The 57,043-nt window shown below is 64.0% G+C and carries 51 protein-coding genes and 5 pseudogenes (1 of these 56 running past the window's edge); 36 read left to right on the top strand and 20 right to left on the bottom strand.

Going from position 1 to position 57,043, the window contains the following annotated elements; translation table 11 throughout:
* Positions 1–3: 3 nt before the first annotated feature.
* Positions 4–1,293 (bottom strand): c-type cytochrome, encoded by a 1,290-nt coding sequence (locus ACSKB9_RS40410; protein WP_438080607.1) that lies wholly within the window; start codon positions 1,291–1,293, stop codon positions 4–6.
* Positions 1,294–1,573: 280 nt separating this feature from the next.
* On the opposite strand from ACSKB9_RS40410, the gene ACSKB9_RS40405 reads away from it, so the two are divergent.
* The gene (locus ACSKB9_RS40405) at positions 1,574–1,813 is read left to right on the top strand and encodes a hypothetical protein (protein ID WP_057017128.1); all 240 of its coding nucleotides are present in this window, start codon (positions 1,574–1,576) and stop codon (positions 1,811–1,813) included.
* Between the two features lie 128 nt (positions 1,814–1,941).
* On the opposite strand, the gene ACSKB9_RS40400 is transcribed toward ACSKB9_RS40405, so the two are convergent.
* From ACSKB9_RS40400 to ACSKB9_RS40360, 9 genes and pseudogenes are all read right to left on the bottom strand, one after another.
* On the bottom strand, positions 1,942–2,136 hold the full coding sequence (locus ACSKB9_RS40400) for a hypothetical protein (RefSeq protein ID WP_438079825.1): 195 nt from the start codon (positions 2,134–2,136) through the stop codon (positions 1,942–1,944).
* Positions 2,137–2,272: 136 nt separating this feature from the next.
* Positions 2,273–3,577 carry an acyl-CoA dehydrogenase family protein gene (locus tag ACSKB9_RS40395; RefSeq protein WP_092084491.1) on the bottom strand — a complete coding sequence of 435 codons (1,305 nt, stop codon included), beginning with the start codon at positions 3,575–3,577 and terminating at the stop codon, positions 2,273–2,275.
* 11 nt (positions 3,578–3,588) lie between these two features.
* A complete protein-coding gene (locus ACSKB9_RS40390; RefSeq protein ID WP_438079824.1) occupies positions 3,589–5,265 on the bottom strand; it encodes an AMP-binding protein in 1,677 nt (558 codons plus the stop codon).
* Entirely contained in the window at positions 5,262–6,050 is a 789-nt protein-coding gene (locus ACSKB9_RS40385) for a GntR family transcriptional regulator (RefSeq protein WP_438079823.1), read from the bottom strand. The genes ACSKB9_RS40390 and ACSKB9_RS40385 overlap by 4 nt, the downstream gene beginning before the upstream one ends.
* A gap of 131 nt (positions 6,051–6,181) precedes the next feature.
* Positions 6,182–7,724, bottom strand: a pseudogene (locus ACSKB9_RS40380) (sugar ABC transporter ATP-binding protein).
* Positions 7,721–8,839 (bottom strand): SMP-30/gluconolactonase/LRE family protein, encoded by a 1,119-nt coding sequence (locus ACSKB9_RS40375; RefSeq protein WP_438079822.1) that lies wholly within the window; start codon positions 8,837–8,839, stop codon positions 7,721–7,723. Before ACSKB9_RS40375 ends, ACSKB9_RS40380 begins: the two are co-directional and overlap by 4 nt.
* Before the next feature lie 3 nt (positions 8,840–8,842).
* Positions 8,843–10,954 carry an ABC transporter permease gene (locus ACSKB9_RS40370; protein WP_438079821.1) on the bottom strand — a complete coding sequence of 704 codons (2,112 nt, stop codon included), beginning with the start codon at positions 10,952–10,954 and terminating at the stop codon, positions 8,843–8,845.
* A 115-nt stretch (positions 10,955–11,069) separates the two neighbouring features.
* The gene (locus ACSKB9_RS40365; RefSeq protein WP_028334112.1) at positions 11,070–12,092 is read right to left on the bottom strand and encodes a sugar ABC transporter substrate-binding protein; all 1,023 of its coding nucleotides are present in this window, start codon (positions 12,090–12,092) and stop codon (positions 11,070–11,072) included.
* A gap of 58 nt (positions 12,093–12,150) precedes the next feature.
* The gene (locus ACSKB9_RS40360; RefSeq protein ID WP_083714936.1) at positions 12,151–13,137 is read right to left on the bottom strand and encodes an ABC transporter permease; all 987 of its coding nucleotides are present in this window, start codon (positions 13,135–13,137) and stop codon (positions 12,151–12,153) included.
* A 293-nt stretch (positions 13,138–13,430) separates the two neighbouring features.
* Between ACSKB9_RS40360 and ACSKB9_RS40355 the strand changes: the two genes are divergently transcribed.
* The gene (locus tag ACSKB9_RS40355; RefSeq protein WP_438079820.1) at positions 13,431–14,060 is read left to right on the top strand and encodes an alpha-ketoglutarate-dependent dioxygenase AlkB; all 630 of its coding nucleotides are present in this window, start codon (positions 13,431–13,433) and stop codon (positions 14,058–14,060) included.
* Positions 14,061–14,274: 214 nt separating this feature from the next.
* Here the strand turns inward: ACSKB9_RS40355 and ACSKB9_RS40350 are convergent, their stop codons facing one another.
* Positions 14,275–14,547 (bottom strand): DUF2312 domain-containing protein, encoded by a 273-nt coding sequence (locus tag ACSKB9_RS40350; RefSeq protein ID WP_016842183.1) that lies wholly within the window; start codon positions 14,545–14,547, stop codon positions 14,275–14,277.
* Positions 14,548–14,651: 104 nt separating this feature from the next.
* On the bottom strand, positions 14,652–15,263 hold the full coding sequence (locus ACSKB9_RS40345) for an exopolysaccharide biosynthesis protein (RefSeq protein ID WP_438079819.1): 612 nt from the start codon (positions 15,261–15,263) through the stop codon (positions 14,652–14,654).
* Between the two features lie 66 nt (positions 15,264–15,329).
* Here ACSKB9_RS40345 and ACSKB9_RS40340 point away from each other — a divergent pair, with 66 nt between their 5' ends.
* Positions 15,330–15,857, top strand: coding sequence for a hypothetical protein (locus ACSKB9_RS40340; protein ID WP_438079818.1), 528 nt, complete (start codon positions 15,330–15,332; stop codon positions 15,855–15,857).
* Between the two features lie 8 nt (positions 15,858–15,865).
* Entirely contained in the window at positions 15,866–16,228 is a 363-nt protein-coding gene (locus ACSKB9_RS40335) for a hypothetical protein (protein WP_253624001.1), read from the top strand.
* Between the two features lie 103 nt (positions 16,229–16,331).
* Here ACSKB9_RS40335 and ACSKB9_RS40330 read toward each other — a convergent pair whose 3' ends face one another.
* Entirely contained in the window at positions 16,332–17,252 is a 921-nt protein-coding gene (locus tag ACSKB9_RS40330) for a LysR substrate-binding domain-containing protein (RefSeq protein ID WP_092084505.1), read from the bottom strand.
* Between the two features lie 100 nt (positions 17,253–17,352).
* Here ACSKB9_RS40330 and ACSKB9_RS40325 point away from each other — a divergent pair, with 100 nt between their 5' ends.
* The 24 genes and pseudogenes from ACSKB9_RS40325 (at position 17,353) to ACSKB9_RS40210 (ending at position 41,441) form a co-directional block, all read left to right on the top strand.
* Positions 17,353–18,126, top strand: a complete 774-nt coding sequence (locus ACSKB9_RS40325; RefSeq protein WP_438079817.1) for an ABC transporter ATP-binding protein — start codon at positions 17,353–17,355, stop codon at positions 18,124–18,126.
* Positions 18,123–18,845, top strand: coding sequence for an ABC transporter ATP-binding protein (locus tag ACSKB9_RS40320; protein ID WP_225159390.1), 723 nt, complete (start codon positions 18,123–18,125; stop codon positions 18,843–18,845). The genes ACSKB9_RS40325 and ACSKB9_RS40320 overlap by 4 nt, the downstream gene beginning before the upstream one ends.
* Position 18,846: 1 nt before the next feature.
* Entirely contained in the window at positions 18,847–19,761 is a 915-nt protein-coding gene (locus ACSKB9_RS40315) for a branched-chain amino acid ABC transporter permease (RefSeq protein ID WP_038381946.1), read from the top strand.
* A gap of 3 nt (positions 19,762–19,764) precedes the next feature.
* Positions 19,765–20,838, top strand: a complete 1,074-nt coding sequence (locus tag ACSKB9_RS40310; RefSeq protein WP_438079816.1) for a branched-chain amino acid ABC transporter permease — start codon at positions 19,765–19,767, stop codon at positions 20,836–20,838.
* Between the two features lie 31 nt (positions 20,839–20,869).
* Positions 20,870–22,057: an ABC transporter substrate-binding protein gene (locus ACSKB9_RS40305; RefSeq protein WP_438079815.1), complete on the top strand. Its 1,188-nt coding sequence runs from the start codon at positions 20,870–20,872 to the stop codon at positions 22,055–22,057.
* Between the two features lie 94 nt (positions 22,058–22,151).
* Positions 22,152–22,880: a LamB/YcsF family protein gene (locus tag ACSKB9_RS40300; RefSeq protein WP_438079814.1), complete on the top strand. Its 729-nt coding sequence runs from the start codon at positions 22,152–22,154 to the stop codon at positions 22,878–22,880.
* A gap of 38 nt (positions 22,881–22,918) precedes the next feature.
* A complete protein-coding gene (locus tag ACSKB9_RS40295) occupies positions 22,919–23,161 on the top strand; it encodes an acetyl-CoA carboxylase (protein ID WP_018270951.1) in 243 nt (80 codons plus the stop codon).
* 16 nt (positions 23,162–23,177) lie between these two features.
* Positions 23,178–24,577: pseudogene (locus ACSKB9_RS40290) on the top strand (acetyl-CoA carboxylase biotin carboxylase subunit).
* Positions 24,578–24,618: 41 nt separating this feature from the next.
* Positions 24,619–25,494, top strand: a complete 876-nt coding sequence (locus tag ACSKB9_RS40285; RefSeq protein ID WP_057017112.1) for a 5-oxoprolinase subunit B family protein — start codon at positions 24,619–24,621, stop codon at positions 25,492–25,494.
* On the top strand, positions 25,484–26,461 hold the full coding sequence (locus tag ACSKB9_RS40280) for a biotin-dependent carboxyltransferase family protein (RefSeq protein ID WP_438079813.1): 978 nt from the start codon (positions 25,484–25,486) through the stop codon (positions 26,459–26,461). Before ACSKB9_RS40285 ends, ACSKB9_RS40280 begins: the two co-directional genes overlap by 11 nt.
* A 217-nt stretch (positions 26,462–26,678) precedes the next feature.
* On the top strand, positions 26,679–27,644 hold the full coding sequence (locus ACSKB9_RS40275) for a LysR family transcriptional regulator (RefSeq protein ID WP_229189495.1): 966 nt from the start codon (positions 26,679–26,681) through the stop codon (positions 27,642–27,644).
* Positions 27,645–27,749: 105 nt separating this feature from the next.
* Positions 27,750–28,709: a helix-turn-helix domain-containing protein gene (locus tag ACSKB9_RS40270; protein ID WP_057017110.1), complete on the top strand. Its 960-nt coding sequence runs from the start codon at positions 27,750–27,752 to the stop codon at positions 28,707–28,709.
* A 165-nt stretch (positions 28,710–28,874) separates the two neighbouring features.
* Positions 28,875–30,902 (top strand): hydantoinase/oxoprolinase family protein, encoded by a 2,028-nt coding sequence (locus tag ACSKB9_RS40265; RefSeq protein WP_438079812.1) that lies wholly within the window; start codon positions 28,875–28,877, stop codon positions 30,900–30,902.
* 3 nt (positions 30,903–30,905) lie between these two features.
* A complete protein-coding gene (locus ACSKB9_RS40260) occupies positions 30,906–32,867 on the top strand; it encodes a hydantoinase B/oxoprolinase family protein (RefSeq protein ID WP_438079811.1) in 1,962 nt (653 codons plus the stop codon).
* A 103-nt stretch (positions 32,868–32,970) separates the two neighbouring features.
* Positions 32,971–33,765 (top strand): substrate-binding domain-containing protein, encoded by a 795-nt coding sequence (locus tag ACSKB9_RS40255; protein WP_438079810.1) that lies wholly within the window; start codon positions 32,971–32,973, stop codon positions 33,763–33,765.
* A complete protein-coding gene (locus ACSKB9_RS40250) occupies positions 33,731–34,072 on the top strand; it encodes a hypothetical protein (protein WP_438079809.1) in 342 nt (113 codons plus the stop codon). The genes ACSKB9_RS40255 and ACSKB9_RS40250 overlap by 35 nt, the downstream gene beginning before the upstream one ends.
* Positions 34,073–34,143: 71 nt before the next feature.
* On the top strand, positions 34,144–35,232 hold the full coding sequence (locus ACSKB9_RS40245) for a sugar ABC transporter ATP-binding protein (protein ID WP_438079808.1): 1,089 nt from the start codon (positions 34,144–34,146) through the stop codon (positions 35,230–35,232).
* Positions 35,229–35,414 carry a hypothetical protein gene (locus ACSKB9_RS40240; protein ID WP_438079807.1) on the top strand — a complete coding sequence of 62 codons (186 nt, stop codon included), beginning with the start codon at positions 35,229–35,231 and terminating at the stop codon, positions 35,412–35,414. The genes ACSKB9_RS40245 and ACSKB9_RS40240 overlap by 4 nt, the downstream gene beginning before the upstream one ends.
* A complete protein-coding gene (locus ACSKB9_RS40235) occupies positions 35,389–35,682 on the top strand; it encodes a hypothetical protein (RefSeq protein ID WP_438079806.1) in 294 nt (97 codons plus the stop codon). Before ACSKB9_RS40240 ends, ACSKB9_RS40235 begins: the two co-directional genes overlap by 26 nt.
* On the top strand, positions 35,679–36,566 hold the full coding sequence (locus ACSKB9_RS40230) for an ABC transporter permease (RefSeq protein ID WP_438079805.1): 888 nt from the start codon (positions 35,679–35,681) through the stop codon (positions 36,564–36,566). Before ACSKB9_RS40235 ends, ACSKB9_RS40230 begins: the two co-directional genes overlap by 4 nt.
* 120 nt (positions 36,567–36,686) lie before the next feature.
* Entirely contained in the window at positions 36,687–37,700 is a 1,014-nt protein-coding gene (locus ACSKB9_RS40225; protein ID WP_438079804.1) for an ABC transporter permease, read from the top strand.
* Positions 37,697–38,590: an FAD binding domain-containing protein gene (locus ACSKB9_RS40220; protein WP_438079803.1), complete on the top strand. Its 894-nt coding sequence runs from the start codon at positions 37,697–37,699 to the stop codon at positions 38,588–38,590. The genes ACSKB9_RS40225 and ACSKB9_RS40220 overlap by 4 nt, the downstream gene beginning before the upstream one ends.
* Positions 38,580–39,065 (top strand): (2Fe-2S)-binding protein, encoded by a 486-nt coding sequence (locus ACSKB9_RS40215; protein ID WP_438079802.1) that lies wholly within the window; start codon positions 38,580–38,582, stop codon positions 39,063–39,065. Before ACSKB9_RS40220 ends, ACSKB9_RS40215 begins: the two co-directional genes overlap by 11 nt.
* A gap of 15 nt (positions 39,066–39,080) precedes the next feature.
* The gene (locus ACSKB9_RS40210) at positions 39,081–41,441 is read left to right on the top strand and encodes a xanthine dehydrogenase family protein molybdopterin-binding subunit (RefSeq protein WP_438079801.1); all 2,361 of its coding nucleotides are present in this window, start codon (positions 39,081–39,083) and stop codon (positions 41,439–41,441) included.
* Positions 41,442–41,583: 142 nt separating this feature from the next.
* On the opposite strand, the gene ACSKB9_RS40205 is transcribed toward ACSKB9_RS40210, so the two are convergent.
* The 4 genes and pseudogenes from ACSKB9_RS40205 to ACSKB9_RS40190 all read right to left on the bottom strand — a co-directional run bounded on the left by ACSKB9_RS40205 (position 41,584) and on the right by ACSKB9_RS40190 (position 46,238).
* On the bottom strand, positions 41,584–42,549 hold the full coding sequence (locus tag ACSKB9_RS40205) for a 2-hydroxy-3-oxopropionate reductase (protein ID WP_438079800.1): 966 nt from the start codon (positions 42,547–42,549) through the stop codon (positions 41,584–41,586).
* 46 nt (positions 42,550–42,595) lie between these two features.
* Complete coding sequence (gene hyi, locus ACSKB9_RS40200) at positions 42,596–43,381, bottom strand: hydroxypyruvate isomerase (RefSeq protein ID WP_438079799.1); 786 nt, start codon at positions 43,379–43,381, stop codon at positions 42,596–42,598.
* A gap of 36 nt (positions 43,382–43,417) precedes the next feature.
* A pseudogene (gene gcl / locus ACSKB9_RS40195) lies at positions 43,418–45,207 on the bottom strand (glyoxylate carboligase).
* A 181-nt stretch (positions 45,208–45,388) separates the two neighbouring features.
* Positions 45,389–46,238 (bottom strand): annotated as a pseudogene (locus tag ACSKB9_RS40190) (IclR family transcriptional regulator).
* Between the two features lie 238 nt (positions 46,239–46,476).
* Here ACSKB9_RS40190 and ACSKB9_RS40185 point away from each other — a divergent pair.
* The 6 genes and pseudogenes from ACSKB9_RS40185 to pyk all read left to right on the top strand — a co-directional run bounded on the left by ACSKB9_RS40185 (position 46,477) and on the right by pyk (position 52,950).
* Complete coding sequence (locus tag ACSKB9_RS40185) at positions 46,477–46,890, top strand: CBS domain-containing protein (RefSeq protein WP_057017285.1); 414 nt, start codon at positions 46,477–46,479, stop codon at positions 46,888–46,890.
* Positions 46,891–46,975: 85 nt separating this feature from the next.
* Complete coding sequence (locus ACSKB9_RS40180) at positions 46,976–47,995, top strand: 2-dehydropantoate 2-reductase (protein WP_438079798.1); 1,020 nt, start codon at positions 46,976–46,978, stop codon at positions 47,993–47,995.
* A 5-nt stretch (positions 47,996–48,000) separates the two neighbouring features.
* Positions 48,001–48,783 carry a fumarylacetoacetate hydrolase family protein gene (locus ACSKB9_RS40175; RefSeq protein ID WP_438079797.1) on the top strand — a complete coding sequence of 261 codons (783 nt, stop codon included), beginning with the start codon at positions 48,001–48,003 and terminating at the stop codon, positions 48,781–48,783.
* Positions 48,784–48,848: 65 nt separating this feature from the next.
* The gene (gene oxlT / locus ACSKB9_RS40170; protein WP_438079796.1) at positions 48,849–50,207 is read left to right on the top strand and encodes an oxalate/formate MFS antiporter; all 1,359 of its coding nucleotides are present in this window, start codon (positions 48,849–48,851) and stop codon (positions 50,205–50,207) included.
* 30 nt (positions 50,208–50,237) lie between these two features.
* Positions 50,238–51,533, top strand: a complete 1,296-nt coding sequence (locus ACSKB9_RS40165; protein ID WP_438079795.1) for a glycerate kinase type-2 family protein — start codon at positions 50,238–50,240, stop codon at positions 51,531–51,533.
* A gap of 3 nt (positions 51,534–51,536) precedes the next feature.
* Positions 51,537–52,950, top strand: a pseudogene (gene pyk / locus ACSKB9_RS40160) (pyruvate kinase).
* 81 nt (positions 52,951–53,031) lie between these two features.
* Here the strand turns inward: pyk and ACSKB9_RS40155 are convergent.
* Both ACSKB9_RS40155 and dinB read right to left on the bottom strand, forming a co-directional pair.
* Entirely contained in the window at positions 53,032–53,241 is a 210-nt protein-coding gene (locus tag ACSKB9_RS40155; protein WP_438079794.1) for a hypothetical protein, read from the bottom strand.
* Positions 53,242–53,259: 18 nt separating this feature from the next.
* Complete coding sequence (dinB, locus tag ACSKB9_RS40150) at positions 53,260–54,603, bottom strand: DNA polymerase IV (RefSeq protein WP_438079793.1); 1,344 nt, start codon at positions 54,601–54,603, stop codon at positions 53,260–53,262.
* A 423-nt stretch (positions 54,604–55,026) separates the two neighbouring features.
* Between dinB and ACSKB9_RS40145 the strand changes: the two genes are divergently transcribed.
* Positions 55,027–55,293, top strand: a complete 267-nt coding sequence (locus tag ACSKB9_RS40145) for a hypothetical protein (RefSeq protein ID WP_438079792.1) — start codon at positions 55,027–55,029, stop codon at positions 55,291–55,293.
* Between the two features lie 219 nt (positions 55,294–55,512).
* On the top strand, positions 55,513–56,643 hold the full coding sequence (locus ACSKB9_RS40140; RefSeq protein ID WP_438079791.1) for a hypothetical protein: 1,131 nt from the start codon (positions 55,513–55,515) through the stop codon (positions 56,641–56,643).
* 244 nt (positions 56,644–56,887) lie between these two features.
* Here ACSKB9_RS40140 and ACSKB9_RS40135 read toward each other — a convergent pair whose 3' ends face one another.
* On the bottom strand, positions 56,888–57,043 hold the 3' portion of the coding sequence (locus ACSKB9_RS40135; RefSeq protein WP_438079790.1) for a hypothetical protein. Its footprint extends 237 nt past the window's final position; 156 of the gene's 393 nt are visible here — the last part of the coding sequence; the start codon falls outside the window, past its right edge — the gene reads right to left on this strand; the stop codon is at positions 56,888–56,890.

The following is a 57,043-nucleotide window of genomic DNA, read 5'->3' as shown; positions in this document are numbered from 1 at the left end:
GGGCTATTTCGACGTCGCACGCGCCAGGAAGTCCGTGAGCGCGCGGCGATCTTCGGCCGAGCCGATCTGCTGCTCCGGCATCTTCGTGCCGGGCGTATAGGCGTTCGGCCCGATCTCGAACAATTTTGAGACGGTCTCCGGCGTCCAGACGATGTCCATCGTCTTGAGTGCGTCGGAGAAGCGATAGCCCGGCAGCGAGGCGATCTTCCGACCGAACAGTCCGGCAAGCGTCGGACCGGCGCGCTGCACCTCCGTCTCCGACAATGTGTGGCAGGCGACGCAGGCCCTGAAGATTTCGGCGCCGTGATCGCCGCCATAAGCGGCGAGCGGGTCCCTCGGCGTGCCCACCACGTTCGATCCGGCCGCCGCGCCAGTCAGTGCATTCCAGCGCCTGATCTTGCCGTCGGCGCCGCCGGTCAGGAGAACGCCATCGGGCAGGAATGCCACCGACCAAACCGGCCCGCCCAGCCCGGCGAGCGTGCGCAGCACGCTGCGCGCCTTGCGATCGACGATCGCCACCGTGCCGTCAATTGCCGCCGCGGCGATCAAGGCGCCGTCATGCGAGACTGCCAAGGCGACGATCGGAGTGGCGCCGGCCGTGACCTCGCCGCTTGCCTTGCCGTCGGCCGTCATCATGCGCAGCTTGCCGTCCGCTGCGCCGGTGACGATTTCGCCGTCAGGCGAGATGGCCACGGCATTCAGCGGCAACGGCACCGTGACGACCTCGGCGCTGCCGTCCGGCAGGCGCCAGATCCGCACCGTCAGATCGTAGCCCACGCTCACCAGCGACTGTCCGTCGGGGGCAAAGGCCACGCCATTCACGTTTTGCGAGTGACCTTGCAGCACGCGCGAGCCCCCGTCGGACAACGACGAGAGCCGCACGGTATGGTCCCACGAGGCGGATGCGAGCTTGGATGCATCGGGCGAAACGGCGAGCCCGACGATGGGTCCCGTATGGTCCGCGAAAACCCGGTCCGGCTGCGGCCGGCCCGACGTCCAGATGGCAATCCGGCCATCCGCACCCGCCGTTGCCATTCTTCCATCGCCGAGGAAGGCGACCGCGTTCACCGCACCCGAATGGAAGCGAAGGACCTGATCCGCGGACTCGGTTGCCAGCGACCATCGGATCGCCGCAGTGTCGAAGCTGCCCGACAGAACCGTCCTGCCATCGCCTGAAACGGCGATCGCGCGGACAGGTCCGCCGTGTCCGGCCAATTGCGCTTGCGCGGGTTGCAGCGCAAGAAGCAGCGATGCTGGTACAAGGAACGTGGCGAGACGCAAAATCAAATCCATGGCCGTCGGAGACACTCGCAGCGAAGCCCCGGGCCATTCTGCCCGTTTTTGCCGCCCGGCCAAAGTGCTCCCCTGGCGTCCATCGGCCCCGCCCGCGATCGTTCTGGAAATCTGGCATGTCCGTGGGCGACGGGCTTGGCCCCTGGCAACAACGTGCCCATTTCACCAGTAATCAACAAGGGAGCTCGTATTCGGTTCGGGGGTGCGACAAGCGGCGCCTTGAAGGGCGGCCCACGCGGTCGCAGTCTTGGCAAAGGCGCCTCACAAATCGAGGTTGAACATGCAAATACATCCGAAAGCATATCTGCAGTTCATCTCGCGCATTTGGCATTCTCGCGTGTTGCCGCCGCGGGATCGCAATCCCACCAGCCGGGACGCGTCGCCACTGCTCATCTACATCGCTGCGGTGTTGGCGCTGCTACTGGCAATTCTGATAGTCGATCGCCACGGTGCGCCGTTTCAATTCCCGGAACATGTCGGCGATCCCGCTGAGATCAACCCGATCTTCATGAGTTTTTGAAACACAGCGCGCGACGGGGGCTGCGCAAGCGAACAAGCCGTCCGACGCGTCGCGCTGTTCAACGCCAGACGATTTCCAGCCCGCTCATCCCGAACCGAATGCGTTCGGATGCGACGGCACCATTCTCTCTATTGCTGAGTTCCCCTCGGAAACACCAGCGATCGATCGTCGAAATCTTCAACCGGCAGCTTGTCTTGTTCTTGCACAACGGGCATCCCTGCCACCGATGTGTGGCTCACGGACGATGGATGCGATCTCGGGACATTCGTCGCAGCCAGAAAAAGCGCGAGGGCGGTCAGGCCGGCGATCATCAGGAGCTTCATGCGAACCTCCGTTGGTTCTGGGAGAGTCCTGACTAGTGCAGGACTCGACGTCCCCCTGTGAGATCGCTCACAACTCTCCTTTTGTTGATCAGCGCTGGAGCCGATGCGCTCCGGCTCCAGCCCCTTCCCAACCCGCCTATGGCAAATCTTTCGGGCGCGGCCACAAGCCGCCTTCGGACCAGGATTCGGATTCATCGGGCGACAAGGGATCCGCGCCACCGCCGGTCCGTGCGGGATCGACGTTGAGCCATCGGCGCAATTCGAGCTTGCCGATCTGGTTGCGGTGGACCTCGTCGGGGCCATCGGCCAGTCGCAACAAGCGAGTCGTCGCGAGCGCTGCCGAAAGGAAATGGTCGTTGTTGGTGCCGCCACCCCCGAACGCCTGGATCGCCCAGTCAACAATGGTCTGCGCCATGTTCGGCGCGACGACCTTGATCATCGCGATTTCCTGCCGCGCTGCCTTGTTGCCGACCGTGTCCATCATGTAGGCCGCTCTGAGCGTCAGCAGCCGCGCCTGGTCGATCTTCATGCGCGCTTCGGCCACGCGCTCGAGCGTCACGGTTTGCTCGGCGAGAGGCTTGCCGAAGGCGACGCGTTTCAGCGCGCGCCGGCACATGCGCTCGAGCACGCGCTCGGAGAGGCCGATCAACCGCATGCAATGATGAATGCGACCGGGTCCCAACCGCCCCTGCGCGATCTCGAACCCACGCCCCTCGCCGAGCAGCATGTTGGCGGCCGGCACGCGTACATTGGTGAATATCACCTCGGATGCACGATCCGGGACGCCGTAGAAGCCGAGCACAGGCAGCGAACGGACGACATGCACGCCGGGCGTCTCCTTCGGCACGAGGATCATCGACTGACGCTTGTGACGGTCCGGATTCTGCGGATCGGTCTGCCCCATGAAGATGATGATCTTGCATCGCGGATCGGTGGCGCCGGTGGTGTACCATTTGCGACCGTTGATCACGTAATCGTCGCCGTCGCGGACGATCGAGCTGGCCACATTGGTTGCGTCGGACGAGGCAACGTCGGGCTCCGTCATCGCAAAGGAAGAACGGATCTCGCCGGCCAGCAAGGGCTTCAGCCAGCGTTCCTTCTGCGCCTCCGTACCGTAGCGCAGGATGGTCTCCATGTTGCCCGTGTCAGGGGCGCTGCAATTGAAGACCTCGGGAGCAAGATGCGAGCGCCCCATGATCTCGCAAAGCGGGGCATATTCGAGATTGGTCAGCCCGTCCTCGTGAGCGGGCAGAAACAGGTTCCACAGGCCGGCCTGTTGTGCGCGCGGCTTCAGTTCCTCGACAACCGGGTGCACAGCCCAGGGCCCGAGCCGCTCGGCCTCCTGATAGTATCGGCGCTCATTCGGGTAGATGTGCTCCATCATGAAGCGCTGGAGACGCGCGGCCAGTTGCTGGCTGCGCTCGCTTTGGGTGATATCCACGTAGATTCTCCTTACCGGCCGCGCAGGCCGTCCCTGAGCGTGTTTCGGGTGATTTTGCCGGATTCCGTCTTCGGCAGATCGTCCAGCACGCGAATGTCGACCGGGCACTTGTAGGCCGCCAGTCGCTCGCGGCAAAAGCGCGAGAGCGCGGCAACGTCGATCACGGTGCCGGGTTGAGCGGAGACGAAGGCGACCACCGTCTCGCCGCGATAGGGATCGGCGGCGCCGACGACGGCTGCTTCGCGCACGCCCGGAAAGCCATAGATCACATCTTCGACTTCACGCGGCCAGACCTTGAAGCCGGAGGCGGAGATCATGTCCTTCTTGCGATCCACGAGGTAGAACCAGCCGCTCTCGTCAAAGAAGCCGACGTCGCCGCTATGCAGCCAGCCGTTGCTCAGCACCTCGTCGGTTTCCGCCGGCTTTCTCCAGTAGCCGGCCATCACGCCTGCGCCACGCACAACCACCTCGCCATGCGCGCCGGGTCCGAGCGGGCGGCGCTCGTCGTCAACGACGATCGCATCGACGCCCGAAGTCGGCCTGCCGATAGACAGCGCGCCTGAGTCAGGATCGACCGGAATCCGACCCTCGTTGGGCGCAAGATGGCTTGCAGAGGTCAGTTCGGTCATTCCATAGGAACTGCGGATCGCCCGTCCGAACCGTCTCGCAAAGGCATCGATGACCGAGGGCGCGATCGGCGCGCCGCCGGAATAGATATGAACGAAGCTCTCGAAATGCCGGCTGGTCGCGTCAGCCTGGTTCATCAGCGCGATGTATGCGGTGATGGCACCGACGATGAATGTCGGCCGCCATTCAAGGAAGGCATCGAGCGCGACCTGGGGCTGGAAGCGATAGGTCAGCACCATCGCCGCACGCGCGGCAAACGCCGCGACCATCTGGATTTCAAAGCCGGTGATGTGGAACAGCGGCGCGACCCCAAAGATGCGCGACGTGCCGTTCAATTCGAAATGATCGCAACAGATCAACGCGGTCGCCACCAGATTGCGATGCGTGAGCATGGCGCCCTTTGGAACGCCCGTGGTTCCGGAGGTATACAAGAGAAGGGCGATGTCGTCGGACGTCAGAACCGGTGCCGGTGGTGCGGCTGCATTTTCGGCGAAAACCGTCGCCAGCGCCCGGGCCTGCGGAGCTGCGCCCGGCACCGGCAGCACCCGGACATCGTTTCGCAGCTGGAATTCCCGAGCGCCGGTCCAGAACACCAGCTCGGAATCGACCGAACCGGCGGCCAGGAAAACGTTCTCCCATTGATCGTCGTGGCAGATCACCGCCTTCGGCTCGCAATCCCCGAACAGCTTGCGAAGCTCTGGCGTGCGGTACATCGGGTTGAGGCTGACGACGATGGCCCCGACCTTCCAGGCCGCCACGCTGACGATGACGAACTGCGGCACATTCTGAAGAATGACGGCGACCCGATCGCCGCGCCCAACTCCTTTTTGCGCGAAGCGGGCGGCGAGCCGGTCGCTGAGCCGATCGATATCGGCATAGGTCTGCGTCGCATCTAAATAGAACACGGCCGGCGCCTCGCGCGGCGCGGCTCGAAACAGATCAAGCGCCGTCCGCCTTCCGGGATCGGGCGGAGCGACCGATTCCCCGAGCCGCGCGCGCAGCCGGCCCGCGGCTTCCTCGTAAGCGCGTGCACGCGACACGGAATCCAGGTCGACAGTCATCGCCGCTTGCCACCACTGTCGCAACGATGGCAGCCCCGTCCGGGCCGGCGGCCGCTATAGCCCGCCGCCACCTGGCGCAGCAGGAACCGTGGCAAAAGGCGTTCGCCGCCACTACTCATTGGCACTTTTTCCTCGATAGACCGAGCCGAGACGCGCATGCGGAAGCGCGGCACGGCTTGCAAGGGGCGGCTGGGCCGCCCCACTCTCTTTGCTTGAATGACAACGCGCGTGCGCCGGATGTGGAGACGCACCAACACCTGTGCAGCTTCGACATCGCGCGCCCGGATCGCGTCCATGATCAGGACATGCTGGGGATCGGAGAACGGAAACCCGTCCTTGGCATAGGTCTCGCTCACAAACTGTCGCCGGAAATGCTGCGTGCTGTTCCAGAAGCGTTCGACCATCACGAGCAGTTGCGGCATCCGCGCCCGCGAATAGGTCCGTAGATGAAACTCCCGATCAAGCTGGATGTATTCCTCGAGCGTGGTGACCTGCTCAAGTTCGCGCACAATGCGGTCAAGCGTCTCGATATCCTCGTCGGTCAGATTTGGAACGCTTTCGCCGATGGCAAGCGGCTCGACCGCTTCACGGATCTTGTAGATCTCGATCGATTCTTCCGAATTGACGTCCGCAATCCAGGCGCCACGGTTCGGCGCCATCACGACGAGCCCCTCGTTCTCGAGCTGCTTCAGCGCCTCGCGCACGGGAATGCGGCTGGCTCCGAAATGGGCCGCAAGAAGCTCCTGCCGAATCCGCGTGCCTGGCCGCATCTCGCCGCTCAGCACCGCGCTGCGAAATCTCGCTTGCGATCCTCTCGCTCATCAGGCGACGGGACTCCGGATCGTCCTCATTGCCGTCCCGCGTCATGTCCTTCCAATGGGGAGGCCGCTGATAAGGACTCATGAAAGGCCCTCCTTCAATGAATGGCCGCGTACATGATCTTGTCCTCGGTCGCATCAGCCCGTGCCATTTCCTCGACGATACGTCCGCCGCGAGCGACCAGGATCCGATCCGAGATAGCCAGAATCTCCGGCAGATAGGAAGAAATAACGACAACCGCCTTGTTCTCGCGCGCCAGCCTGCGAATCGCCTCGTGAATTTGTGGAATGGCGCTCACATCGACACCACGCGTCGGTTCGTCGAAGATGACCACCGTAGGCTCCTGGGCCAGAGACTTTCCCACCACGACTTTCTGTTGGTTGCCGCCGGAATATTCGACAATCTTCAGCGTCCGCTTCAATGCAGAGATCGAGAGCGCCGAGATCCATTGATCGGCGATCCGTTTCATCTCGCGCGCGGAGTAAAGGAACCGCTTGACGCGCGGCGACGACAGATAGCCAAGATAGATATTCTGATCCACCGTCATCGTCTCGAAGAAACCGTCGACCTTGCGATCCTCGGTGATGTAGGCGATTCCGTCGCGCACCGCCTGCCGCGGCACCCGGTAGCGGACCGGCTTGTCCCGCAGATAGATCATCCCGCCGCGCAGGAAGTTGCGCTTGCGGGCGCCGCTGACGATCTGCGCGATCTCGGAGCGCCCTGCCCCGACCAGCCCGAAGATCCCGACGACTTCTCCGTTGAACACCGAGAACGACATATTCTTGACGATGCTGCCCATCGTCACGTTCTCGACCGAAAGCACCTTCTCACCGCGGGAGGCATGCGGCTTCGGCGCATCCGGATCAGCCCCGTGGGTCGCGTACTGCGCTGCGGTTTCCTCACGGCCAACCATCATCCGCACGAGCGCGTCCCGCGTGACGTCCTTCGCCGGTACGGTGGCGACCAGCTTGCCGTCGCGAAGCACGGTGATGCGATCGGCGATGTTCAATGCCTCTTCCAGCGCATGCGAGATGAAGATGATCCCGGCGCCCTTCTCCTTCAGGGTGTTGAGAAGATGGAACAGATGCTGCGTCTCTTCGGGGGTCAGCGATGCGGTCGGCTCATCAAAGATGAAGACCTGGGCGTTGTGGCGAACCGCACGCACGATTTCGAACCATCTGCCGCTTGGCCGTTCCGAGATTCTCCACCAGCACGAGCGGGTCGACGTTGAAGTTCATCGATTGCAGCGACTGGGTCGCCGCGATGTTGATCTTGCTGTAGACCGTGACCCATTTCTCCATGCCGAGTTCAAGGTTCTGCGCCACCGTCATCGAGGGGACCAGGCTGGATTCCTGGTAGACCATCGCCACCCCACCCTCGAGCGCTTCCTTTGGCGACGCGAACGAAACCTTGCGTCCCTGGATCAGGTAGTCGCCGGAGGTCAGCACGATCGCACCGGCAATCGCCTTGCAGAGCGTCGATTTCCCCGCGCCGTTTTCTCCTAGCAGCGCGTGGATTTCGCCCGGCCGCAGATCGAAATTGACACCATCGATGGCGTGCAGACCGCCATAGACCTTGCTGCCATTGACGATCTGAAGCAGCGGGGTCCCTGCCTGTTGTTCCGCCGGCATGGCGTTCATCCTTCCTGCATGCCGCGACCAGGCGGCAGTTCGACGAGGCAATCGCGTCCCTTGGACACCGCCAGCACGCGCGAGCCGATCGGGCGAACGGCGGTGATTCCATGAACCCGACCATCGACGCGGCTGTGCAGCGTCTCGGTCGCCGCGCCCTTGTCGTCGAGCCGGGCGACGAGACCATAGGAACGCGGCGGCGCCCACGGCTTCTGGATACCGAGTTTCTTGATGCGGCCGATCTGGGTCGGTTCGCGCGGATTGAGGCGGCCATCCAGCGCCGGCCCGATCCAAAGCTCAGGTGGCACCGTCCGCATCATCTCTTCGCAGAATGCCCGCTCGCGCAGGACGAATTCGGTCAATTGCGTGCGCAGCGCGAGGAAGGCCATCCAGACCTCACCGTTCGCGCCTCGGGCAAGACGCGCCGGATAGCCGGTATGATTCTTGACGATCACGCGCCTGTCGTCACCCGCGCGTGAAAAGGCGGTCAAGCGATGGGTCCAGGATTCGGCGACCCAGACCTCCTCGCCGTCACCGGACACGACCAAGCCGAGCGGCCATGCGAGCTTGTCCGCGCGCACGCTCGCACTGCCGAGCGAGGAATTGCAGGCGATGAGCCGGCCCGACGGGGCGCGGTTCTGCATCAGGTCGGTCAGCCATTGCTCTGGCCGATTGTTTCGCGAGCCGTCGGTCAGGTAGATCGCCCCGTCCGGCGCGACCGTCACCGACAACGGACAGGCAATCTTCTCGCCGCCGACGCTTTCGAGCTTGCCGGCGATCTCGCCAGCCGGCGAAAGCGCCACCAGCCCCACGCCGGAGACGCAGGCGAGCAGCCTGCCGTCCGGCGTGCAGGCAAGCCCGCCGACCGGGCCGTCGAGCGTCGCGAACGCCGCGCGCGTGTTGAAGTCGTCTCCCGTGCAACGCAGGACGCGGTTGCCGGTCGAGACATAGAGCGCACCGTCCTGCCCGAGCGCGATGTCGTCCGGTCGCTCGATCTCGTCGCCGAGTTGGCGGGCCTGGTCGAGCCGCTGGTTCGGCGAGAAGGCGCCGTCGAGCACCGGAATGCCGTGAATTTCCCGGTTCGGGGACAGCACGCGATCGATGATATCGCCAAGCAGAGACATGGCTCAGGCCCTTCCCCAATAGGACTTGTGCGCTTCCCAGGTGGGGTCGGCGTCCTGCAGGCGGATACGGCCGATGCGGTTGTTCTCCAGACCCCCGATATAGAGATAGCCCTTGTGTTCACGGACCGACGTGATGGTCGGATGCGAAAGCCCGCCCGGATCCCAGAGCGATTCCGTCACCACGCCATTGTCGTCGAACTTGACCACGCAGCCATAGTTGATGCCGGGGCACAGCCACTCGTCCGGCGGGATTTGCTTGACCATGCGGGTGCGGAAAACAGGGTTGCGCATCGCAAGGTCGTAGACCGGCGTGCGCAGGCCGACGAAGGCGAGCCAGTACTTGCCGTCGGAGGCGCGGTTGATGTTGTCGCAATAGCCCGGAAGGTTGTCGATCAGGATTTCGCTGGTGCCCGCCTTCGGGCCGGCGATCCAGAAGCGGTTGATCTGGCATAGCCAGGTGCTGGCCCACAGCACCGACTGACCGTCATGCGAAATGCAGATGCCATTGGGGAACGTCAGGTTCTTGAGGACCGTCCTGGTGGTGCCGGTCTTCGGATCGTGGCAGATCAGCCGACCGTTGCCGCGCCCCTCGAAGCCGTCGAGCGCCCAGTCGGTCAGTTCATAGCGGGTCGAGGCCTCGCTGAAATAGATCTTGCCGTCCGGCGCGACGTCGAGATCGTCAGCGAGATAAAGTCGCGAGTCGTCCTTGAGGCGCGTACGCGTGCGCGTGGTGCGGTCGGTGACCTTGAAGACCGAGCGATCGGGCTTCACGCCGTAAACGCCCATGCCCGCGATGCAGACGAGGAGGTTCTGATCCCGATCGAACGCCAACCCGAGCGGCCGGCCGCCGATGCGTGCGAATTCCTCGCGCACGGTATAGTCAGGCGCGAGAAAGCGGATGATCGAACCGTTGCGGTTGACGGTGTAGAGGTTGTCCTTGCGGTCAAGGATGATGTCTTCCGGGCCTTCGATCATGTTGAGCGCGATCGCTTCCGCGTTCTTCAGGCGATCGTTCTCCGCGAACGGCGTGCCGCTGCCCCGCTCGACCGACGGCGGCGGCTCGAAATCAACCCAGCTTGGGGTGACGTAGACCTTTTGCAGCACCTTGCCCTTGTTCTTGACCCACTTCACGTTGAAGCCGACCGCAAGCAGCAGGATGATGCCGATGATGGCGGTCGTCAGGTTGCCGGAGATGCCGAGCCGAACCATGCCGCTGGTGAGCATGAAGATGATCGCCGCGCCCATGACGGCGCGCGCGATGGTACCGCGGCCGCCGGCCAGGCTGATGCCGCCGAGCACCACCGCGGCCAGCGCGTTGATCTCCCAGCCGACGCCGGTGTCGGTGCCCGAGCTGCTCTGCCGGGCGGCATCGAGGATTCCCGCCAGCGCCGCGATCGCGCCCGACATCACATAGGCCGAGAACAGCACGCGCTTGACGTTGACGCCGGCGTGGCGGGCCGCCTTGCGGCTCGACCCGACCGCCATGATGTGGACGCCGGGCTTGATGCGGGTGAGGAAGAAGTGGGTTCCGACCGCAAGCAGGATCAGCACCAGCATGTTGAAGGGAATGCCGAGAACCCTCCCCGAGCCCATGAAGTCCCACGTACTGGACCCGCTGTCGATGCTCGCGAGTTCGTTCGTGAACGCAACCGTCACCTTGTTGTAGGCGGCGCGGACGATGATGAGGACGACGAGCGTCGTCAGGAACGGCCGGGTCTTGCCGTAGGCAATCAGGCCGCCGTTGATCGCGCCCATCGCCGCACCGAACAGGACCACAAGCACGATCGTCACGGGCAGCGGCAGCCCGAGGATGAGATACAGATAGAGCGCGAGGAAGTTCGACATCGCGAACACCGCGCCGACCGACAGGTCGATGCCGCCCGACAGCACGGAGAAGGCCATCGCGACCGCGACCATGCCCTGCTCCGCGAAATTTCGCATCAATTCCTGCAGGCTGCCCGCCGTCAGGTAGCGCGGGATCATGATCGCGAAGGCCAGGAAAACCGCGATCGTCAGCGTGAATGGAATGATCGGCTCCATCCAGCGCTTCTCAAGCAGTTCGCCCAGGAACAACTGGGGCGAATGGCGGTGCCAGGCTCGTTGCAGGCTCTTCATCAACAGACTCCGGCGGGCTCGGCGCAGCAGCGGCCGAACGGCGGGACGACGCGGGGGATTTGGATCGACAGCTCCGGCCTGCCCGCGCCGCGGTGGGCGCGGGCGCCGGAACGACTTACTTCGCGCCCTTCGGGATGCTGAAGCAGTACATGCGATCGTCCTTCGACTTCACCCAGGCGGGGGTCGTGTAATAGGCGATGTTCTTCGCGCCCGGCTTGTCGCCGCTCTGCAACAGCGCGATCACCGCGTCGGCGATGGTCTGGCCCTGCACGTCGGCGCGATACGACAGGTTCGCGGAGAACGCGCCTTGCTCGAGCAGATCGCAATCCGCAGGCTGGCCGTCGCTGGCGACGAACACCTTCACCTTGTCGCCCATGTTGGCTGCCTTGATCGCCTGCGCCGCGCCCGCGGTTTGCGGTCCCCAGACGCTGAGGATCCCGCACAGCTTGGGATGCTGCTGCAACACGGTGGTCGTGATGTCGCCGGCCTTATTGGCGTCCCAGCTGGTCGGCTGCGACGACACGACCTTGATCGACGGATCGGTCTTGAACACCTCCATCGCGCCATTCTTCATGTCGAGCGAATAGGCTGCGGTCGCCTCGCCTTCGAGGATCGCAACCTCGCCGGAGCCCTTGCCGCCGCCACACTGATTGATGACCTCGCGCGCGATCTTGGTGCCGAGATCCTTGGCATCGACGCCGACATAGGCGTCGGTCAGGGTGTTCGACGCCATGTTGACCTGCACGACATAGATGCCCGCATCCATCGCACGCTTCAGCTCCTTGGCGAGCAGCGTGACGTTCGGATTTTGCACCACGATCACGTCGGGCTTGTCGTTGATATAGTCGCTGACGGTCTGAAGCTGGATGTCAGACTTCATGTTGGCGTCGCGGGTGACGAGCTTGATGCCGTAATCGTCGAAGCGATCCTTCATCACGCGCGTCCATTCGGATTCCAGAACGCCCATCCAGACCGGCGACCAGGCCACCGTCTTGCCCTTGAGCGACTTGTCGAATTTTTCGCGCAGCTGGTCGCGCGGCCCGGCCGCCTGCGATGGCGCCGCCACCAGTGCGGCGGTTGCCACCATCGCCGCCAGTCCGATGCCGGCAAACGCCCTCCTGTGCACAGCTTTCGTCATGTCAATTCCTCCCCTTTATGTCGGCCGACTGTTGCGGCCCGTTGGTTGATGCAGAGCTCTAATCGCCCTGCTTCGACGTCTCCTCGTCGCGCGGATGCAGCCGGGAATCGAGCAGGATCGCGATCAGCAGCACGACACCCTTGACGATGTTCTGGGTCTGCACGTCCATGTCCATGATGGTCATGCCGTTCAGCAGCACGCCGATCAGCAGCGTTCCGGCGATGACGCTCATCACGTTGCCGCGGCCGCCGACGAGGCTGACGCCGCCGAGCACCACAACCATGATGACGTCGAAAATGATCGTCGATTCCGCGACCTGGAGATGCATCAGCGCCGTCTGCGCGACCATCACGACACCGCCGACATACCCGATCGCGGCGCACAGCGCGTACTCGATCATGGTCAGCGGGCGGGTCGGCAGACCGGTCTGACGCGCGGCGTCGGGATTGTCGCCATGGGCATAGACGAAGCGCCCGATCACGGTGCGCGACAGGAAAAGATGCACGACGACCGCGGTGGCCGCGAAGATCAGGATCGAGATCGGAACGCCACCCCAGATGTTGCCGCCGAGCCGCAGGAATTCGTCATGCCCCTTGGAAAGATAGACGACATAGTGCTGCACCGCTGTGGTGCGCACGATCCCCAGCACCGCAAGGCTCGACGCCAGCGTCGTCAGCAACGGCGGCATCTCGATCACCGAGATCAGAAACCCGTTCAGGACGCCGATGGCGATCGCCATCACGAAGCCGATCAGCAGCGCGACCGGCGTCGCGTAGCCCGAGTTCATCAGGATGATCGCGATTGCGGTGGAAGCGGCAAAGGAGGCGACTTGCGACAGATCCAGTCCACGCCCGATCACGACCACGGCCATGCCGAGCGCGAGAATGCCGAGTATCGAAATGTTGCGCGCCAGCGCGAACAGATTGCCCAGCGTCAGGAAGCCCTTCAGGAAGATCGAAAAAATGACGATCAGGACCGCGCACATCACCAGCACGGCCGTCGTCTGCGTCAATTTCGCCCCGCGCGCGCCCGAACTGCCGGTCACCGGGTCCTCCAGGACTGATTTTATTGTGGGCGGAAATTGAACAGAATGTATCCAGAAGTCAATCTCCGTATCCAATTTTTGGACAGCAAGCGGTTTGGTCACGGGATAAACTCGCGCCCGAAACTCAAGTAACTATTTGTAATTATGTTGATATATGTACCGCAGACCAGTCACAATCGAGGCGCATTTTCTTCCGAGTTCGATCGACTTTTTGAAGCCGGCATCGCGACATTGGATACATTCGGCCCAGCGTGACCTGACGGCCGGTTTAAATTCAGTCTCGGCGCGCCCATATGCGCGACAGGTTCGCAAACACTGACGGCACCAGATTGTCCGAGCAACTGTCGATGTTCGATGCGCCCGCCGCAGGACCGGCGGGTCTGCGCTACGCGCCGGATTTCATCTCCAAAGCAACCGAGGGCGAGCTCATCCGCCACATCCGGGCACTTCCGCTTGCCCCCTTCCAGTTCGGACAGTTCGAAGGCAAGCGCCGCGTGGCCTCGTTCAGTTACCGGTACGACTATGGGTCGCGCCGACTGGAATGTACCGAACCGATCCCCTCCTGGTTAAGCGACATCGTCGCCGCGATCCAATCCTTCGGCGGCGCGTCGACCGAGATCGGGCAGATCCTGTGCACCGAGTATGATTGCGGCGTCGGTATCGGCTGGCACCGCGACAAGCCGCATTTCGACAGGATTTTCGGACTGTCCCTGGGATCCGCATGCAAGTTCCGCTTTCGTCGTCGGACGGAAAACGGATGGGAGCGGTTCACGCTCGATACGGCGCCCCGATCACTCTATCTGATGGCCGGTGATGCACGGCAGATATGGGAGCACAGCATTCCGCCGGTCGAGGCCCCCAGATATTCGATCACTTTTCGAACCATGGTCGAAACGGCGCGGGGCGCCAAAGCGTCGCGATGACCTTGGATTGCCGGTTCCAGCGATCCGCTGCGCATCGCCGCATCAACCCTGATCGAGCGCTACTTCGATCCGATCGGAAGACGCAATCCTGAGCGGAAGGTGCGACCAACGCCGCGCGAATGGTTGATGGGACGGGGGCGGACGAGCCTGGGAAGTTCGTCCGCCGAGAGATCGCGCGTCCCCGGATTCGATCGCGGGGAACGCACCGGGCGTCTCACGCCGCTTTCGCAGCAGCCTTGTCGGCCGGTGCCGTTTCCATGGCGCGCATATAGAGATCGAGCAGCGATTCGCGCTCGTCGCGCTCATCCTGATCCTGCTTTCGCAGTTTGACGATCTCCTTGAGGATCTTCACGTCGAAACCCTCACCCTTGGCTTCCGAAAACACTTCCTTCTTCTGCTCATTCAGTTCCTGCAGTTCAGCGTCCAAATTCTCGATCCGCTCGATGAAGGAACGAATTTTTCCGCCGGGAATGGTGATGTCAGACATGGTGCCTCTGAATGAGGCGGTGAAAATGAAAGCAAAGTGATAACCAATGTCTTAAGCTTCATCGGTTCCTGTAGCGCATCTATCCCGCGGCTTGCCGCGGTATTTCAGACCGCGATCCAGCTGATCACGGCCGCGGCCGACGTCCAGAGCGTCCATCCAAGGCCAAGCAGGGACATCACCGCGGCCGCCATTGCTACGGCCAGCAGCAGACCATCTTCCTGCAGGTAAGCGATCGCGATCAGGACGACCACAATCCCGGGAATGACGTTGACCAGAGGCAGGGGCCAGCCCGCCAACAGGCCCAGCAGGAACACGACCAACCCAACAAGCCGGTCAGTCACGTCATGGCGCGCGTTCCAGCGCGGCCGGCTGATGTTCTCGATCGCGCGCAGCAGCGGACCTGCTTTGACGGTGAACCGCTTGAATCGCTTGAAGTCGAACGGCCGCTTCGACAGGAAGCGGGGAAAAGATGGAGCACTGTGCCCCAACATCATCTCGACCGCCGGAAACAGGAGGGCCAGCGTCGCAACCGTGGCGACGCCGGGGACGATCACGAGTAGCCCCAGCAACAGCAGGAGCAGCCCGAACGAGCGCCTGTCCAGATGGCTGAGGAGCCATTCGAGGTCGACGGGGCCGTCAGGTGCTTGCGCGACGAGTTCTTCGAGGAGCTGGGAAGTACGGGTAGGCGCTGAGCGGGGAACGGGCAAATGAAGCATTACCCGGTAACATGGTCGAACTCCGTATCGATTGCAACGAATGCCAGAGGCGCCTAGGAAGCATTGATGGACAACAATTCCGACCAGGCGTGGCACGGCCATGCGCCGAACAGCCCTCTGCCCGCCGGTCGCCGCCGCTGGCCGTGGTTTCTTCTGATCGTCGTCGTCGCCCTTGTCGGCGCCGGCAGCGTCTACGCCTGGCCCGAAGTCGCGGCATTGGTCGCCGCCATAAGCCACGAATCGTCCGGCGGAGCGACGACGAGCGACAAGGAGGCATTGCCAACTCTCCTCGCGGCCCAGCAGAAGCTCGAGGAAGACCTCGCCGCACTCGATCGGTCGGTAGCCGACGGGCAGGCGCAGTTGAAGGCCATTACCGACCAGCTGGCGGCCCTGACCTCGAAGGTCGAAGAGTTGCAGCACCTGCCCCCGCCGGCAGCACCGCCGCCACCTGTTGCGGCCGAGGCGCCGCGCGCCCCGATCGCGCCACCCGCCCCGCAGCCGAGAAAGCCGCCGCTTCGGGCCGCCAGGCCTTCGGGTCCCGTTTCGACTGGCGGCGCACCGCTCAATGCCGCGCCCGGCAGCATGGCCCGTTGAGCTCAGAAATGCCCCAAACCGCATTCCGATTTTTGGCTTGGGGTTTGATCCTCGGCCTCTTCATCGTCACCGATACGACGATGGCATTTCGTCCCCACACGTTGATATCGCCAAACGCCGATCGTTTTGTCGCCCTATTCGTTGTCGGAGCCGTCTTTTCCCTCGCCTATCCGAAGCATGTCCTGCCAATCTTGCTGGCACTGCTCGCCGTCATTGTCGGCTTCGAACTCATTCAAAAGCTGCTCGCCGGCAGGCATGGCTACATAAAAGACATATTCGTCAAAGGTGCCGGCTGCTGCGCAGGCGTTGTCGCCGCCACTGCCCTGAGACGCGCGCTTTCAGCGATGTCCAAGCCGACAGGTACCTCCTGACGTCCTGCGCCGCCTTTGCCCTGTTCGACGTTGGCGCAGAGGCACGTGTCGGCAACCTTCGGTCCAATCCATCATCAAACCTGCCTTGGCACGTGCAAGTCCGCTATTCAAATTGGACCGGCTCGGATCCGGGATAGGAATGAGCGACGAACTCGCAGAACGCGCGAGCCGCTGGAGAAAGCTTCGCCTTGTCCTTCCAGGCAAGCCCGACATCCATGGTGTGGACGTCGTCATCGAGCGTCTTGAGATCGATGCGATGTCCTTCGAGCGACCAGGGACGGTAGACCATGTCGGACAGGATTGTAATTCCCATGCCGGTTGCGACCATGCTGCGAACCGCTTCGACCGACAGGGTCCGGAAGATGACGTTCGGCACGTACGCCGTATGCTGCCAGTAACGCATCGCGGAGCGTTCGGCTTCATCGACGGTCAACATCAGATAGGGCTCGCTCACCAGGTCCGCCAGCTTGATGCTGTCCTTGCGAAGCAACGGATGATTGACGCAAGTCCACAAGCGACGCGGCGAGCGCAACAAGAGCCGCGAGCGAATGGAGTGCCGGTCATGCAAGTTCGCAACCAGCATGATGGCCGCATCGACGCTACCGCTGATCAAGCTCTGCTCGATCGCGTCGCGCGGAAACTCGTGGAGACGCACCGTGATGCCCGGGAATGATCGCCAGAAGCGCGACAACAAAGGCGGCAGGAAATATCCGGCGATGGTGTAGCTGACGGCGACATCGACGGTGCCGTCCACCTGCATTCCCCAGCGATGCGGCCCGCGTATCGCATCCGATACGCTGGCCTCGATGGCGCGGGCACGCTGCAAGAACTCCCGTCCGTCAAAGGTCAGCGTCACGCCGTTCGAGTGACGGTCGAACAGCTTGTGGCCGAGCTCGGCCTCGAGCGCCTTGATGGACGCGGTGACCGCAGACTGCGTCACGCTGAGCGCCGCCGCGGCAGCCGAAACGCGCCCGGTCTCGGCGGTTGCGATGAAATGCCGAACCTGACGGAACGTCAGAGACATAAAAATTTCCGATATCAGCGAACGATATTTCGAATTTTACAATCCCCCGGCGGACCGGAAAAATCAATCCATCGGTTCGCGAGTGAGAGGCATTGAGGTCATGTCCGATGGTTTGGAGTTGGTCGCTCGCGATATCAGCGTCCAATTCGAAGGCCTGAAGGCGCTGTCCAACGTGACCTTGACCGTACCGCGGGGACGTATCGCCGGACTGATTGGTCCGAACGGAGCCGGCAAGACCACCCTTATTAATGTGCTGACGGGTTTCCAGCCGGTTGGCGCCGGAACCGTGGAACTGGAGGGCGAGACGCTGAGTGGCATTGCAGCGCACAAGCTGCGCCGCAAGGGCGTGGCGCGGACCTTCCAGTCGGGCCGACTTTTCCGCGACCTGCCGGTGATGGACAACCTTGAGGTCACCGGCGTCGGCCTGGGCCAATCCCGTCCGGAGGCGATCGGTGAAGCCGAGCGCGTCATGGCCTGGCTCGGCATTTCGCATCTGTCCAATACCATCGCCGGCGCCCTGCCCTATACCGACGAGCGCCGCGTCGCGATCGGCCGCGCCATCATGTGCACACCGCGCTATCTGCTGCTCGACGAACCGGCGGCAGGAATGTCGGAGCGTGAGAGCCACGAACTTGCCGCCATCATCCGGCGGATCGCCGGCGAGCTCAATGTCGGGGTGCTGCTGATCGAGCACAATATCGGCCTCGTGCTCGAGCTCTGCGAGCGCATCTACGTCCTCGATTCCGGTGAGGTCATCGAAGCCGGCCCGCCCGCTCAGATCCGTGACAGCGATGCGGTGCGGCACGCCTATATGGGTACGCAGCGCGACGAGCTGCTTCCGCCAGTCGCCGCCAAAGAGGCCGTCGCGTCATGACGCTGCTTGCCGTCGACGACATCACCGTCAGCTATGGCCGCCTGACGGCTCTCCGCGGCCTGACGCTGAAGATCGACGAAGGCGAAATCCTGTTCGTGACCGGCCCGAACGGCGCTGGCAAGTCGACCTTGCTCAACGCCATCGCAGGCGTCGTGCCACCGGGCTCCGGGTCCATCATGATCGATGGCGCAAAGATCACGGGTGCCGCACCCGAAGACATCGCCCGGCGCGGATTTTCCCTGGTTCCGGAGGGACGCAATGTCTTTGGCGCGCTGACGATCGAGGAGAACCTGAAGGTCGGAACCGGCATGCGCGCCGACCGCAAGAAGATCGCCGACGACCTGGATCAGGTCTACGAGGAATTCCCGATGCTGGCCGAGCGCCGCCACACCCCGGCGGGCATGCTCTCCGGCGGCCAGCAGCAGATGCTCGTCATTGGCCGCGCCTTGATGGCCGCGCCCCGCATCATGGCGATCGACGAGCCGTCGCTCGGCCTTGCGCCAAAGATCATCGACCAGGTCTATGAGATCCTGGTGCGGCTGCGGACGCAGCGCAAGCTCACACTTCTAATCGTCGAGCAGAGCTCGACACGCGCCATGATGACGGGCGGACGAATGGTCCTGATCCGCGGCGGCCGCATCGTGCTCGAGGGCCCAGCGGCCGATATGGTCAGGGATGATCGTCTGAAGCAGTCCTATTTCGGCTTCGGAGATCATTGAGATGCGCGAGCTGCTCCAGATCATCTTCGATGCCCTCAGCCTCGGCAGCCTCTACGCTCTTGGTGCGCTCGGCATCGCCCTGATCTTCGGCGTGATGCGGCTCGTCAACTTCGCCCACGGCGATTTCATCGCGTTTTGCGTCTTCGCCATGCTGTGGCCGTCGATCGATGCGGCGGCGATCGTCTTTGCCGGGCAGCTGCCGTTCTATCTGTTGATCCCGCTGCTGCTCTTGATCGGAGCCGCGCTGTCGATCCTGTCGGAGATCGTCGTCTTCCGCCGCTTCCGCAATGCCAATCCGGCGACGATGATGATCGCATCCTTCGCGCTCGGCTTCGTGATCCGGCATCTCCTGCTGATGCTGTTTTCCAGCCGGCCGAAGTCGATCACGCTGTGGCCGAGCCTCGGCCTGCCGGTCGAACTCCTGGGCGCTCACATCCCGATGCTCCAGGTCGTGACCATCATCATCACGCTGGCCGTGCTGGTGGTCCTCGTCCTGTTCCTCAAGCGCACGCGCTACGGGCTCGAGATGCGCGCGGCCGCCGACAATTTCACCATGGCGCGCATGCTCGGGGTCCGCGCCAACGGCGTGATCCTGCTGGCCTTCGCCATCAGCGGCATGCTGGCGGCGGCGATCGGCCTGATCCTGGCGACCAATTCCGGCACCGCCGACATCGGCATGGGCGCCAACGTGATGCTGATCGCTTTCATCGCAACCGTGATCGGCGGCCTCGGCAGCATACCCGGCGCCGTTGCCGCCGGCTTCCTGATCGGTGCGGCCAGCGTCGTGTTCCAGGCGACCCTGCCACACGACGCCAGGGTATTCCGCGACGCCTTCGTCTACGGCGCCGTCATCGTCGTCCTTCTGGTGCGGCCGCAGGGCCTGTTCGCACCGAAATCCGCCAAGCAGAGGGTCTGATCGATGTCGCAGCGGCCGTCCGTCATCCGGCAAACGATCATCACGCCGATCGTGCTGATCGTGGCGCTGCTCATCATGGCGGCCCTCTCCTATCAATTCGGCAGCCGGGCCTTCAACCGCACCGTGGTCGAGATGTTCATCAACATCATGGTGGTGGTCGGGCTCTACGTCTTCGTCGGCAATTCGGGCCTGCTGTCGTTCGGCCATATCAGCTTCATGTGCCTCGGCGCCTACATGACCGCCTGGCTCACGATTCCGCCGGTGATGAAGTCGATCACGCTCAAGGGATTGCCGGCGTGGCTGCTTCACACCCAACTGCCGATGTGGGTGGCGACGCCGATATCCGGATTGATTGCGGCACTGTTCGCGCTGATCGTCGGGCGGGTCATCATGCGCCTGTCGGGCATTGCCGCCTCGATCGCGACCTTCGGCCTGCTCGGCGTCATCAACAATGTCTATTCGAACTGGGATTCGGTGACGGGCGGACAGGGTTCGATCGTCGGCATTCCGCCCGCCATGAATGTCTGGACCGGATGGATCGGCGGCGCCGTGGCCATCGCGATCGCCTATCTCTACTCGATCTCGCGCTCCGGACTGGCACTTCGCGCCACGCGAGACGAAGCCGTCGCGGCCAGCGCCTCCGGCATCGACATCGTCCGCGAACGGTTGATCGCCTTCGTCGTCAGCGCGTTCATCATCGGGCTCGCCGGCGCGCTGTACGCGCATTTCCTGAGCATCGTCAATCCCGGCGCATTCTATCTGCGGACGACGTTCATCACGCTGTCGATGCTGGTGGTCGGCGGCATGTACAGCCTCAGCGGAGCCGTCTCGGGCGTGGTCGCGATCTCCGTGTTGATCGAGCTGTTCCGCAATCTCGAGAAGGGCATCAGCCTCGGCGGTCACACCGTCGGCCTGCCGAACGGTGTCCAGGAGATCGCGATCGGCATCATCACCATCGCGATCCTGATGTATTTGCCGACGGGACTGACCCGCAACCAGGAATTCTCCTGGCGTCGATGGCCGTTGCAGCGCCGCCTGACGCCACCGGTCCAGACCGCGCTGAAGGAACTGCACTGACGCTTGTTTGTACAATTGGAGGAGTGGGGATATGCGCTTTACGACATTACTCAGCATCTTGGCCGGAGCATCCGCGCTCTGGTTCACGCCGGCCCGGGCAGCCAACGAGATCGTTGTTGGATTTGCGACCGCGGCATCCGGATTCATGCAAGCCTATGACAAGCCGGCGCAGGACGCGGCGCTGATCCGGATCGAGGAGATCAACAAGGCCGGCGGCCTGCTCGGCAAGAAGATCAAGCCCGTTTTTGCCGACACCAAGACCGATCAGGCCGAGGGTGCCAAGGCTGGCCTTGCGGTGCTCGACCAGGGTGCCGACCTCGTCATCGTCTCCTGCGACTACGATTTCGGCGCGCCCGCGGCGTTGCAGGCGCAGGCTGCCGGCAAGGTTTCCTTCTTCCTCTGCGCCGAATCGATCAAGGCCGGCATCCCCGGCGTCGGCCCGTTCTCGTTCTCGGCCTCGGTGCTGGCACCGGTGCAGGGAGCGACCATGTCGGAATGGGCTTACACCAAGAAGAACGCGCGCAGCTTCTATCGGCTGCTCGACAGCTGGACCGTCTACAACAAGGGCATCTGCGACGGCTTCGACTGGATGCTGCCGCGCCTGAAGGAGGCCAAGCTGGTCGGCAGCGACACCTTCAAGAACGACGATGCCTCGATCGCTTCGCAAATCACGCGCATCAAGAGCCTGCCGAAGGAGCCCGACGCCATCATGCTCTGCACAATGATGCCGGGCGCTGTCTCCGCCATCAAGCAGATCCGCGCCGCCGGCATCAAGTCGATGATCCTCAACGGGTCGGGTGTCGACGGCAGCTACTGGATGAACGCCGTTCCCGACCTCTCGAACTTCTACGTCCCGGTGCAGGGCTCGGTCTATGGCGACGATCCGAACCCGAAGGTCAACGAGTTCGACAAGAAGTACAAGGAGGTCACCGGCGGTGACCCCTCCAGCCAGTACGTCTATCCGGGCTACGTCCTGATCGACGTCTGGGCCAAGGCGGTCGAACGCGCCAAATCGACCGATGCGGCAGCCGTCGTGGCCGAGCTCGAGAAGATGAACAACGAGTCCACGCTGTTCGGGCCGCGCACCTTCACCAAGGACATCCACCACCAGAACCAGGGTCGCTACCTGATCGTCGATACCGAGGCCGGCAAGCCGCAGGTGATCGATCAGTGGACGATCTCGGAAAAGATCCCGCTCGACTATCTGGTGTCCAAGTAGGCCGGCAATGCGCCGCGCCCTGGGTGCGCCAGCCGTACCTGGGGCGGGCCCTGCCGGCGGTCGTATGCAAAGCCAGTTGGAAGGAAAACGAAAAATGGTCGTGATCAACTGCGACATGGGCGAGGCCTACGGCCTCTACAAGATGGGCGACGACGAAGCATTGATGCCTCATATCGACGTCGCGAACGTCGCCTGCGGCTTTCATGCCTCCGACTTCAATCACATGCGCAAGACCGTGCAGCTCGCCAAGCAATTTGGCGTCAAGGTCGGGGCGCACCCGTCGCTGCCCGATCTGCAGGGATTTGGTCGCCGGGAGATGAAGATCGACCGCGAGGAGCTGGCCAATTGCCTGCTCTATCAGATCGGCGCACTCAAGGCCTTCCTGGATGCCGAAGGCATGGCGCTCAATCACATCAAGCCGCACGGCGCACTTTACGGCATGGCATCGCGCAACGAGGAGATCGCCGAAGCCGTGGCTGATGCCGCTGACGTCTATAAGGTGCCGTTGCTCGGCATGAAGGGAACGTTGCACCAGAAGGTCTACGAGCGGCGCGGTCATGCCTTCGTCGCCGAATACTATGCCGACCTCGACTACAATGCCGACGGCAGCCTGATCATCACCCGCGAGCACGAGGCGAAGGATCCGGCCGACGCCGCCACCCGATGCGCAAGGGCGGTCAATGAAGGCAAGACGCGCACGGTGGCCGGAAACGACATCGTGGTCGGCTCCGATTCGATCTGCATCCACTCCGACACGCCGAACGCCGTCGCCATCGCCGAAGCCGTCCGCGAGGCGGTGCGCCCTTATCTCACCGCGCGCTGAACCGTCGCGACAACGAACCAATACACCACGAGGAAACAATGGCAACGCAGCAGATATTCTCGCCGCTCCCAGGCATCTTTTATCGCAAGCCCGCACCCGACAAGCCGGTCTACAAGAACGACGGCGACGCCGTCGCCGAGAGCGACACGATCGGGCTTATCGAGGTGATGAAATCGTTCAACGAGGTGAAAGCCGGCATCGCCGGCAAGATCGTCCGCTTCCTGGCCGAGAATGAAGATGCCGTGATGGCCGGCCAGCCGATCGCCGAAATCGACGTTTAGGGCTCTCCGACCAGCCATGGCGATCAAGAAGCTCCTCATAGCCAATCGCGGCGAGATCGCGGTGCGCATCATCCGCGCGGCGCGCGATCTCGGCATCGCAACCGTGCAGGTCTACAGCAAGGCCGATAAGGATTCGCTTGCGGTCAGGCTCGCCGACGAGGCGGTCGATATCGGTCCGCCGCAGGCGTCGAAATCCTATCTCAACCAGGCCGCGATCCTCGCCGCTGCGCGGAGCACCGGCGCCGACGCCATCCATCCCGGCTACGGCTTCCTCGCCGAGAACGCCGAGTTCGCCGCCGCAGTCGAAGCGGCGGGATTGATCTTTGTCGGCCCGACCGCGCAATCGATCCGGCTGATGGGCGATAAGGTCGCGGCACGCGAGGCCGCCGCCGCGGCCGGCGTGCCGACCGTCCCTGGCAGCAGGGGCGGCTGGAGTCGGCGGAAGCGGCCTTCGCGCTGGTCGAGAAAACCGGCTTCCCAGTGATGATCAAGGCCGCCGCCGGAGGCGGCGGACGCGGCATCCGCATCGCGCGGTCGCCCGAGGAGTTTCAGCATCTGATGCCGCAGGCACAGGCCGAGGCGCTCGCCGCCTTTGGCGACGGCGGGCTTTACGTCGAAAAGCTGATCGAAGGCGCGCGGCATATCGAGGTGCAGGTGCTCGGCGACGGACACGACGTGATCCATTGCTTCGAACGCGAATGCTCATTGCAGCGCCGCCGCCAGAAGGTCTGGGAAGAAGCCCCCTCGCCCTCGCTCACCCAGGCCGTGCGGGAGAGGCTCTGCACCTCGGCTGTGGCACTCGCCCGAGCGGTCAATTATCGCGGCGCCGGCACGCTCGAATATCTCTACGACGACGCCACCGGTGAATTCTACTTCCTGGAGATGAACACCCGCATCCAGGTCGAGCATCCGGTCACGGAGATGATCACCGGCATCGACCTCGTCCGCGAGATGATCCGGATCGCCGGCGGCGAACGTTTGCGCATCAGCCAGAACGAGGTGCGCGTCAGCGGCCATTCGATCGAGGTCCGTATCAACGCCGAGGATCCCGCCAGAAACTTCCTGCCCAACCCGGGCACGGTGAGCGCGCTCAACCTGCCCGTCGGCGACGGCGTTCGCTTCGACAGCATGCTCTACCAGGGCTACACGGTGCCTCCCTTCTACGACAGCCTGCTCGGCAAGCTGATCGTGCACGACAAGGATCGGCGGAGCGCCATGAAGAAACTCGAGCGCGCGCTTGCCGAGCTCACCGTCGAAGGCATTTTCACGACCCAGCCCCTGCACCAGGCGCTGGCGCGCGACGCCGACGTCCAGGCTGGACGCTTCCATACGGCATGGCTCGAACCCTGGCTTAAGTCCCATGCCGCCACGCTTGCCACCGCTCAGCCGCCATCAGCCGCGAAGGTCGCCTCATGATGGCGAGAAATCCGCCCCGTCAGCAACAGGAGGCCGCTAGCATGCAAACTCGATTTTCCTTCGGCGGCGATGAGCACATTTTCGCCGAGGTCGGCGAAGCGATGTCGCTCGAGGCCTTTTTCAAGAGCCTGTTCATCACCAATGCGGTGCGCGATGCCAGGATTAAGGGTGTCACCGAGATCTGCCCGGCGAACGCGTCCTATCAGGTCAAGTTCGATCCGGAGCGGATCAAGCCCGACGATCTCCTCGCCGAGCTGAAGCGGCTGGATTCCGCATCCGAGAAATCGGAACCGGTGATCAAGACGCGGATCATCGAGATTCCCGTGCTCTACAACGACCCCTGGACCCGCGAGACCTTGATGCGCTTCCGCGAGCGTCACCAGGATCCTGACGGAACCGACCTCGAATACGCCGCGCGGATCAACGGCCTCGACAGCGTCGATGCCTTCATCAAGGCGCATTCCAGCGCGCCCTGGTTCGTCTCGATGGTCGGCTTCGTCGCCGGCCTGCCCTTCCTCTACCAGATGGTCGAGCGCAAGCGGCAGCTTCAGGCCCCGAAATATCTGCGCCCGCGCACGGATACGCCGAAGCTCACCGTCGGACATGGCGGCTGTTTCAGCTGCATCTATTCGGTGCGCGGCGCCGGCGGTTACCAGATGTTCGGCATCACGCCGATGCCGATCTACGATCCCAACCAGACCATCAGCTATTTGCGCGACTTCATGTGCCTGTTCAAGCCGGGCGACATCGTGAAATGGAAACCGATCGACCGGGCAGCCTATGACTCCGCGGTCGCCGACGTCGACGCCGGCCGGTTTGCGCCTGTAATCCGCGACGTCTCGTTCTCGTTGACCGAGTTCAACCGCGACATTGATGGCTACAACAGCAAGCTCGATGGAGTTCTCCATGGCCGTTAGGGTTTTGAAGCCGGGTCTTGCGACCACCGTCCAGGACCTCGGACGTCCCGGCTATTATCACATCGGCATCCCGCTCTCCGGCGGCATGGACCGTCACGCGCTGGTCGCCGCAAATCTGCTCGTCGGCAATGATGCGGGCGCAGCCGTGCTTGAAGCGGTGTTCATGGGGCCCGAGCTCGAATTCACCGAGGACGCCACGGTCGCCGTCACCGGCGCGGAGCTGCCGCCGAAACTCGACGGCGAGCCGCGCGAGACCTGGACCAGCTTCAAGGTGAAGCGTGGCCAGATTCTCTCCTTCGACTTCCTCAAGCGAGGCGCACGCGGCTACATCGCGGTCGCCGGCGGCATCGATGTGCCCGTGGTGCTCGGCTCGCGATCGACCTACGCACTCGGCGCGCTCGGCGGCTTCAAGGGCCGCAAGCTCGAGGCCGGCGACGAATTGCCGGTCGGCCATGCCAGCGTGACGGTCAAGGACGGCCGCACCGTCGCCAACGATTTGCGCGGGCAACCGGCGGGAATGCCGACGGAGCTGCGCGCAATGCCCGGCCTCTATTGGCACCGCATCACCGAGGCCGCCGGCAGCGGGTTCTTCGCCGACACCTGGAAGGTCGCGCCGGAAGCGGACCGCATCGGCTACCGCTTCAAGGGTGGCAAGACGCTCGAATTCGTTCCGCGCGAACCGCCGTTCGGCGCCGGCTCCGATCCGTCCAACATTACCGATGCCTGCTATCCCTACGGCTCGATCCAGGTTCCCGGCGGCACCGAGCCGATCGTGCTGCATCGCGACGCCGTATCCGGCGGCGGCTACTTCATGGTCGGCACCGTGATCGCCGCGGACATGGATTTGATCGGTCAGCTCCAGCCCAACACACCGGTGAAGTTCGTCAAGGTCGACATGGATCAAGCGCTTGCGGCACGCAAGAGCCGGACCGAGCTGCTGGGCAAGCTTCGCAGCGCCCTGGCGTGATCGCGAGAGGCCCACCGCATCTGCCAACGGAGCTCGGCCGCGCGCGCCAGAGCGATCGCGCATGGTTAAGTCTAAACCTGTGGCTGTCGGTCGCGCGCTCGCACATCTGAGGTCTGTGCCACTGCGTGCTGCCCGCCGGGCGGCACGAGAGTTGCAGCGGACAAATTCGGGCTGAGAAACACTGCTCATGAGTTGTGCAAACATCGGAACAACCGCGATGTCCGTTTCTCTGAAACAGATCCGCTACTTCGTCGCCGCCGCCGAGACCGGGCGGATCAGCCAGGCGGCCATCGATCTCAACGTCTCGCAATCCGCGGTCACCGCGGCGATCCAGCAGCTCGAGGCCACCGTCTGCGCCCGCTTGCTGGAGCGCGCGCCGAACGGCGTAACCGTCACCATGGAGGGCAGCCGCTTCCTCTCCCAGGGCCGTCATATCCTCGCTGCCGTCGCCGAGGCGGTGCGCGACACGCAGATGTCCGCCGGCCCCCTGTTCGGGACGATCCGCGTCGGCGTCACCTACACCGTGTCGGGCTACTTCCTGCCGCGTCATCAGATGCGCTTCAAGGCGAGTTTCCCCGGAATCACGATCGAGCTGTTCGAGGCGCCGCGCGACGTGCTCGAACGCGCACTCGTCGATGGTGCGCTCGACCTCGCGGTGATGCTGGTGTCGAACCTGCGCGACAACGCCATGCTCACCAGCGAGACTTTGCTGCGATCGCCGCGCCGGCTGTGGCTTGCGCCCGAGCATCCCCTGACCCGTGCCGAGCGGGTCCACCTCGCTGACATCGCGACCTATCCCTATGTCATGCTCACGGTCGACGAGGCCAAGCACACCTCGATGCGCTATTGGAACAACGCCTCACTCGAACCGAAGACGGTGTTCCGCACCTCCTCGGTCGAAGCCGTCCGCTCCATGGTCGCCGGCGGCATGGGGATCGCCATTCTGTCCGACCTGATCTACCGGCCCTGGTCGCTGGAGGGGCAGCGGATCGAGACCCGCGTCATCGAGGACGAGGTGCCCAGCATGGACATCGGTCTTGCCTGGCGTCGCGACACCAAGCCATCGGAGGCTGCGATGGCTTTCCGCGATTTCATGCGCTTTGCGGTTGCCGGCGTCGGGCCGGCCCGGCCCCCGGTCAGCATCGATCACCGGCACCAGGCCGAGGAGGCCATCGAAATCTAGAATATCAGTTTCCGTTTTATTCGACTTGACGCCGTCCGGCTGTCCTCGCCAAACTTTGCCCGGGGACACGACGACCGGAGGCACAGCCGGCGGCGGGAGTGAGACATGCAAGTCACCTACACGACCAACGACATCCCGTTGCAGACCCGCCGCCAGTACTGGCAGGAGGTTGTCTCGAAGACCTATTACTCGCTCGACCTGCGTTTCCCGAGCACGCGCGACTTCAATGCGCGCCTTGGCGCCTGGTCGATGGGCCCTGTCTCGGTGTCCCGCAACATCGCCAACGGCCTGCTGTACAAGCGGCATGAGCGGCATCTCCTGAGCGAGCGGGAGGAATCCTTCCTGATCACGGTGCCCGAACTCGCCGAAATCCGTTTCGAGCAGGACGGCAAGGTGGTGCATTGCCGCCCGGGCGCGTTCCTGATCGAGCGCAGCCACCTACCCTACGAGTTCAGCCATCAGGATCCGACGGCGCTGTGGTGTCTGAAGATCCCGAGCGCGGTGCTGCGCGCCCGCATTTCCCGGCCCGAGCGCCTCGCGACGCTGCAATTCGACGCCAGCCGCAGCGTCGGCGCGCTGTTCGTCGACACGCTGCGCCTGTCCGGTGAACGGATCGAGGAAATGGACGAGACGGCGCGCACGATGATGGGCAAGCACCTGATCGAGCTGCTTGCGATGGCCATTGAATCCGACGACCGTGTGTTGACCGGTCACTCGTCCTCCGTGCGCAACGGCCATTTGCTGCGTTGCGAGCAGTTCATCCGGGCCCGCCTCGACGATATGCGGCTCACGCCGCAGATGATTGCCGACGGCTGCGGCATCTCGCTGCGCTATTTGCACCAGATTTTCGAGGGCGAAGGCCTGACCGTCTGCGCCTATATCCGCAACCAGCGCCTTTCAATGTGCGACGCCCTGCTGCGCGATGCGAACTGCCGCAAGAGCATTTCGGAAATCGCCTATCAATGGGGCTTTGCCGACCAGGCGCAGTTCAGCCGCAACTATCGCGGCCGGTTCGGATGCACCCCGAGCGAGGCGCGCGCGATTTCGCGCACAGCCAACTCCTGAAGACTGGCCTGCTGATCAATTCTTAGGCACACCGCCGCCGGTCTGGGCATGTAGGGGCACCGGCACGGTTCGCTCTCTCGCACAAATCTTCCTGCGCTCAGCGTCAAGAACGAAGGCCGCCGCTCTGCCTAAGATCGGCGAAACGCTCGTTCGAAAGGAAGAGGCATGGCGCAGAACCTTCGTGTGGCCGTCGATGTCGGTGGCACCTTCACCGACATCTGCATCATGGACGAGACGACGGGTCTCGTGCGCATCGAGAAGACCTCTTCCACGCGCGATCCGATCGAAGGGATCATGGGCGGCGTATCCAAGGCCGGCATCGACCTGTCCAAGGTGGCGCTGTTCTCGCACGGTACCACGATCGCCACCAACGCGCTGATCACCCGCCGACTGCCGCGCACCGCGGTGGTCACGACCAAGGGGTTCCGCGACGTCATCGAGATCCGGCGCGCCAACAAGGAAGACCTCTGGGACACCTACAAGGACGTGGTCCGGCCCTATGTGCCACGGCGCGATCGCCTCACCGTGCCCGAACGGGTCGATGCTGCCGGTACGGTGATCGAACCGCTCGACGTCGAAGCTGCGCGCAGCGTCGCACGCATCCTCAAGCGTCGCGGCGTCGCCGCTGTCGCGGTGTGCTTCATGAACGCCTATCTCAACGGCGCCAATGAGCGCGCCATGCGCGATATTCTGCTCGCGGAGATGCCCGACATTCCGGTTTCGATCTCCTCGCAGGTGCTTCCGGAAATCTTCGAGCACGAGCGGTTCTCGACGACCGTCGCCAATGCCGTGGTGAGCCCGGTCGTCGTCAACTACACGAGCCGGCTCGGCGAACGCCTCTCCGACGAGGGCTACACCCGCGATCTTCTGCTGCTGCACACCGGCGGCGGCGTGATGACGCCGGCGAGCGTGAAGGATTTTGCGGCGCGCCTTGCCGGCTCCGGCATCGCCGCCGGCGCCATCGCCAGCCGCCATATCGCCGGTCTTTGCGGTTTCCCCAATTCGATCGGCCTCGACATGGGCGGCACATCGACCGACGTGTCGCTGGCCTATGAGGGCCAGTCGCGGATCACCAAGGACTGGCACATCGAGTTCGGCTATCCGATCCGCTTCGCATCGATCGAGGTGCTCACCATCGGTGCCGGCGGCGGCTCGCTGGCCTGGACCGATCCGGCTGGCTCGCTGCGCAACGGCCCGCAATCGGCCGGCGCCTATCCGGGACCGGCCTGCTACGGCAACGGCAATACGCAGCCGACCAACACCGATGCCAATGTGACGCTCGGCCGGCTTGGCACCGATCTCGCCGGCGGCAAGGTCAAGCTCGATCCCGAGTTGGCGCGGCAAGCGGTCGAGGGCGGCGTCGCCAAGCCGTTCGGCCTCGGCCTGCATGAAGCCGCAGACGCAATCGTCAAGGTCGCCAATGCCAACATGTCGGATGCGGTGCGCCTGATCTCGATCAGCCGCGGCTACGATCCGCGCGACTTTGCGCTGGTGGCGTTCGGCGGCGCCGGTGCCCTGCATGGGGTCGACGTCGCACGTGAGCTGGCGATTCCCGTCGTGATCGTTCCGCTCAATCCCGGCGTGACCTCAGCGCTCGGTTGCCTGCTCGTCGACATGCAGCACGATTTTTCGCAGAGCTGCATGGTCGACGCCGCCGAGGCCGACGCCACCGAGATCGAGGCACAGTTCGCCGAGCTCGAGAAGGCTGCGCTCGCACGGTTGATCCATGAGGGCGTCGCGCAGCAGGACATCGTGCTGCAGCGCTCGATCGACATGATGTATCGCGGCCAGTGGCGTTCGCTTGCCGTCAACGCGCCGCGGCCGATCGGCGCGATCGCCGATCTGGTGCAGAGCTTCCATGCCGAGCATCAGCGCGAATACAATTTCCGCCGCGACAGCGCACCGGTCAGCTTCTTCCGTCTCAATCTGAAGGCAGTGGGCGTGGTCCCCAAGGCCGAGTTTGCCGTCCACGAGCCGACCGGCGCTAGCCCCGAGCCGGTCAGCCGCCGCAGGGTCTGGTTCGAGGGCAGCGGGCTCGATACACCCGTCTATCGGCGCGACGACCTGCCCTGCGGCTTCTCCTTCCAAGGCCCCGCGATCATCGAGCAGGTCGATGCCACCACTGTCGTGCCGCCCGGCGCCGCCGCCGAGGTCGACAAATATCTCAACATCATCATCCGCGTGAAGGAGTGAACCATGGCCGGAGCTCTCCCGCTCGACCCCGTGACCTTCGAGGTTCTGAAGAACTCCTTCATCACCAGCGTCGACCAGATGGGCGAGCAGGTCTTGAGGACCTGCTACTCCTTCGTCATCTACAATCGCGACTTCTCGAGTGCGCTGCACGACGCCAACGGCGAATGCGCGGCACAGGGTAACCAGGACATCGCCGTCCACGTCGGCACGCTGCATTTCACCTGCAAGGATGTCATGCGCCATTTCGAAGGCGACATGCATGAGGGCGACGTTTTCGCCATCAACGATCCCTATGCCGGCGGCACGCACTTCTCCGACGTCCGCCTGATCCGCCCGATCTTCGCCGACGGCAAGATCATTGCCTTCAGCCAATCCAACGGACACTGGTCGGACGTCGGCGGCAGCGTGCCGGGATCGTTCGACGTCGCCGCCCGCGAGATGTTCCGCGAGGGTCTGCGTATCACGCCGGTCCGCCTGTTCGACAAAAACGGCCTGCGCAAGGACGTCGCGCATCTGATCGCCTCCAACACGCGCGACCCGGCCTCGATCATCGGCGACATCCAGGCACAGGCCGAAGCCACCGCCGTCTGCGAACGCGAGATCCTGCGCCTGGTCGGCAAATATGGCCGTGATACCGTCGAGACCGGGCTAGCCGCCGTCCAGGACTATGTGGAGCGTTCGGCACGCCAGCGTATTGCGGCGCTCCCCGACGGCGAATGGGAAACCGTCGACTTCATCGACCGCGATCCGGCCGGCGGCGAAGGCATGATCCCGATCCGCATCAAGATGACGATCAAGGGCGATCGCGCGATCTACGACTTCACCGGCAGCCATCCAACCATCGGCTCGATCTACAATTCGGCGTTCGGTGCAACCTTCTCTGCCGTTGCCGCCGGCATGAAAACTTTCTTCCCCGACCTGCCGCTCAATTCCGGTTTCTACCGCTGCTTCGAGATCATCGCCCCCGAAGGATCGATCGTCGATGCCAAATGGCCGATCGCGGTCACCGGCTTTCTGATGCCGTTCGAGAAGATCATGAACTCGATCTACGAAATGTGGTCGAAGCTGATGCCGGAGCGCGCGCTCGCTTGCGCGTTCAATCTCGAATATCTGCTCACCGGCGGGCTCGATGCCCGCAGCTCCGACAAGCCGATCTTCATGTTCTATGACTGGCTGCCCGGAGGCTGGGGCGGGCGCAACGGCAAGGATGGCAGCAATGTCACGACCGCCTGCTTCGGCACCGGCCTGATGTCGCAGCCGGTCGAAGGCCAGGAGCGCGCCAACCCGATCCTGACCACGGAATGCGAGATCCTCAAGGACTCTCCCGGCCCCGGCAAGTGGCGCGGCGGCGCCGGCGTGGTGAAGACGTCGCGGATGCTTCAGGCCGAGAAGACCGTGATCTCCTATATCTGCGACCGCGAGCGTGCGATCGTGTGGGGCATTGAGGGCGGCCTGCCGTCGATGCCGCACGGCCTGACCCTGAAGCGCGCCGGCAGCACGGCCGAGGAGCGGCTCGGCTCGATCTTCTCGGACGTCCCGATCGGCGAAGGCGACACTTTCTCGCGTCCGACCGCCGGCGGCGGCGGCTTCGGCGATCCGCTGGAGCGCGATCCGAACCTCGTGATCGAGGATATCAAGGACGACTATGTCTCGGTCGAGCGTGCCGCCAAGGACTATGGCGTCGTGGTGCACACCATCGACGCCGAGCTCTGCAACTACGAGGTCGACAAGGTCGCGACCGAGGCGCTCCGTGCGAAGATCCGCTCCGAGCGCGTCGCCGATGTCCGGCTCGATCCGGAGCTGGTGGCGCAACGCTATCGCAGCGGGGCAATCGACGCGCTCGACGCGATCCGCAAGCACGCGGTGATCCTCGATTGGGGCACCGGTGCCTTGCTTCCCGAATCCACGCGCCAGTTCCGCGAGGTGTTTGAGCGGCGCTCGGTCGCAACGTGGAAAGCAGGCTGAATGCCATCGCCGGCCGCGACGCCGGCAAGCCGCACAGAGCGTTCACGAAAAACTGGATCCGACACCGCCCCTCCACTTTCATTCGAGCCATGAGGATTGTGCTATGACGAGTACGACGTGCCTTTCCCCCAATTCAGTTTGGCCAATCCGCCCCGCACTCGGCCTTGCCGCAGGCCTTGCCCTTGCCGCTGTGGTCGCGCCGGCTGCGGCCGAGACGCCGTGGTTTCCGATGAAGGTCTACGACGCGTCGTCCGGCACACCGAAGCCGGCCGAGTACACGCCGCTGCCGAAGGCCGAGAAGCCCTACAGGCTCTGCGTGCTGTTTCCGCACATGAAGGACAGTTTCTGGGTCGCCGTCGCCTATGGCATCGTCAAACAGGCCGAGGCGATGAACGTCAACATGAACCTCTACGAGGCCGGAGGTTACGAGAACCTGCCGAAACAGCTGTCGCAATTCGATGACTGCATGGCGAGCGGGCCGGACGCTATCATCGTCGGCGCCATCTCCGGCGCAGGCCTCAGCAAGAAGTTCGAGGAAGCCAAGGCCAAGGGCGTGCCGGTCGTCGGCGTCACCAACCCGCTTCCGCCGAACGCGCTGCCCGCGGCCAACTACGTCGACTTCGTCGCCATGGGCGAAGTCACCGGCGCCGGCCTGCTGGCGCAATCCAAGCCCGGCGACAAGCTCAACATCGTGACGTTCCCCGGTCCGGCCGGCTCTGGCTGGGCGGAGTCGTTCAACGAAGGCTTCAAGAAGGCCATTGCCAAGAACCCGAACGCCAAGATTTCTGGCCGAGAAATTCGGCGACTCCGGCGTCGCCGTGCAGCTTCAGCTCATTCAGGACGCCTTGCAGGCCTATCCCGGCATGAACGTGATCTGGGGCACCGCTCCCACCGCTGAAGCCGCCATCGGCGCCGTTGCCGAGGCCGGCCGAAGCGACCTGAAGATCGTATCGTCTTACGAAAACCAGGCCATGCTTGACGCGCTCAACCGCGCCGACATCCTCGCCTTCGCAACCCAGTATCCGGTCGGAGAAGGCGCCGTCGCGATCGATCAGGCGGTGCGTCTCATCGAGAAGAAACCGGTCATGAGCCTTGTCCAGCCGATCGCCGCTGTCATCGACAAGACCACCGTACCGAAATTGCAGATGGACCTCGTGCTGGCGCCGGCGAGCTGGACACCGGTCTATTCGGTCAAGGCCAAGTAAGCCGCTCGCGAATGGCGCCGGGTGGGAGCACCTGCTCCCGCCCGTCTTGCTCACGGCCAACGGAGACGCGGATGGATGTCGAGATCGACCCGAAGCCTGCCGAGCCTCTGCTTCGATTGCGGGGGATATCAAAGCGCTTCACCGGCGTTCGCGCGCTCGACCGGGTCGACCTCGACGTTCGTGCCGGCGAGCTTCATGTCCTGTTCGGCGAGAACGGTGCCGGCAAGTCGACCCTTATCAATGTCGTCTCGGGAACGTTTCCGCCGGACGAAGGCACGTTCCATTTTGGCGACGAGGAGATCCATCATCTCACGCCGCAGCGGGCCCGTACGATCGGCATCAGCCCGGTCTTTCAGGAGTTCTCGCTGATCCCGAGCCTCACGGTGGAAGAGAACCTGTTCCTTGGCCGCGAGGTCACGCATGGCGGCGTGCTGCGTTCGCGCGAGATGCGCAAGCGCGCCAGGGCGCTGATCGACGAGCTCGGCTTCGATCTCGATCCGGCGCAGCGGATCGACGACCTTTCCCGCGCGCACCAGCAGATGGCCGAAATCGCCAAGGCCCTGCTCGGCCGCGTCCGCCTTTTGATCCTTGACGAGCCGACTGCCTCGTTGACCGAGCGCGAGACCGGACGGCTGTTCGAGCTGATCGCGCGCCTGAAGAGCCAGAATGTCGGGCTGATCTATGTCTCGCATCGCATGCGCGAAATCCGCGCCCTTGCCGACCGTGTGACGGTGCTGCGCGACGGCCGCCACATCCAGACCCTCGACGCCGCCGGCTCGACCGACGGCGAGCTGGTGGAGCTGATGACCGGCCGCAGGATCGACCTGCTGTTCCCGGCCATCGCCCACCGGCCTGACAAGGTGATGGTCGACATCGAAAACCTGACGCTCGCGGACGGCAGCGTTCAGGAGGTGAATTTCCATGCCCGCGCCGGCGAGATCACCGGCATCGCCGGTCTCGTCGGCTGCGGCAAATCGGAGCTGATCCGCGCGGTCTACGGCATCGAGCCCGCGGCATCAGGCGTGATCCGGATCGACGGTCTGCCTTACGAATTCCCGACCCCGAGGCAAAGCCTCAAGCGCGGCATCGCCTATTTCCTGCCAATCGGGTTGCTGAAGGGCTCGCGCTGTCCCGTCCGATCCGCGAGAACGCATCGATGACGGTGCTCGACCTGCCCGCGTTCGCGCGCTTCGGCGTGCTGCGGCAGGCCGCCGAACGCACCACGATCGCGGACATCATGGAGCGGTTGCAGCTGAGGCCGCCGAACATCGAACGGAGCGTCGGCGCGCTGTCAGGCGGCAACCGTCGAAAAAGTGATGCTGGCACGCGCGCTCACGCGTGAACTGACCGTGTTCCTGTTCGACGAGCCGAGCGTCGGGATCGACGTCGGCGCCAAGCTCGAGGTCTACCAGTTCATGAAGCGCCTGGTCGAGGCCGGCGCCGCCGTGATCGTGGTGTCGTCGGAATTGCCGGAGGTTCTGGCGCTGTCGAACCGGCTCTACGTCATGCATCACGGCCGCATCGCCGCCGAGCTGAAGGAGGCCGAGAAGACCGAGCACAACGTGCTGTCGAGCTTCTTCCGCGATCATCTCGCCGCGGAGGTCGCGTGAACACCGCGCTGGCCACCGCGAACCCGCAAGGCGAGATCGGCCTGCGATCGATCGCAGGCCGTGTCGGGTTCCTGCCGGCCCTGCTGGTCTTGCTCGTCGCCGGCATGTCGGCGATCGATCCGCAGTTCTACGGCATCATCAACATCCTCAACATCCTGCGCAACGCCTCGCTGCTCGCGATCGTCGCCTGCGGTCAGGCGCTGGTCATCATCGCTGGCGGCTTCGATCTTTCGGTCGGCGCCGTCGTGGCGCTTGCGAGCGTCGTCACCGCCAAGACCATGGCCGCCGCAGCCACCGCGTTTCCCGGCAACAACGCCCTCATCATTGCCAGCGGGATGGCGGCCGGACTCGGTTCCGGGGCCGTGGTCGGGCTCGTCAACGGCTTCTGCGTGGCGAAGCTCAAGGTATCCGGCTTCGTGGTGACCCTGGGCACGATGTCGGCGACTGCGGGCGTCGGCCTGATGATCACCAACGGAATCCCGGTTTACGGCATGCCCGATATCTTCGTGAAGGGCTTTGGGCGCGCCCAGGCGCTCGGCCTGCCGACCGCCGTCCACGTCGCGCTGGTCATCATCATCGTGATGGTGTTTGCGCAGCGGCGCACGCTGTTCGGCCGTTACGTCTACGCGATCGGCGGCAATGTCGATGCGGCCATCGTTTCGGGCGTATCGATCCAGCGCCACGTCGTCGGCACCTACGTTGTCTCGAGCATGCTCGCGGCATTGACGGGCATCCTGCTGACCGCGCAGGTCGGCTCCGGCCAGGCCAGCTTCGGCGGCGACCGGATGATGCTGCAATCGATCGCAGCCGCCGTGATCGGCGGCGTGAGCTGCGCGGCGGCGTCGGGCGCATCGAAATCGTCGCCATCAGCGCCCTGTTCCTGACCATCCTGGGCAATGCGCTCAACCTCCTGCACGTCGACTCCCGGCTGCAGCCGGTCTTTCTCGGCGTCATCATGGTCGCGGCCGTGGCGCTGGACGAACTCAGCCGACGGAGCAAGGCTCGTGTCTGACCTCGAATTGTCCGTCGCCGCCAAGAACGCGGGTCGCCCGAGATTGGCGCCGGGTCGCTGGCTCTGGAGCGCAGTGCTGCCGGTCGCATTGGTGGCCCTGTTGCTCGGCTTCGCCACGGTCGACCGCGGCGTGTTGTCGCCGGCCAACCTGCTCAACATCGCGCAACAGAGCAGCTATCTGGCCCTGTTCGCGATGGCCCAGACCGTGGTGATCCTGACGCGCGGCTTCGACCTCGCACTCGGCCCGACCGTATCGATGGTGAGCGTCGGCACCGCGCTGGCGATGGCCGGCGCGACGGCGTCGGGCCATGGTACAGGCGCCGTGCTGCTCGCCGGGCTCGCTGCCGGCTTCGTGCTCGGCACCGCGTGCGGGCTCTTCAACGGCGTGGTTATTGCGCTGCTCGGGGTCAACCCCTTTGTCGCAACGCTCGGCAGCTACAATATCGCGATCGGGATTGCGACCACGCTATCGTCCGGACGGCCCGTGCAAGGCGTGCCGGCGCCGTTCTCGCAGATCTTCTACGGCGGCAGCGTCTTCGGAATTCCGGCGGCCATCGCGATCACGGTCGGGGTCGGCGCCGTGCTCCATTGGACCCTGACGCGGACCGTGTTCGGCCGTTCGCTTTACCTCATCGGCACCAACCCGCGCGCAGCGGCGGTCGCCGGCCTGCCGGTCAAGCGCACCCTGATCGCGACCTATGTGCTGTGCTCCGGGCTTGCGGCGCTCGGCGCGATCATGATGACGGCGCGGACCGGATCGGGCGAGCCGAACCTCGGCGGAGCGCTTTCACTGCAGGCGATTGCCGGCGCCGTGGTCGGCGGAACAAGCCTGGCAGGCGGGCGCGGTGGGGTCGGCACCGCGGTGCTCGGCGCCCTGTTCATCACCATTCTGTCCAACGGCATGAACCTCACCCGGATCGACGGGTACGTCCAGATGGTCGTGCTCGGCGCGATCGTCATCGTCGGCGTTCTGCTCGATCGCCTGCGACTGGAGCGGCGCCGATGACGACGGGTTCTCCCATGCAGAGCGTCGCGGGCGAGACGCACGATGCACCTGCCTCGATCTACGTTGCGCCCTCGCTCGCTTCCGCACTCGACGCACTGAGCGAATTCGGCACGGCCGGCGCTGCCTTTGCCGGCGGCACGTGGATCATGCGGTCACCGATCCGCCATGAGCGGTTGAAGCCACATTATGTCGCGATCGGCAAGATCGCCGAGCTGACCACGGTTCGTATCGACAGCGATGCAATCGAGATCGGCGCGGCGGTTACGCACGCGGCACTCGCGGCCGCCCTGGCCGATCTTGCGGAATTCGCGGTCCTGGTCGACGCCGCCGGCCGCTCCGCCAATCCTGCGATCCGCGCGATGGCAACGATCGGCGGCAACCTTGCGACGTCGGAATTCGCCGCAGCGGATTGCGTGCCGGCGCTGCTCTGCCTCGATGCCCAGGTTGAAATGTCGGCCCGCGACGGCCGCGAGCGCATCGGCCTGGCGCATTTCCTGAAGATCCGATCGTCCCTTGCCCCCGGTCATCTGGTGACGCGGATCATCTTGCCGCGGGCGGCGCGCAGAAGCGCCCATGCCCGCCTGCCGCTGCGCAAATCGGGTGACTACCCGGTCGCCATCGTCAGCCTGTCGGTCAGCATCGATGCAGCGGGCCGTGTCCAGGCGGCGCGCGTCGCGGTCGGTTCAGTCGAGCCGGTGGCGCGCCGCTGGGAGCGGCTCGAGGCAGCACTGATCGGACGCCCGCTCGATACGGCGGAGGCAGCGCAGACTGCGACCGCGTTGGCGGACGAGTTCGTCGGCCGCGACAACGTTGATGCCCCGGCCTGGTATCGGGTCAGCGTGCTACCCGGTCTCGTCCGCCGCGCTGCGATCGCAGCGCTTGGCTCCTGAACCGGTGGGGATCGACATGGGATTCAACTTGACCGTGAACGGCGATCGCCTCACTTCCGTGGCCGATCCCGCCACGCCGCTGATCGACATTCTGCGCGAGGAGATGCATCTGACCGGCGCCAAACCGGTCTGTCGCGAGGGCTTTTGCGGTGCCTGCATGGTGCTGGTCGACGGCGAGCCGACGCCATCGTGCCTGCTGCCCGCCGCGCTGGCCGATGGCCGCGAGATTCGCACCGTCGAAGGCCTTGCGCCTCACGGCGAACTGAACCGCATCCAGGCGGCTCTCGAGGCCAGTGATGCCGTCCAATGCGGCATGTGCTTTCCCGGCATGGTGGTGAGCCTGACGCATCTCTTGACGACCCGGCCCGACGCCACCCGTGACGATATCCGGGCCGCACTCACCGGGAACATCTGCCGCTGCACGGGATACGAACGCATCGTCGAGGCGACGCTGCTCGCCTTGGCCACGGCATAATCGGGAGGCGCAAGCATGTCCGACGTTTCCGCGACGATGGATCTGCGCCGGCGGGACGCCGCCGACAAGCTGCGTGGCCGCACGCGCTACACCATCGATCGATATCTGCCGGGCATGCTGCACGCCGCGGTGCTGCGCGCCGGCGTGCCCTCGGGGCGGATCATTCGTCTCGACACGTCGAGGGCTGCCCGCATGCCGGGGGTGCGTGCGATCGTGACGGCAGCGGACGCGCCTGGCATGATCGGCATCGGCATCGCCGATCACCCGCTGTTCGCCCGCGATGTCATTCGCTACGACGGCGAGCCGCTTGCTGCGGTCGCAGCCGTTACATTGGCGCAGGCGCAGGCAGCGCTCGCGGCGATCGACGTGGAGATCGAGCAACTCCCCGCAGTATTGACCATGGCGGAGGCGCTGGCACCAGATGCGCGGCTGGTTCATCCGGACTGGCGCAGCTATGAGGTCCTGGTCGAAGGCGGCGCGCGTGCGGGCAATGTCGCCTGGGAGGCGACCGTCGTTCGCGGCGACGTCGACGCTGCCTTTGCGCGGCCTGACGTCGAGATCATCGAAAGTCTCTATCGCGTCGGCCGGCAGAACCACGTGGCCTTCGAACCGCGTGCGGTCGTCGCAAGCTACGAGGACGGCCGCTTCCATATCGAGACGTCGACGCAGGTTCCCTGGAGCGTCCGCAATGCAACCGCGCGCGTGTTGGGCGTGCCGGCGTCGCAGGTGCGCGTCACTGTGCCGCCGGTCGGCGGCGGCTTCGGTCTCAAATTCGATCTGGCGGTTGAGCCCTTCGCCGCCCTCCTCGCCCGCGCCAGCGGCCGGCCGGTTCGCCTCGTCAATTCCCGCGAGGACGAGATGCTGACCTGCCTGTTCCGCGAGAACGCCGATATTCGCATCCGCTCGGCGGTGACGCGCGACGGAGAAATCGTGGGCCGCGAGGCGGTCGTGCTGATGGACTGCGGCGCCTATGGCGGCGAACAGATCTTCCTGACCACCATGACCGCACACACGCTCGGCGGAAACTACAGGCTTGGCAGCGTGCGCATGGTCTCGCGCGCGGTCTATACCAACACGGCGCCGAACGGCGCGTTCCGCTGCTGCAATGGCGTCTACAACACCTTCGCGCTCGAGCGGCACACCGACGAGATCGCAGCGCGGATCGGAATGAATCCGCTTGCTTTCCGGCGCCGCAACGTGCTCGGCGACAAGGATCTCGGCGCCACCGGCCAGGTATTCGAAGGCGATGTGCTCGGCCCGATGCTCGACCGGATGGATACGTTGCGCGACGCGGCAGCGCCGCTGCCGGCGCGCACCGACGGCAAGCTCCTTGGACGCGCGACCACCGTCGGCACCTGGTTCGTCTTCGTCGGCCCATCGGCCGCGACGGTGAACATGAATGCCGACGGCACGGCGACCCTGGTCACGTCGGGTGTCGAGATCGGATCCGGCTCGATGATGCAGAGCCTGCCGCAGATCGTTGCCAGCACGCTCGGCATCGCGCCCGAGCAAGTGATCCTCCGCGCCGCCGATACCGATGCGGCCGGTTATGATGTCGGCGTCGGTGGCGGCCGCACCACCGTCTCGCTCGGCGCCGCCAGCCTGTCGGCGGCACAGGAGGTGCGCACGAAGCTTTTGAGGATCGCCTCCGAGATGATCGAAGCCGCGCCCGGCGATCTCGTCATGCGCGATGGTCGGATCGAGATCGCGGGTGCGCCGGGCTCCGGCCGCACCGTCGCGGAGGTCGCGACCCGCGCTCAAGCGCTGGGCGGACCGGTCGCCGGCACCGGCGCCTTCACCGGCGCCGGCGTGCCGGCGATGCCCGGTTGCGTTGCCGGTCATTTCATCGACGCGATCGACATCCCCGTCTTCGCCGTCCACGATTGCGAGGTCGCTGTCGATCCGGAGACCGGACATGTCGAGGTGCTAAGCTATCGCGTGGTCCAGGACGTCGGCCGTGCGCTGAATCCGCGCGCAATCCACGGCCAGATCCAGGGTGGCGTCGTGCAGGGCCTGGGCTACGCCCTGCACGAGGAGGTGACGATCGGCAGCAATGGCCGTGTCAGTCAAAGCGGCTTCGAGACCTACCGCGTACCGCTTGCGCTCGACGTCGTACCGGTGGAGATCAGCCTCTATGAGGGTGCGGCGTCGGTGGGGCCGCTCGGCACCAAGGGCGCCGGCGAGGTGCCGATCCTCAATGTCGGCGCCACCGTCGCCTGCGCCGTTGCCAACGCGACAGGAAAGCGGGTGCAGGAATTACCCCTAACGCCGCCGCGCGTGCTCGAGCTTCTGCTCGAGCGCAAGCCGGGTCTGGCACTGTCTCACATTGCCGAGGTGTGGGTGGACAACCTTGTTCGTCCTCACCAGTGGCCCTAGGGACATCAGAGAATGCCCAGCAAACAATCCGAACGCTGAGCGACCGACTTGGGCGCCAGGCGCCTGATCCGTGGCAGGTAGGCGCTACCGTCCCCGCACCGACCAGGCCCACGATATTTTCGTCCATTCCCCTCCGCGGCGCTCAGGCAGCCGCGACCTCGTGGCCCGCCATGACCTCCAGCGCTCTCAGAATGCCGGAATGGTCCCAGCTTTTGCCGCCGAGGGCGGTACAGGCGTTGAACAGCTGCTGGGCTGCGGCAGTGCCTGGCAGCGACAAGCCAAGCGCGCGCGCCCCTTCCAGCGCGAGGTTGAGGTCCTTCTGATGCAGCTCAATGCGGAAGCCCGGATCAAAATTGCGCTTCAGCATGCGATCGCCGTGCACTTCGAGGATCCGGGACGACGCGAAGCCGCCCATCAACGCCTGGCGCACCAATGCGGGGTCGGCCCCGGCCTTGGAGGCGAACAGCAACGCCTCGCTCACCGCCTCGATGGTCAGCGCCACGATGATCTGGTTCGCAACCTTGGTGGTCTGGCCGTCGCCGTTGCCGCCGACATGCGTGACATTCTTCCCCATCGTTTCAAACAGGGGCTTCATCGCATTGAACGCCCGCTCCCGCCCGCCAACCATGATGGTCAGGCTGGCCGCCTTTGCGCCAACTTCGCCGCCGGAGACCGGTGCGTCGAGATAGTCGGCCCCGAGCGCATCGATCCAGCGCGCGAACTCCTTCGTTGCCAGCGGAGAGATCGAGCTCATATCCGTCACGATCATGCCTTTGGAGATGCCCTCCGCGACGCCGCCTTGACCGAACAGCACGGCTTCGACGTGCGGAGTGTCCGGTACCATGATGATCACGGCGTCCGCTTCCTGCGCCACCTGCTTGGCGGACTCGCAAGCGATGCCGCCGGCCGCAATCAACTCGGGCGCAACAGGTACGACGTCGTGCAGGAACAGGCGATAGCCGGCAGCCAGGAGGTGGCCGGCCATCGGACGTCCCATGGTGCCAAGTCCGATGAATCCGATGTCTTTCATTGTCGTTGCTCCCTGTCGGCCGGATGAAGGCGTTTTTCCGGCGAGCGACTCTCGGCTCGCGTGAAGAAAACGCGTCAAAAAAATTCCAAAGCTCCGTTCCGATTCAATCGGAACGGAACAAGCTCTAGGTCACGAAAGTCTGCGCAGCGTGCCAGCCGAGGCTCTCGAGCGTGGTCGTCCGCGGCTTGTATTCGCACCCGATCCAGCCCCGATACCCGATGCTGTCGAGATGCTTGAACAGATAGGAGTAGTTGATTTCGCCGGTCCCCGGCTCATAACGCCCCGGATTGTCGGCGAGCTGGACATGCGCGATCCGGCCGAGATGCTTCTGCAGGGTCCGCGCGATATCACCTTCCATGATCTGCATGTGATAGATATCGTACTGGATGAACAGATTGGATGATCCCACTTCGGAAATGAGCTGCACCGCCTGTTCCGTACGGCTCAGGAAGAAGCCGGGAATATCGAGCGTGTTGATCGGTTCGACCAGGAGCTTGATGCCGTGCTGGCCGAGCGCGCCGGCAGCGAAGCGCAGGTTGGACACGAGGACTTCCTGCAGGTCTGCCCTATCCGTATCGGCTGGAGCGATGCCGACCAGGCAGTTCAGCTGCCGGCAATCCAGCGCCTTTGCGTAGTCGATCGCGCGCACCACGCCGTCGCGAAATTCATCGACCCGATTGCGCAGAATCGCAATGCCCCGCTCGCCGGCGGCCCAGTTGCCGGCCGGAAGATTATGCAGCACCTGGGTCAGCCCACAGCGCGCCAATTCCTCGCGCAACGCGCCCTTTTCGAAGTCATAAGGAAAAAGATACTCGACTGCGCTGAAGCCGGCCGCCTTGGCGGCCGCGAACCGATCAAGGAATGGCAGCTCGTTGAAGAGCATGGTGAGGTTGGCGGCAAATTGAGGCACGGGTCGTATCTCCGCTTGAAGCGCTGAAAGATGTGGTCAGGCCGGCAACAGCGTGCCGGATCGTGATGCGCTCGGCACGTCATCGAGCGGAAGATCGAGCACCTCTTCGAACTCGACGATGTTGTCGATCTCCGTCCCCATGGCGATATTGGTGACCCGCTCGAGAATGAACTCCACCACCACGGGCACGCGGTGCTTCGCCATCAGCTCGCGTGCGGTCGCGAATGCTGCCTGCGCGTCGTTCGGATCGGTAACCCGGATCGCCTTGCAGCCCAACCCTTCCGCAACGGCAACATGGTCGACGCCGTAAACGCCGATCTCGGGCGCGTTGATGTTCTCGAACGAAAGCTGGACGTGATAGTCCATGTCGAAGCCGCGTTGGGCCTGCCGGATCAGCCCGAGATACGAATTGTTCACGACGACGTGGATGTAGGGCAGATTGAACTGCGCCCCGACGGCGAGCTCCTCGATCAGGAACTGGAAGTCGTAATCGCCCGACAGCGCGACAATGTCGCGGTCGGGATCGGCGGCACGCACGCCAAGCGCGGCCGGCAAGGTCCAGCCGAGGGGACCGGCCTGCCCGGCGTTGATCCAGTTGCGCGGATTGTAGACATTGAGGAACTGGGCGCCGGCGATCTGCGACAATCCGATTACGGTCACGTAGCAGGTGTCGCGGCCAAAGGCCTTGTTCATTTCCTCGTAGACGCGCTGGGGCTTGATCGGGATGTTTTCGAAGTGGCTCTTGCGCAGCATCGAACGCTTGCGGTCGCGACAGGCGGCGGGCCAGGCCTGCCGATCGCGCAGCCTCCCGGACTTCCGCCACTCCCTGGCGACGCTCACGAACATTTCCAGCGCGGCCTTGGCGTCGGAGACGATACCGAGGTCCGGATTGAAGACCCGCCCGATCTGCGTCGGCTCGATGTCGACATGCACGAATTTGCGGCCCTTCGTGTAGGTCTCGATCGAGCCGGTATGCCGGTTGGCCCAGCGATTTCCGATGCCGAGCACAAAGTCGGATTCGAGCATCGTGGCGTTGGCGTAGCGATGGCTGGTCTGCAAGCCGACCATGCCTGCCATCAGCGCATGATCGTCAGGAATAGCGCCCCAGGCCATCAGCGTCGGAACGACAGGAACGTTGACCGCTTCGGCGAAGGCGACCAGCAGCTCGGATGCATCGGCGTTGATCACGCCGCCTCCGGCCACGATCAGCGGCCGCTCCGCGGCGTTCAGCATCTCGAGCGCCTTCTCGATCTGCTTGCGCGTCGCCGTCGGCTTGTAGACCGGCAGCGGTGAATAGGTCTCGTCGTCGAACTCGATCTCGGCCAGTTGCACATCGAGCGGAAGATCGATCAGCACCGGCCCCGGCCGCCCTGACCGCATGACATGGAAAGCCTGGCTGAACACGCGCGGCACCAGCGCCGGCTCGCGCACGGTGACGGCCCATTTCGTCACTGGTTTTGCGATCGAACTCGATGTCGACGGCCTGGAAATCCTCCTTGTAGAGCCGCGCCCGCGGCGCCTGACCGGTGATGCAGAGGATCGGAATGGAATCAGCGATCGCCGAATAGAGGCCGGTGATCATGTCGGTGCCGGCCGGACCCGATGTGCCGATGCAGACGCCGATATTGCCCGCCTTCGCCCTGGTATAGCCTTCCGCCATATGCGAGGCGCCTTCGACGTGCCGCGCCAGGATACTGCTGGATCGAGCCGTTGCGCTTCAGTGCAGAGTAAAGCGGATTGATCGCTGCGCCGGGAACGCCGAATGCGCACGTGATCCCTTCGCGTTGGAGAATGCGCACTGCTGCATCGACTGCTCGCATCTTCATGTGATGATCCCGCTTCGCTATGAGTTGGCCTGAGCAGGATCATCAGGCCCGCGACCATCGATCTCAACGCAATCGATTGGAATTTCCGCGCTGTGGCAACGCGCGCGATTTCTTGCGCGTCTTCAAACGATTAGCGTCAGCGTAGAAATGGAAATTGTTGCGGACGGAATTGCAGCCCGCCTTACGCCTGCGCTTGCTGCGTGCGGTTCCCGCGAAGTTCGGCCGTAAGTTCGGCTGCGATCCGGTGCACGATTGTACCGATCTCGGGCAAGCGTTCGTTCGTCAGCCTGTCCGCCATGCCGGATACGGAGATTGCGGCATATGGCTCGTTGCAATCGTTGAAGACGACCGCGGCCACGCAACGCAGGCCGAGGCGCGCCTCTTCATCATCCACCGCATAACCCTGACGCCGCACGTTCTCCAATTCCTTGAACAGCTCGCCGGGCCGCACGATCGACTTTTCCGTCAGCCGCGGCATGCCCTGACGGCGAATGATCGCGTTGACGTCTGCATCGGAATAGGTAGCCAGCACCGCCTTGCCCACTCCCGAGGCGATCATCGCGACGCGTCCGCCGACCTTGGTCAGCGAGCGCATGATCTCACGGCTTTCAATGCGGGACACGACGATGATCGAATTCATCGTCGACCACGGCAAGATTGGCCGTTTCCCGGGTCTGGTCGCGCAGCTTGCGCAGATAAGGCAGTGCCTGCGCGGCAAAATTCCGCCGGCGCACAAAGGTCGAGCCGACCACGAAGCTTTGCGCGCCGATGTGCCACTTGAACTCCTCGCGGTCGAATTGAACGAACCTGCGGTTCTCGAGCGTGGTCAGCAGCCGATGTACGGTCGAGGGCGACAGGCCGGTGCGGATCGCCAGATCGGTCAGCCGATAGCCTTCGTCGTCCTCTGCAAGTGTCTCCAGGATTTGCATGGCGCGATCAACGGACTGAACACCGCCGTCGCGCGCGTCCGGCTCCGGCTGCGCGCGAAGATCGGGATCGGACGGCTTGCGCCGGATCGGCTCTCTTTTCATCACGACCTGCCCCTAACCGGTTTCGGTTCAGAACGAAATTGCTCGTCGAGAGCGAGCTTCAGAATTGGCATATGGCATACCAAAAGGCCATGGAGTCAAGACGACAATACTCGCGAATAGGTCAGTATTCTTGCCATTCTTCTTGGCAAATGGCTCAATTCTTTTGTTTGACTTCTGGGATAATGTATACCACGATCGCTTCACAACGACCAAATCAAGCAACCGGGAGGACGATGCCATGTACGTCGGGGACATCCTTCGCGCCAACAATGCGCACGTGGTGACGATCGGCTCGAACGAAACCGTGAGCATTGCGGCGAACCTGATGTACGCGAGCAATGTCGGCGCCCTCGTGGTCAGGAACGCCTCGCGCAGCAAGGACGCCGCCGTGATCGGGATGTTCAGCGAGCGCGACGTCGTCGCTGTGATCGCCGAGCGCGGCACTAATGGTCTTGCGATGAAAGTCGCGCAATTCATCTCGCCGCGGCCGCTGCTGTCCTGCAATTCGCAAGATGCGCTCACGGATGTCGAGCGCCTCATGGCCCGTCATGGAATCCGCCATGTCCCCGTCATCGACAACGGCCGGCTCGTCGGCGTCGTGAGCATGCGGGACATCACCCTTGCTTTCGAGGAAGCCGCCTGCGCGGCCTGACAGACTTGCCCAAGGCCATTGCCACGCTACTCGGTTCGAGCCGCTGCGGCTCCTGCTGTGTCCCCACTCTGCTTGCGAGGATCGAATGAGAATCTGCATCTACGGCGCCGGCGCGATCGGCGGCTATCTCGGTGTCGAATTTATGCGTGCTGGTGCCGATGTCAGCCTGGTCGCGCGGGGTGCGCATCTCGCCGCAATGCGGCAGAACGGCCTGAAACTCCTGATTGGCGACGAGGAGCGCGTCGTGCATCCTCGCTGCACAGATAACCCCGCCGAACTCGGCGAGCAGGATTACGTCATCATTTGCCTCAAGGCGCATTCGATCACCGGCGTCATCGAGCCGATGCGGCCGCTGCTCGGCGATCGGACCCGCATCGTCACCGCCGTCAACGGCATTCCCTATTGGTATTTCCACAAGCACGGCGGACGGCACGAAGGATCGACGCTCGAGAGCATCGATCCCGGCGGTCGGCAGTGGAACGAGCTGGGCCCCGAACGCGCAATCGGCTGCGTGGTGTACCCCGCCACCGAAATCGAGGCGCCCGGCATGATCCGCCATGTCTACGGCAACAACTTTCCGCTGGGCGAGCCCTCCGGCGAGATCACATCCGACGTCCAGAAACTCGCCGAGCTGTTCGTGGCCGCGGGCATGAAAGCGCCGGTCCTCGACCGCATCCGCGACGAGATCTGGCTCAAGCTGTGGGGCAACGTCTGTTTCAACCCGATCAGCGCCCTCACCCACGCGACCCTCGACGTGATCTGCAGCAATCCCGGCACGCGCGCGCTGTCTCGGGCGATCATGCTGGAGGCCCAGGCGATCGCGGAAAGCCTCGGCGTCAAGTTTCGGGTCGATGTCGAACGCCGCATCGAAGGTGCGCGCAAGGTCGGCGCGCACAAGACCTCGATGCTGCAGGATCTCGAGCGCGGACGTCCGGTCGAGATCGATCCGTTGATCACCGTGGTGCAGGAGATGGGCCGGATGACTGATATCGCGACGCCCGCCCTCGATGCGGTGCTGGCCCTGGTCGCGCAGCGCACCAGGCTGGCCGGCCTCTATGATGGGGCGGCCGGCGCCGCAGCAGCAGAAACGCTGGCGGTGGCGTGATCCCGATGGCCAATGTTACGCGCTGGGTCCGCTTCCGCCACCATGCCGAAATCGGCTTCGGGCAACTCACCCCGTCCGGCATCTCCGTGCACGAAGGGGACATGTTCGGCGACATGCGAACGACTGGACAAACGCTGGCGCTGGACAACGTCGAGCTGCTCGCCCCGACGCAACCGAGCAAGGTCATCGCGCTCTGGAACAATTTTCACGCGCTTGCGGAGAAGCTGAAATCACCTGAGCCTGCCGAACCGCTGTACCTGTTGAAGGCGCCGACCAGCGTCACCGCGCCTGGTGCCGTCATCAGGCGTCCCTTGGGCTATGATGGCAAGACGACCTACGAAGGTGAACTGGGCATCGTCATCGGCAAGAGCTGCACGGCGGTCGCGCCCGAGCAGGCCGACGCCTTCATCTTCGGCTACACCTGCACCAACGACGTCACCGCCGCGGACATCCTCAATCGCGACCCGACCTTCCCGCAATGGGCGCGGGCCAAGGGCTTCGATGGATACGGCCCGTTCGGCCCCGTGATTGCGTCAGGCCTCGACCCCGCACGCCTCGTAGTGCGCACGATCCTGAACGGCGTCGAGCGCCAGAACTACCCGATCGCGGACATGATCTTCAGCGCACAGACGCTGGTCAGCAAGATCTCGCACGACATGACGCTGTTGCCGGGCGACCTGATCTGCTGCGGAACATCGATTGGCGTCGGGGTGATGAAGGAGCCCGTCAACACGGTCACCGTCGCGATCGACGGAATCGGCGAGTTGACCAACGAATTCCGTCAGTAGGCTTCGGCGGGACGATAACCCGACGCAATCGGCCCAAACGACGATTATCCGCCTTAGGAGCGTACATGATCTCCACCAATCCGGCATCATCGCCCGGCGGCTTCCGCTGGCTGCAACTGGCGATCGGAATTGTCTGCATGGCGATGATCGCCAACCTGCAATATGGCTGGACGCTGTTCGTTGATCCGATCGACGCGAAGTTTCACTGGGGCCGTCCAGCCATCCAGCTCGCCTTCACGATTTTCGTGATGACGGAGACATGGCTTGTGCCGGTGGAGGCCTGGTTCGTGGACAAATACGGCCCCCGCATCGTCATCATGTTCGGCGGGCTGATGATCGGGTTGGCCTGGATCATGAACTCATACGCCTCCTCTCTCGTCACGCTTTATGCGGCAGCTGTCGTCGCGGGCATCGGTGCCGGCGCCGTCTACGGCACTTGCGTCGGCAATGCCCTGAAATGGTTTCCGGACCGGCGCGGCCTGGCCGCAGGAGCAACCGCCGCCGGGTTTGGCGCTGGTGCGGCCCTCACGGTCGTACCGATTGCCAACATGATTGCCGCCAGCGGCTACCAGAGCACCTTCCTGACCTTCGGGATCGGACAAGGCCTCATCGTCATCCTGCTGGCCTGGTTCGTCCGGCCACCACATGGCGTCGAAGCACCCAGGAAAAAGCGTCTCAATCTGCCGCAGAGCGCGATCGACTACACCCCGCCCCAGGTGTTGCGCACCCCGGTCTTCTGGGTCATGTACCTGGTGTTCGTCATGGTGGCTTCCGGCGGCTTGATGACCGCCGCGCAAATCGGGCCGATCGCGCATGACTTCAAGATCGCGGACACGCCGGTCACCCTGGCGGGCTTCCAGATGGCGGCGCTGACGTTCGCCATCTCGCTCGATCGCGTCTTCGACGGTTTCGGCCGTCCGCTCTTTGGCTGGGTCTCCGACAATATCGGGCGCGAGCACACGATGTTCATCGCGTTCGCGACAGCGGCGCTGATGTTGCTGACGCTGTCCACCTACGGTCACATTCCGGTTGTCTTCGTGCTGGCCACGGCGATCTATTTCGGCGTCTTCGGCGAAATCTACAGCCTGTTTCCCGCGACATCGGGCGACACGTTCGGCGCCAAATATGCAACCACCAACAACGGCATGCTCTACACGGCGAAGGGCACGGCGGCGCTGCTCGTGCCGCTCGCGAGCATCATCTCTTCCCAGCTCGGCTGGCAGGCCGTGTTCATCGTCGCGGTTGCACTCAATGCGACCGCTGCCCTCACCGCGTTGTTCCTGATCAAGCCGATGCGGCGCGCGTTCATTCTCGGCAGTGAAGCGACGGCAAGTGCCGCAATCGCTCGCGCAAAGGTCTTTCCCGGTGAAGGCGGTCGACTTGAGGCACCCGTGTCTTACGACCGTCTCGAGAAGGCGCCATAACAAGAGACCTATCGGCCGGAGCGCAAGCGATTGAACGACAGATGGACGGATGTGCGGGCTCGGACCGCCCTGCGGCGAATCTTCGACGCCGCCATCGCGAGCGCCGATCCGAGGATCACGATTGCCAACGCCCTGCCGGCAAAGCCGAGGGGCAGATGCATCGTCGTCGGCGCGGGTAAGGCGTCGGCGGCAATGGCTGCGGGCCTCGACGCGGCATGGCCTGACGTCGCGCTTTCCGGCGTCGTCGTCACGCGCCACGGCCATTCGGTTCCAGCCGGCCGTATCGAAGTGCTCGAAGCGTCTCACCCCGTGCCGGATGACACGAGCAGGACCGCGGCCCTTCGCATGCTGCGCGCCGTCGAGGGGCTTTCTGCAGACGATCTCGTCATCGCCCTGATGTCCGGCGGTGGCTCGGCGCTGATGACCCTGCCGGCATCTCCGATGACTCTCGCCGACAAGCAGGCGGTCAACCGGGCACTCCTTGCAAGCGGCGCGACGATTGCCGAGATGAACGTCGTCCGCAAACATCTGTCCGCGATCAAGGGCGGTCGGCTGGCGCTGGCCGCCCGTCCCGCCCGCGTCATGACCCTTGTGATCTCAGACATTCCCGGCGACGATCCCGCGGCGATTGCCTCCGGTCCCTCGCTGCCGGACAGCAGCACGAAAGCCGCTGCGCTGGAGATCGTTGGCCGCTTTGCAATCGACCTGCCGGAAGCGGCGCGGCTTGTGCTCGAACAAGCGGACGAGACACCCAAGCCCGGCGAGATCGATGCTGATGTCCGCATCCTTGCCGCTCCATTCCATGCGCTTGACGCTGCGGCCAACGCCGCCCGGGACGAAGGCCTGACGCCGATCATCCTTGGAGACGCGATCGAGGGCGAGGCACGGGAACTCGGAACCGTGATGGCCGGCATCGCCCGGTCGGTCGCGAGACATGCGCAGCCGGGCCCTGCCCCCGCGGTGCTGCTGTCCGGAGGCGAGACGACGGTGACGATCGGGCGCGGGCCGGCGGGACACGGCGGCCGCAACACCGAATTCCTGCTGGGGCTTGCCGTCGCCCTGTCCGGCGCACCCGATATCTGGGCCGTTGCGGGCGACAGCGATGGAATTGATGGAACGGAAGATGCGGCTGGCGCTTTGATCGGTCCGGATACGCTGCGGCGCGCCGCCGCGAATCTGCTTGACGCACGGGCGCATCTGGCTGCCCATGACAGCTATACGTTCTTCGACCGCCTTGGAGACCTCGTGCGCACCGGGCCGACGCTTACGAACGTCAATGATATCCGTGCCGTGCTGATCGCAGCCGGCCAGCCACCGACGAGGTGATCCATGCGTCGTCATCGACGAGCCAAGATCGTTGCAACCGTTGGTCCAGCAAGCAGTTCCCCCGAGATGCTCGAGGCACTGCTGCTGGCGGGCGTCGATACGTTCCGCCTGAACTTCAGTCATGGAACACAGAGCGATCACGCACGCATTCACGCGGCGATCCGAAAGCTGGAACAGGACGTCGGCCGGCCGATCGGCATCCTGATGGACCTCCAGGGCCCGAAGATCCGCGTCGGCACCTTGCGCGATGGAAAGATCGCCGCAATGGCCGGAGAGACCATTCGGTTCGTCTTGTCCGGATCGGAAGGCGACCGAACCGCAATTCCCCTCCCGCATCGGGAGATCTTTGCCGCCGTTGCCCCCGGCCATGACCTTCTGATCGACGACGGCAGGGTCCGCGTTCGCGTTACCGGGCTCGGTGACGATTTCATCGAAGCCGAGGTGATCGTCGGTGGCACGATCTCGAATCACAAGGGCGTCAATCTGCCGGGGACGGTCCTTGATCTTTCACCGCTGACCGCGAAGGATCGCCTCGATCTGGAGTTCGGCCTGAAACTTGGCGTGGATTGGGTTGCGCTGTCGTTCGTGCAGAAGCCCTCGGATATCATCGAAGCGAGAGGCCTCGTTGGGGACCGCGCCGGTCTGATGGCCAAGATCGAGAAGCCGGCAGCGCTCGAACGGATCGACGATATCATCCAGCTGTGCGACGCTATCATGGTTGCGCGGGGAGATCTCGGCGTCGAAATCCCGCATGAGGACGTGCCGGGGCGCCAAGGAGCTGGTGCGGGCCTGCCGTCTCGCGGTGAAGCCAGTGATCGTCGCCACGCAAATGCTGGACTCGATGGTCGCAGCCCCGACGCCGACGCGTGCGGAAGTCTCCGACGTTGCGACCGCCATCTATGACGGCGCAGACGCAGTGATGCTGTCGGCGGAGTCCGCGACAGGCCGATATCCGCGCGAGGCGGTCGAGATGATGGACCGCATCATCCGCAGCACCGAACAACACAAGATGTACCGCTCGATCGTCGAGGCGACCCAGCCCGGCGAAGAGCAAACGCCACCGCATGCCGTGGCCACGGCAGCGGCCGATCTCGCCTCCGTCGTTCACGCCGCAGCCATTGTGGCCTATACGTCGAGCGGCACCACGGCCGCACGCGTCGCGCGCAAGCGGCCGAGCCGCCCGATCCTCGCCATCACCCCAAGCCGCGAAGTGTCCCGCCGCCTGTGCCTGCTTTGGGGCGCTCACAGCGTGCTTTCCGGCGACGTTCAGAGCTATGAGGAGATGGTCGAGCGTGCAACTGCATTCGCGCATGCAGAGCAGTTTGCATCGAGCCGCGATCTGCTGGTCGTTGTCGCCGGCATTCCCTTTGGACAAGCGGGAACAACCAACAATCTACGGGTCGTATCGCTGCCCTGAGAGAACCGTCGGCCCGAGCGATTGCATCATCAGCGCACCGCGCGGCAAGGTGAACGCGACGGTCGCGCGCCTCCCGATCGCCTAGGTCAGCATCGAGATGATCGACTGAAGCTGATCGGATGCCGACGTCACGAGCCCGTCGAACGAGGTCTGGCCGTGAGCTGCGGCTCGCAGGATGCATTCCGCAACAGCGGCCTTGAGACCGAACACGGATTGATCCGCCGGTACGCTTGCCATGACCGCATCCAACGCATCGCGCATCGTCTGGACCAGTTCGGCGCTGTGCTTCATGGCTGTCCCTCCGCAGGCTCAAAATAGGCCGACCGTACGGGGTCGCCACTCACAAGCGCGCGATTCCAAATTGCCTTTTCTTAATGCAGTGACAGATACGTGAACCGGCGAACGCTTGAGCTCTCTCTCGGCAAGCTTGCGAAACGCGTCGGGCACCGAATGAATCGCCTCCAGCGCCGCTGAACCATATCCGATCGCCTCCCAGCCAAAGCGATCGCGGATCCTGTCGATCGCACGGTCCGCCGCCCATCGGGCCATCCCTGTCGGACTTCCGGGCCGAAGCGCTTCGTCCTCCAGTCCGAGTGGAAGCTCCAATGCAAGATCCCAATGCTCCTCGAGATGCGACACCGAGATCGCCAGCAGCGAGATGATCTTCTCGCCGGGATGGTCGGCAAGAGCCGCACGCACCAGATTCTCGGCGAGCCGGGCCAGGACGATGGTCGTGCACACCGGCGCATCGAGCGTCACCGAGCGCGTCACCGACTTCAGGTCGGCGAAGCGGACGCGCACCGTCACGGTTCGTCCAGGCCGCGACTTCGCCCGAAGCCGCGTGGCGACGCGGTCGGCGAGATGAAGCAGCGTGGGCCGAATGACTTGCTCGATCGCAGGCTTTCGGCCAAGTGCAGATTGTGCTCCCGCCGATCGCGCGCGCCGGTGTGGCTTGAGCTGTCGCGGATCGCGATTCCAGGCCAGCGCGGCGAGTTTCTCGCCCGCTGCCGGACCGAGTAAGTGCGTCAGCGACCGTTCCGACAATTTGGCGAGCTGACCGATCGTCGCGACGCCGATCGCGTCCAACCGGGTCCTGGTGACCGGCCCTACCCCCCACATCAACTCAACCGGCAATTCGTGAAGGAAGCTCAGCTCGGCGTCGGGATCGACGACGACAAGTCCGTCGGGCTTTGCGACCTGCGAGGCGATCTTCGCCAGATGCTTGGTGCGGGCGACGCCGACCGAGATCGGAAGGCCGAGCTCGCTGCGCACGCGCCACCGGATCGACGCGGCTATTTCGGCAGGCGTTCCGAACAGGTGAGTGCAACCGGCAACATCCGCAAAGGCCTCGTCGATCGAAATTCGCTCGACCAGCGGCGTGAAGTCGCCGATCACCTTGATGGCCGCGTCACCCAGCCGCTGGTAATCGCTGAAATGGCCGCCGACGAAAACAAGTTGCGGGCACAGTTGGCGCGCTTCCCGCCCCGACATGCCGCCATGCACGCCGAAGGCCTTGGCCTCGTAGGACGCCGCCAGCACAACGCCGCCCCCGACGGCGATCGGCTTGCTGCGCAGCGACGGCTCGAGCAGCTGCTCGACCGATGCGTAGAATGCATCCAGGTCCGCATGAAGGATGGTGGCTGCGGCTGCCATCTCGACCCGTTCATCCCTGACCCGACCGAAGCCGCGCGTCCCCGGACGTGGAAATTGCCGATAGAACAAAATAGGAACATTCTGAAATCGAGTCAATCCAGCACGTCATCGCGGTCACTGGCGCCGCGAACGACGCCAGGTCGCCAGCGCGCGTTGCCACGCTGCGCGCTTGCCGCGCGAGGGGATCTGCCGGCGCTCCCTTCAGCCGGCTTCGCCCCATCGCCCCCGATCTCGGCCGTGGAAGATCGAAGCGGGAGTTGCTGCGAAGCATCAAACGCGAGGCACGTCGGTGGATCGTTCGAGATGCATGACGGCGGCTTCTGCGATGCACGACCGCACGCAGCCTGCGCGTATTGCCGCACCGGCTCACTCATCAGCCGGCTGACTTTGCCGCGCAGGGCCTTTTCGGGTAGATATTTTGCAATGACCGACCAATCCCATCAGGTGGACTTCCAAGCTGCGGCCCATCTTTACAAATGGCCTTCCCTCAACAACTCCAGGCGAGAGGATCGCGCGCCCTATGTGATCGTCGACGGAACGCTCGACCAATGCATTCGGGATTTCATGGGCAAGCCCGAGAAGACGCGACATCTTTATGAGATCCGGACCAAGTCGCAGCCTCCCCTCGTCCCCGACGTGCTGTCGCCCGAGCACGTGATCGAGCTCTCCAGGCTTCGCGAGTTTCTCTGAGGCACTGCAGCGAACGCGATGCCGACGCGTCTCGTTTGCGGGCCGACTTATCCATCTGTCGTAGGTCTGGTGCCGGATTGTTTGCCCCTTGGCGAGCCGGTACACTTGCCTGACTCCCTGACTGACCGACGTCCGCGCCGACATGATTGATCTCGCACATCGCCTGCACGGGAGCGGAACGGCGGCACGGCCGGTTGATGGGGCATCGCGAGGCGCCGCATGAAGTTCAATCTGGCGATCTTGAGTGTGCTGGCCGCAAGGCCCGGGCAGCGGATCGCGATCGACGAGGTCAGCCGCGAGGTCAAGCGCATGATCGCGGCCGGCGATGAAGCCACGCAGTCGAAGCGGCCGTCCGAGCTTGGCGACGCCGACGTCTTCCAATCGGGATGGGCATCGATCAACGACGCGGGCCTGCAGATCACCGATTCGGGGCTCTCGCTGTGGCGCTCGCTTGAAGCCGCCCGCATCGAACAAGGACCCGATCAACAGGAAACGGAGCGATTGGACGCCGCTGTGGCCGACACGCGCCATTACGTTGCGGATACTGCGATCGACCGCCCCGACGACGTTGATCTCGAGCTCCCCGGCATGACGCGCGAGGACCACGACGACCGCCAGCCATCCGGCGCGGGCCATTCGGCTACTGCTCCCGACATCCCCTCAACGGACTCTCCGATCGTCCATGCGCCTGCATTCGGCTCCTTTCAAGGGGCGAACCGCATGGTGGCTTCGCGGCTGTCCGATCTGGTCAGCTTGCTCGGCACGATCAAGCCGAAATTCGCCGCCGCGCGGCAACGGCGATCCGCGGAGGACGTCAGGGATCGTCGTGCCGATCGTCGAGGCGGATTGACCGGACTGGCGGTGGCGTGCATCAGCCTGATCTCGGTCGTCGCTTGCGTTGCCGCCGCGATCGCACTTGGTCAGCTCTCCTCGCTGAAGTCGGACATTGCCGCGTTGCGGCGGGAGATCGCGCCGCTGCGGGAACGCCTCGCCAGACTCGAACAGGTCGAAGTCGCAAAACGCGATGCCGCCCAGCAGGAAGATGCGCAAAACAAGGCCGAGGCGGAAAAGAAGCTGCCTGACGGCGCAGCCGAACAGGCCGCGCTCAGCCTCTCGCGTGAAGAGATTCAGTTGATCAGGGAGTACATCAAGGCAGCGCCCTCGGCCGGCGCAGCTGTCGCGCCGATCAACGTCGGCGATCCCATCACCGGCGGAATGATTCCGCTGCCTTCATCGCTGACGGAGAAGCTGCCGCGCCTTGTCGGCGCGAGATTTGCGACCCGCAACGGCGCCATCGTCATCAGCACACGAAACAGCCGCCGCATCGATGCCGTGCTGATGCCGAACTAGCAGAACGCGCCAAGCGACGGCAGCCCGGTGCCCATTTCTGCCGAAACCAATGGTTGAACACACGATCAGCGGACGCAATACGCCGGACGGCGAGTATAGTAACCATATCAGTCGCTTGCGAGCTTCGTTTCGCCAAAATACTCGCATTTGTTGCAGGCGATCAAATTACAATTTTCCAATCAAAACTGGTTTCTACCTAAGGCCGTAAGCAGCTATGCGCTGCTCCATCCGGGAATAGATCGCTTCACTTGACTTTGCTGTTAACGACCTTCGCCTTCGCTTCGCGATCGAGCTTTTTCTGCGCCTTCAGCCAAAACAAGCGACGCGTTGCACGATCGATGAGACCATCCACGCGCTCCTCGATCGCAAGGTCCTCCATGATCTTCTCAGCAGCGAGAAA

Source organism: Bradyrhizobium sp. BR 1433, from assembly GCF_051547665.1.
GTDB lineage: Bacteria > Pseudomonadota > Alphaproteobacteria > Rhizobiales > Xanthobacteraceae > Bradyrhizobium > Bradyrhizobium australafricanum.
Note: the sequence above shows the minus strand (reverse complement) of the source record. Positions and strands in the feature narration are given on the sequence as shown.

Excerpts from the sequence above, each read along its gene's own strand:
- ACSKB9_RS40315 (WP_038381946.1), top strand. The coding sequence starts at position 18,847 with ATGCGCGAGCTGCTCCAGATCATCTTCGATGCCCTCAGCCTCGGCAGC.
- ACSKB9_RS40245 (WP_438079808.1), top strand. The coding sequence starts at position 34,144 with ATGGATGTCGAGATCGACCCGAAGCCTGCCGAGCCTCTGCTTCGATTG.
- ACSKB9_RS40355 (WP_438079820.1), top strand. The coding sequence starts at position 13,431 with ATGCGCGACAGGTTCGCAAACACTGACGGCACCAGATTGTCCGAGCAA.
- ACSKB9_RS40185 (WP_057017285.1), top strand. The coding sequence starts at position 46,477 with ATGTACGTCGGGGACATCCTTCGCGCCAACAATGCGCACGTGGTGACG.
- oxlT (WP_438079796.1), top strand. The coding sequence starts at position 48,849 with ATGATCTCCACCAATCCGGCATCATCGCCCGGCGGCTTCCGCTGGCTG.
- ACSKB9_RS40175 (WP_438079797.1), top strand. The coding sequence starts at position 48,001 with ATGGCCAATGTTACGCGCTGGGTCCGCTTCCGCCACCATGCCGAAATC.
- ACSKB9_RS40300 (WP_438079814.1), top strand. The coding sequence starts at position 22,152 with ATGGTCGTGATCAACTGCGACATGGGCGAGGCCTACGGCCTCTACAAG.
- ACSKB9_RS40220 (WP_438079803.1), top strand. The coding sequence starts at position 37,697 with ATGACGACGGGTTCTCCCATGCAGAGCGTCGCGGGCGAGACGCACGAT.
- ACSKB9_RS40240 (WP_438079807.1), top strand. The coding sequence starts at position 35,229 with ATGACGGTGCTCGACCTGCCCGCGTTCGCGCGCTTCGGCGTGCTGCGG.
- ACSKB9_RS40270 (WP_057017110.1), top strand. The coding sequence starts at position 27,750 with ATGCAAGTCACCTACACGACCAACGACATCCCGTTGCAGACCCGCCGC.
- ACSKB9_RS40400 (WP_438079825.1), bottom strand. The coding sequence starts at position 2,136 with ATGAAGCTCCTGATGATCGCCGGCCTGACCGCCCTCGCGCTTTTTCTG.
- ACSKB9_RS40210 (WP_438079801.1), top strand. The coding sequence starts at position 39,081 with ATGTCCGACGTTTCCGCGACGATGGATCTGCGCCGGCGGGACGCCGCC.
- ACSKB9_RS40280 (WP_438079813.1), top strand. The coding sequence starts at position 25,484 with ATGGCCGTTAGGGTTTTGAAGCCGGGTCTTGCGACCACCGTCCAGGAC.
- ACSKB9_RS40390 (WP_438079824.1), bottom strand. The coding sequence starts at position 5,265 with ATGACTGTCGACCTGGATTCCGTGTCGCGTGCACGCGCTTACGAGGAA.
- ACSKB9_RS40295 (WP_018270951.1), top strand. The coding sequence starts at position 22,919 with ATGGCAACGCAGCAGATATTCTCGCCGCTCCCAGGCATCTTTTATCGC.
- ACSKB9_RS40325 (WP_438079817.1), top strand. The coding sequence starts at position 17,353 with ATGTCCGATGGTTTGGAGTTGGTCGCTCGCGATATCAGCGTCCAATTC.
- ACSKB9_RS40255 (WP_438079810.1), top strand. The coding sequence starts at position 32,971 with ATGACGAGTACGACGTGCCTTTCCCCCAATTCAGTTTGGCCAATCCGC.
- ACSKB9_RS40310 (WP_438079816.1), top strand. The coding sequence starts at position 19,765 with ATGTCGCAGCGGCCGTCCGTCATCCGGCAAACGATCATCACGCCGATC.
- ACSKB9_RS40350 (WP_016842183.1), bottom strand. The coding sequence starts at position 14,547 with ATGTCTGACATCACCATTCCCGGCGGAAAAATTCGTTCCTTCATCGAG.
- dinB (WP_438079793.1), bottom strand. The coding sequence starts at position 54,603 with ATGGCAGCCGCAGCCACCATCCTTCATGCGGACCTGGATGCATTCTAC.
- ACSKB9_RS40235 (WP_438079806.1), top strand. The coding sequence starts at position 35,389 with ATGCTGGCACGCGCGCTCACGCGTGAACTGACCGTGTTCCTGTTCGAC.
- ACSKB9_RS40345 (WP_438079819.1), bottom strand. The coding sequence starts at position 15,263 with ATGCTTCATTTGCCCGTTCCCCGCTCAGCGCCTACCCGTACTTCCCAG.
- ACSKB9_RS40365 (WP_028334112.1), bottom strand. The coding sequence starts at position 12,092 with ATGACGAAAGCTGTGCACAGGAGGGCGTTTGCCGGCATCGGACTGGCG.
- ACSKB9_RS40410 (WP_438080607.1), bottom strand. The coding sequence starts at position 1,293 with ATGGATTTGATTTTGCGTCTCGCCACGTTCCTTGTACCAGCATCGCTG.
- ACSKB9_RS40330 (WP_092084505.1), bottom strand. The coding sequence starts at position 17,252 with ATGTCTCTGACGTTCCGTCAGGTTCGGCATTTCATCGCAACCGCCGAG.
- ACSKB9_RS40340 (WP_438079818.1), top strand. The coding sequence starts at position 15,330 with ATGGACAACAATTCCGACCAGGCGTGGCACGGCCATGCGCCGAACAGC.
- ACSKB9_RS40335 (WP_253624001.1), top strand. The coding sequence starts at position 15,866 with ATGCCCCAAACCGCATTCCGATTTTTGGCTTGGGGTTTGATCCTCGGC.
- ACSKB9_RS40145 (WP_438079792.1), top strand. The coding sequence starts at position 55,027 with ATGACCGACCAATCCCATCAGGTGGACTTCCAAGCTGCGGCCCATCTT.
- ACSKB9_RS40250 (WP_438079809.1), top strand. The coding sequence starts at position 33,731 with ATGAACGTGATCTGGGGCACCGCTCCCACCGCTGAAGCCGCCATCGGC.
- ACSKB9_RS40260 (WP_438079811.1), top strand. The coding sequence starts at position 30,906 with ATGGCCGGAGCTCTCCCGCTCGACCCCGTGACCTTCGAGGTTCTGAAG.
- ACSKB9_RS40320 (WP_225159390.1), top strand. The coding sequence starts at position 18,123 with ATGACGCTGCTTGCCGTCGACGACATCACCGTCAGCTATGGCCGCCTG.
- ACSKB9_RS40265 (WP_438079812.1), top strand. The coding sequence starts at position 28,875 with ATGGCGCAGAACCTTCGTGTGGCCGTCGATGTCGGTGGCACCTTCACC.
- ACSKB9_RS40140 (WP_438079791.1), top strand. The coding sequence starts at position 55,513 with ATGAAGTTCAATCTGGCGATCTTGAGTGTGCTGGCCGCAAGGCCCGGG.
- ACSKB9_RS40285 (WP_057017112.1), top strand. The coding sequence starts at position 24,619 with ATGCAAACTCGATTTTCCTTCGGCGGCGATGAGCACATTTTCGCCGAG.
- ACSKB9_RS40405 (WP_057017128.1), top strand. The coding sequence starts at position 1,574 with ATGCAAATACATCCGAAAGCATATCTGCAGTTCATCTCGCGCATTTGG.
- ACSKB9_RS40370 (WP_438079821.1), bottom strand. The coding sequence starts at position 10,954 with ATGAAGAGCCTGCAACGAGCCTGGCACCGCCATTCGCCCCAGTTGTTC.
- ACSKB9_RS40155 (WP_438079794.1), bottom strand. The coding sequence starts at position 53,241 with ATGAAGCACAGCGCCGAACTGGTCCAGACGATGCGCGATGCGTTGGAT.
- ACSKB9_RS40180 (WP_438079798.1), top strand. The coding sequence starts at position 46,976 with ATGAGAATCTGCATCTACGGCGCCGGCGCGATCGGCGGCTATCTCGGT.
- ACSKB9_RS40275 (WP_229189495.1), top strand. The coding sequence starts at position 26,679 with ATGTCCGTTTCTCTGAAACAGATCCGCTACTTCGTCGCCGCCGCCGAG.
- ACSKB9_RS40375 (WP_438079822.1), bottom strand. The coding sequence starts at position 8,839 with ATGTCTCTGCTTGGCGATATCATCGATCGCGTGCTGTCCCCGAACCGG.
- ACSKB9_RS40305 (WP_438079815.1), top strand. The coding sequence starts at position 20,870 with ATGCGCTTTACGACATTACTCAGCATCTTGGCCGGAGCATCCGCGCTC.